Source organism: Pleomorphomonas sp. NRK KF1 (genome assembly GCF_023721755.1).
Lineage (GTDB): Bacteria > Pseudomonadota > Alphaproteobacteria > Rhizobiales > Pleomorphomonadaceae > Pleomorphomonas.
This window is the reverse complement of the sequence record NZ_JAMDLH010000001.1, coordinates 458187-515857: the sequence shown is the minus strand read 5'-3', so window position 1 is coordinate 515857 and position 57671 is coordinate 458187. Positions and strand designations below refer to the sequence as shown.

General features: G+C 62.2%; 51 protein-coding genes and 2 tRNA genes (1 of these 53 only partly in view). 26 read left to right on the top strand and 27 right to left on the bottom strand.

The window, feature by feature from the left end; genetic code table 11:
• The first annotated feature begins 58 nt into the window (after positions 1-58).
• Positions 59-289, top strand: coding sequence for a hypothetical protein (locus M4J39_RS02305; protein ID WP_251726171.1), 231 nt, complete (start codon positions 59-61; stop codon positions 287-289).
• Between the two features lie 164 nt (positions 290-453).
• On the opposite strand, the gene M4J39_RS02300 is transcribed toward M4J39_RS02305, so the two are convergent.
• The 5 genes from M4J39_RS02300 to M4J39_RS02280 all read right to left on the bottom strand — a co-directional run bounded on the left by M4J39_RS02300 (position 454) and on the right by M4J39_RS02280 (position 6188).
• Positions 454-1536 (bottom strand): ABC transporter ATP-binding protein, encoded by a 1083-nt coding sequence (locus M4J39_RS02300; RefSeq protein WP_251726169.1) that lies wholly within the window; start codon positions 1534-1536, stop codon positions 454-456.
• Positions 1537-1546: 10 nt separating this feature from the next.
• Positions 1547-3061, bottom strand: a complete 1515-nt coding sequence (locus M4J39_RS02295; RefSeq protein WP_251726168.1) for a DUF5060 domain-containing protein — start codon at positions 3059-3061, stop codon at positions 1547-1549.
• Between the two features lie 24 nt (positions 3062-3085).
• Positions 3086-3961, bottom strand: a complete 876-nt coding sequence (locus M4J39_RS02290) for a carbohydrate ABC transporter permease (RefSeq protein ID WP_251726149.1) — start codon at positions 3959-3961, stop codon at positions 3086-3088.
• A complete protein-coding gene (locus M4J39_RS02285; RefSeq protein WP_251726147.1) occupies positions 3958-4857 on the bottom strand; it encodes a carbohydrate ABC transporter permease in 900 nt (299 codons plus the stop codon). The genes M4J39_RS02290 and M4J39_RS02285 overlap by 4 nt, the downstream gene beginning before the upstream one ends.
• Before the next feature lie 83 nt (positions 4858-4940).
• The gene (locus tag M4J39_RS02280) at positions 4941-6188 is read right to left on the bottom strand and encodes an extracellular solute-binding protein (protein WP_251726777.1); all 1248 of its coding nucleotides are present in this window, start codon (positions 6186-6188) and stop codon (positions 4941-4943) included.
• A gap of 302 nt (positions 6189-6490) precedes the next feature.
• Here M4J39_RS02280 and M4J39_RS02275 point away from each other — a divergent pair, with 302 nt between their 5' ends.
• From M4J39_RS02275 to M4J39_RS02265, 3 genes are all read left to right on the top strand, one after another.
• Positions 6491-7678 (top strand): ROK family transcriptional regulator, encoded by a 1188-nt coding sequence (locus M4J39_RS02275; RefSeq protein WP_251726776.1) that lies wholly within the window; start codon positions 6491-6493, stop codon positions 7676-7678.
• 138 nt (positions 7679-7816) lie between these two features.
• On the top strand, positions 7817-8665 hold the full coding sequence (pdxY, locus tag M4J39_RS02270) for a pyridoxal kinase PdxY (protein ID WP_251726145.1): 849 nt from the start codon (positions 7817-7819) through the stop codon (positions 8663-8665).
• Positions 8666-9005: 340 nt separating this feature from the next.
• Entirely contained in the window at positions 9006-9911 is a 906-nt protein-coding gene (locus M4J39_RS02265) for an AraC family transcriptional regulator (RefSeq protein WP_251726143.1), read from the top strand.
• 31 nt (positions 9912-9942) lie between these two features.
• Here M4J39_RS02265 and M4J39_RS02260 read toward each other — a convergent pair whose 3' ends face one another.
• Positions 9943-12078: a TonB-dependent siderophore receptor gene (locus M4J39_RS02260; protein WP_251726142.1), complete on the bottom strand. Its 2136-nt coding sequence runs from the start codon at positions 12076-12078 to the stop codon at positions 9943-9945.
• 361 nt (positions 12079-12439) lie between these two features.
• On the opposite strand from M4J39_RS02260, the gene M4J39_RS02255 reads away from it, so the two are divergent.
• From M4J39_RS02255 to M4J39_RS02240, 4 genes are read left to right on the top strand one after another with little or no spacing between them, the layout of a single operon-like run.
• Positions 12440-13426, top strand: coding sequence for an iron-siderophore ABC transporter substrate-binding protein (locus tag M4J39_RS02255; protein WP_251726140.1), 987 nt, complete (start codon positions 12440-12442; stop codon positions 13424-13426).
• Complete coding sequence (locus M4J39_RS02250) at positions 13423-14466, top strand: iron ABC transporter permease (protein ID WP_251726138.1); 1044 nt, start codon at positions 13423-13425, stop codon at positions 14464-14466. Before M4J39_RS02255 ends, M4J39_RS02250 begins: the two co-directional genes overlap by 4 nt.
• Positions 14463-15503, top strand: a complete 1041-nt coding sequence (locus M4J39_RS02245) for an iron chelate uptake ABC transporter family permease subunit (protein ID WP_251726136.1) — start codon at positions 14463-14465, stop codon at positions 15501-15503. Before M4J39_RS02250 ends, M4J39_RS02245 begins: the two co-directional genes overlap by 4 nt.
• Positions 15500-16327 carry an ABC transporter ATP-binding protein gene (locus tag M4J39_RS02240; protein ID WP_251726134.1) on the top strand — a complete coding sequence of 276 codons (828 nt, stop codon included), beginning with the start codon at positions 15500-15502 and terminating at the stop codon, positions 16325-16327. The genes M4J39_RS02245 and M4J39_RS02240 overlap by 4 nt, the downstream gene beginning before the upstream one ends.
• Before the next feature lie 39 nt (positions 16328-16366).
• Here M4J39_RS02240 and M4J39_RS02235 read toward each other — a convergent pair whose 3' ends face one another.
• From M4J39_RS02235 to araD, 9 genes are all read right to left on the bottom strand, one after another.
• A complete protein-coding gene (locus tag M4J39_RS02235; RefSeq protein WP_251726132.1) occupies positions 16367-18031 on the bottom strand; it encodes an iron ABC transporter permease in 1665 nt (554 codons plus the stop codon).
• A 43-nt stretch (positions 18032-18074) separates the two neighbouring features.
• Positions 18075-19085, bottom strand: a complete 1011-nt coding sequence (locus M4J39_RS02230; RefSeq protein ID WP_371875365.1) for a Fe(3+) ABC transporter substrate-binding protein — start codon at positions 19083-19085, stop codon at positions 18075-18077.
• Positions 19086-19468: 383 nt separating this feature from the next.
• The gene (locus M4J39_RS02225) at positions 19469-20515 is read right to left on the bottom strand and encodes an ABC transporter ATP-binding protein (protein WP_251726130.1); all 1047 of its coding nucleotides are present in this window, start codon (positions 20513-20515) and stop codon (positions 19469-19471) included.
• 491 nt (positions 20516-21006) lie between these two features.
• The gene (locus M4J39_RS02220) at positions 21007-21291 is read right to left on the bottom strand and encodes a Nif11-like leader peptide family RiPP precursor (protein ID WP_251726128.1); all 285 of its coding nucleotides are present in this window, start codon (positions 21289-21291) and stop codon (positions 21007-21009) included.
• 213 nt (positions 21292-21504) lie between these two features.
• A complete protein-coding gene (locus M4J39_RS02215) occupies positions 21505-22569 on the bottom strand; it encodes a GNAT family N-acetyltransferase (protein WP_251726126.1) in 1065 nt (354 codons plus the stop codon).
• 224 nt (positions 22570-22793) lie between these two features.
• Positions 22794-22887 (bottom strand) — tRNA-Ser (locus tag M4J39_RS02210).
• 176 nt (positions 22888-23063) lie between these two features.
• Positions 23064-24050: an aldo/keto reductase gene (locus M4J39_RS02205; protein WP_251726124.1), complete on the bottom strand. Its 987-nt coding sequence runs from the start codon at positions 24048-24050 to the stop codon at positions 23064-23066.
• 191 nt (positions 24051-24241) lie between these two features.
• Complete coding sequence (locus M4J39_RS02200) at positions 24242-25648, bottom strand: L-fucose/L-arabinose isomerase family protein (RefSeq protein ID WP_251726122.1); 1407 nt, start codon at positions 25646-25648, stop codon at positions 24242-24244.
• A 65-nt stretch (positions 25649-25713) separates the two neighbouring features.
• Positions 25714-26415 carry an L-ribulose-5-phosphate 4-epimerase AraD gene (araD, locus tag M4J39_RS02195; protein WP_251726120.1) on the bottom strand — a complete coding sequence of 234 codons (702 nt, stop codon included), beginning with the start codon at positions 26413-26415 and terminating at the stop codon, positions 25714-25716.
• Between the two features lie 364 nt (positions 26416-26779).
• Here araD and araC point away from each other — a divergent pair, with 364 nt between their 5' ends.
• From araC to M4J39_RS02180, 3 genes are all read left to right on the top strand, one after another.
• A complete protein-coding gene (gene araC / locus M4J39_RS02190; RefSeq protein WP_251726118.1) occupies positions 26780-27736 on the top strand; it encodes an arabinose operon transcriptional regulator AraC in 957 nt (318 codons plus the stop codon).
• A 238-nt stretch (positions 27737-27974) separates the two neighbouring features.
• Entirely contained in the window at positions 27975-29132 is a 1158-nt protein-coding gene (galK, locus tag M4J39_RS02185) for a galactokinase (protein WP_251726116.1), read from the top strand.
• Positions 29133-29226: 94 nt separating this feature from the next.
• Complete coding sequence (locus M4J39_RS02180; protein ID WP_251726115.1) at positions 29227-30267, top strand: UDP-glucose--hexose-1-phosphate uridylyltransferase; 1041 nt, start codon at positions 29227-29229, stop codon at positions 30265-30267.
• A gap of 83 nt (positions 30268-30350) precedes the next feature.
• On the opposite strand, the gene yjfF is transcribed toward M4J39_RS02180, so the two are convergent.
• The 5 genes from yjfF to lipB all read right to left on the bottom strand — a co-directional run bounded on the left by yjfF (position 30351) and on the right by lipB (position 36263).
• Positions 30351-31355 (bottom strand): galactofuranose ABC transporter, permease protein YjfF, encoded by a 1005-nt coding sequence (yjfF, locus tag M4J39_RS02175; RefSeq protein WP_251726113.1) that lies wholly within the window; start codon positions 31353-31355, stop codon positions 30351-30353.
• Positions 31352-32386, bottom strand: coding sequence for an ABC transporter permease (locus tag M4J39_RS02170; protein ID WP_251726111.1), 1035 nt, complete (start codon positions 32384-32386; stop codon positions 31352-31354). The genes yjfF and M4J39_RS02170 overlap by 4 nt, the downstream gene beginning before the upstream one ends.
• Entirely contained in the window at positions 32386-33906 is a 1521-nt protein-coding gene (gene ytfR, locus M4J39_RS02165; protein WP_251726109.1) for a galactofuranose ABC transporter, ATP-binding protein YtfR, read from the bottom strand. Before ytfR ends, M4J39_RS02170 begins: the two co-directional genes overlap by 1 nt.
• 156 nt (positions 33907-34062) lie before the next feature.
• Positions 34063-35019 carry a galactofuranose ABC transporter, galactofuranose-binding protein YtfQ gene (gene ytfQ, locus M4J39_RS02160; protein ID WP_251726107.1) on the bottom strand — a complete coding sequence of 319 codons (957 nt, stop codon included), beginning with the start codon at positions 35017-35019 and terminating at the stop codon, positions 34063-34065.
• Positions 35020-35594: 575 nt separating this feature from the next.
• A complete protein-coding gene (lipB, locus tag M4J39_RS02155; protein ID WP_251726105.1) occupies positions 35595-36263 on the bottom strand; it encodes a lipoyl(octanoyl) transferase LipB in 669 nt (222 codons plus the stop codon).
• 154 nt (positions 36264-36417) lie between these two features.
• On the opposite strand from lipB, the gene M4J39_RS02150 reads away from it, so the two are divergent.
• Complete coding sequence (locus tag M4J39_RS02150; RefSeq protein WP_101288026.1) at positions 36418-36684, top strand: FliM/FliN family flagellar motor switch protein; 267 nt, start codon at positions 36418-36420, stop codon at positions 36682-36684.
• 127 nt (positions 36685-36811) lie between these two features.
• A tRNA-Leu gene (locus M4J39_RS02145) sits at positions 36812-36896 on the top strand.
• A 57-nt stretch (positions 36897-36953) separates the two neighbouring features.
• Here M4J39_RS02145 and M4J39_RS02140 read toward each other — a convergent pair.
• Positions 36954-39008 (bottom strand): methyl-accepting chemotaxis protein, encoded by a 2055-nt coding sequence (locus M4J39_RS02140; protein ID WP_251726103.1) that lies wholly within the window; start codon positions 39006-39008, stop codon positions 36954-36956.
• A 520-nt stretch (positions 39009-39528) separates the two neighbouring features.
• Here M4J39_RS02140 and M4J39_RS02135 point away from each other — a divergent pair.
• From M4J39_RS02135 to M4J39_RS02105, 7 genes are all read left to right on the top strand, one after another.
• Complete coding sequence (locus M4J39_RS02135) at positions 39529-41094, top strand: bifunctional diguanylate cyclase/phosphodiesterase (RefSeq protein WP_251726101.1); 1566 nt, start codon at positions 39529-39531, stop codon at positions 41092-41094.
• Between the two features lie 186 nt (positions 41095-41280).
• On the top strand, positions 41281-42693 hold the full coding sequence (mgtE, locus tag M4J39_RS02130) for a magnesium transporter (protein WP_251726099.1): 1413 nt from the start codon (positions 41281-41283) through the stop codon (positions 42691-42693).
• Entirely contained in the window at positions 42675-43493 is an 819-nt protein-coding gene (locus tag M4J39_RS02125; protein ID WP_251726097.1) for a glycoside hydrolase family 25 protein, read from the top strand. Before mgtE ends, M4J39_RS02125 begins: the two co-directional genes overlap by 19 nt.
• A gap of 110 nt (positions 43494-43603) precedes the next feature.
• Positions 43604-44092: a lysozyme inhibitor LprI family protein gene (locus M4J39_RS02120; RefSeq protein ID WP_251726095.1), complete on the top strand. Its 489-nt coding sequence runs from the start codon at positions 43604-43606 to the stop codon at positions 44090-44092.
• Positions 44093-44226: 134 nt separating this feature from the next.
• Complete coding sequence (locus M4J39_RS02115) at positions 44227-44850, top strand: ATP-dependent Clp protease proteolytic subunit (protein ID WP_251726093.1); 624 nt, start codon at positions 44227-44229, stop codon at positions 44848-44850.
• Positions 44851-45083: 233 nt separating this feature from the next.
• Positions 45084-45425 (top strand): hypothetical protein, encoded by a 342-nt coding sequence (locus tag M4J39_RS02110; protein ID WP_251726091.1) that lies wholly within the window; start codon positions 45084-45086, stop codon positions 45423-45425.
• Positions 45426-45465: 40 nt separating this feature from the next.
• On the top strand, positions 45466-46266 hold the full coding sequence (locus M4J39_RS02105) for an ElyC/SanA/YdcF family protein (RefSeq protein WP_251726089.1): 801 nt from the start codon (positions 45466-45468) through the stop codon (positions 46264-46266).
• Between the two features lie 9 nt (positions 46267-46275).
• On the opposite strand, the gene M4J39_RS22885 is transcribed toward M4J39_RS02105, so the two are convergent.
• From M4J39_RS22885 to M4J39_RS02090, 3 genes are all read right to left on the bottom strand, one after another.
• Positions 46276-46644 (bottom strand): DUF3253 domain-containing protein, encoded by a 369-nt coding sequence (locus M4J39_RS22885; RefSeq protein WP_251726087.1) that lies wholly within the window; start codon positions 46642-46644, stop codon positions 46276-46278.
• Positions 46641-47330: a DUF599 domain-containing protein gene (locus M4J39_RS02095; RefSeq protein ID WP_251726086.1), complete on the bottom strand. Its 690-nt coding sequence runs from the start codon at positions 47328-47330 to the stop codon at positions 46641-46643. The genes M4J39_RS22885 and M4J39_RS02095 overlap by 4 nt, the downstream gene beginning before the upstream one ends.
• A 74-nt stretch (positions 47331-47404) precedes the next feature.
• Positions 47405-49294, bottom strand: coding sequence for an ABC-F family ATP-binding cassette domain-containing protein (locus M4J39_RS02090; protein WP_251726084.1), 1890 nt, complete (start codon positions 49292-49294; stop codon positions 47405-47407).
• 203 nt (positions 49295-49497) lie between these two features.
• Between M4J39_RS02090 and M4J39_RS02085 the strand changes: the two genes are divergently transcribed.
• From M4J39_RS02085 to M4J39_RS02065, 5 genes are all read left to right on the top strand, one after another.
• Complete coding sequence (locus M4J39_RS02085; RefSeq protein WP_251726083.1) at positions 49498-49647, top strand: hypothetical protein; 150 nt, start codon at positions 49498-49500, stop codon at positions 49645-49647.
• Positions 49648-51102: a hypothetical protein gene (locus M4J39_RS02080; RefSeq protein ID WP_251726081.1), complete on the top strand. Its 1455-nt coding sequence runs from the start codon at positions 49648-49650 to the stop codon at positions 51100-51102. It begins immediately after the preceding gene.
• 104 nt (positions 51103-51206) lie between these two features.
• Positions 51207-52238: a histone deacetylase family protein gene (locus M4J39_RS02075; protein ID WP_251726079.1), complete on the top strand. Its 1032-nt coding sequence runs from the start codon at positions 51207-51209 to the stop codon at positions 52236-52238.
• An 81-nt stretch (positions 52239-52319) separates the two neighbouring features.
• Entirely contained in the window at positions 52320-52712 is a 393-nt protein-coding gene (locus M4J39_RS02070) for a VOC family protein (protein ID WP_251726077.1), read from the top strand.
• Between the two features lie 53 nt (positions 52713-52765).
• Positions 52766-53146, top strand: coding sequence for a VOC family protein (locus M4J39_RS02065; RefSeq protein ID WP_251726075.1), 381 nt, complete (start codon positions 52766-52768; stop codon positions 53144-53146).
• A gap of 2 nt (positions 53147-53148) precedes the next feature.
• On the opposite strand, the gene M4J39_RS02060 is transcribed toward M4J39_RS02065, so the two are convergent.
• Together M4J39_RS02060 and M4J39_RS02055 are read right to left on the bottom strand one after the other, a co-directional pair.
• Positions 53149-53805, bottom strand: coding sequence for a methyltransferase domain-containing protein (locus tag M4J39_RS02060; RefSeq protein WP_251726074.1), 657 nt, complete (start codon positions 53803-53805; stop codon positions 53149-53151).
• Entirely contained in the window at positions 53802-55031 is a 1230-nt protein-coding gene (locus M4J39_RS02055; protein WP_251726072.1) for a DUF3419 family protein, read from the bottom strand. Before M4J39_RS02055 ends, M4J39_RS02060 begins: the two co-directional genes overlap by 4 nt.
• A gap of 345 nt (positions 55032-55376) precedes the next feature.
• Between M4J39_RS02055 and aspS the strand changes: the two genes are divergently transcribed.
• Positions 55377-57158 carry an aspartate--tRNA ligase gene (gene aspS, locus M4J39_RS02050; protein WP_251726070.1) on the top strand — a complete coding sequence of 594 codons (1782 nt, stop codon included), beginning with the start codon at positions 55377-55379 and terminating at the stop codon, positions 57156-57158.
• A gap of 83 nt (positions 57159-57241) precedes the next feature.
• Here the strand turns inward: aspS and M4J39_RS02045 are convergent, their stop codons facing one another.
• Positions 57242-57671 carry the 3' portion of a hypothetical protein gene (locus M4J39_RS02045; protein ID WP_251726068.1) on the bottom strand. Its footprint extends 1754 nt past the window's final position, so the window shows 430 of its 2184 coding nt (coding positions 1755-2184); the start codon falls outside the window, past its right edge — the gene reads right to left on this strand; its stop codon occupies positions 57242-57244.

Below are 57671 nucleotides of genomic sequence, written 5' to 3'. Positions count from 1 at the left end.
CCGACTTGGTTAGGTCCGTTCCGTTGTCGCAGAGTTGCGGGCAAGGAAGGGGATCGAGATGCTGGACAGAACCACCGACAAGGCCATCCTGGCCGACACAGAAGAGTTTGCCGCCCTTGCGCGACTGATCATTTACGCTCGCCAGACGTCCAAGACCTTGAATGCCGAGTTCACATCCTACTGCCTCGACCTTGCGCTGGCCGCAGTGATCGACGAAATGGAGAAGGCCGGGCTCGACACGTCCATCATGGCTCCGAATGCCGAGGCCGTGATCAGCGATCTGCACTGAGAACGGCCCGACAGTCTCGCGCGATTCTCCGACGCGTTCTTCGCGCCAGGATCGGCCATTCGAGCTGGCGTGGGTTACCGACTTCCAGGCGCTGGAAACAAGCGTTTCCGGCGCCTTGGTTTTGACTGTCGGCCGATGCCCTTCGAAAGACAAATCGACGACACTCAGCGAGCGCCATGTTCGAGGTCGAGCCGTTGGCCGCTTTCGGCGTCGAAAAGGTGCGCTTGTCCGTCTTCGAATGCGACGGAAAGCCCGTCGCCCACCGATATGGGCATTCGACGTCGGATGAGGGCGACCAGCTTCTCTCCGCCGGTGTCGACCACGACATGCGTCTCCGAGCCGGTCGGCTCGACAACCTCGACGCGCGCATCGAGACCTGCGGTTTCGACCACCTGGATATGCTCCGGACGGATCCCGAGCTCCACTTCACGTCCCGCGAACTCCGACGGATAGGCCCCGACGGCCATGACGGCACCCGAGGCAACCTTCAGACCGGCTTGGCCAGCCTGAAGCGTGCCGCGAATGAAGTTCATGGCCGGTGACCCGATGAAGCCGGCGACGAAGCGGTTGACGGGCCGATCATAAAGTTCGAGCGGCGTTCCTACCTGTTCCACGCGGCCGGCGTTCAACACCACGATCCTGTCGGCCATGGTCATGGCCTCGATCTGGTCGTGGGTGACGTAGACGACCGTCGTACCCAGCCGCTGGTGTAGCCCCTTGATCTCGGCGCGCATGGCGACGCGCAGCTTGGCGTCGAGATTGCTGAGCGGCTCGTCGAACAGGAAAACCTTGGGATTGCGGACGATGGCCCGCCCCATGGCGACGCGCTGGCGCTGACCGCCGGAAAGCTGGGCGGGCTTGCGGTCGAGGAGCGGTTCCAGGCCGAGGATGGCGGCGGCGGCATCCACCTTCTGGCGGATCGTCGCCTTGTCGACCCTGGCAAGCTCCAGCGCGAAGCTCATGTTCTGGGCGACGCTCATTTGCGGGTAGAGCGCATAGTTCTGGAACACCATGGCGATGTCCCTGTCCTTGGGCTCCAGATGGTTCACGACCCTGTCGTCGATGGCGATGGTGCCGGCTGAGATGTTCTCCAGGCCGGCGACCATGCGCAGGAGCGTCGACTTGCCGCAACCGGACGGGCCAACGAGTACAACAAACTCGCCGTGACGGATGTCGATGTCGACGCCGTGGATGACGGAAACGGCGCCGTAGTTCTTGCGAACGTTGCTGATCGTTACGCTGGCCATGGCTCTCTCCTCAACGGCGCCGGCGAACGCGGATGGCGAGATGCGGCTTGCCGGGCAGTTCGACGGCAAACACCGCATCCGGCCGCCGCGACCGCGTTTGCGCGCCATGCCGGGTCGGATGGTTGGCCGGCGCATCGATAAGCTTGGCCGGGCTGACCGTCATGTTCCACGTGTCGATCACGTCCACATCATAGTCGCCGGGCTCGGTCGGCAGCCCTGGCGCCCAGATCACCGGCTGATGCTCGCCGAGATAGATGTAGACCACATCTCCATCGCTGGCGCCGGAGACGCGGCTCCACGGCCAGTTGTCAGAGGGTGCGATCGGCGTCAGGCCTTTCTTCACGTCCTGCTCCAGAAGGTCGCGCAGGAAGCCGATCCGTTTCCAGGCCTCGCCGTGCAGCACGCCGCCCTTGGCCCACCACAGGATGTCATCGGGGTGCATGAAGGTCTCGCCGTGGCCGGCATACCCCCCACGCAACAGCGTGATCCAGTAGCGATGGACGAGTTCCTCGGCCGAAATGTTGCCCCAGGAGAGGAGAATGTTGCCCTCGTACTCTGGCTCGTCGTTGACCACCGGCTTGCCGTAGGCATCGCGCCATTCCTGGGTGCGCTTGACGTCCCAGTTCTGGATGCAGACGTGGCTCACCCAGGGTTTGCGGTGGTCGTAGTTGGCCTTGACGTCGCCGTTGTGGATCGACTTGAGGTGCCGGTAGGGATCGTTCTCCTCGATGATCTGGAAATAGCGATCCCACTGCGACATTGGCTTCGAGTTGAGCAGGAAGTCGTATTCGTTGGCGAGCGACCACCAGACGTTCCGATAGGCGGCAAGGCGTGCGGTGAGGTAGGCGACGAAGCGGTAGTCCTGCTCGGCCGACATCTCGCAATAGCCCCAACGATCGTAGGGGTGGAAGATGATGATGTCCGCCTCGATGCCGAGATCGCGAAGGGCACCCACCTGCGTTTCGAAATGGCGGAAGGCGGGCGGGTTCGGCCGATCGAAATCGAGTTCGCCCTCTTCATCGCGCTCGAAAATGTCGAACAAGGGCTCGTTGACGTTGAACGGATAGTCCTTCGGGAAGACGGCCATGCGCATCTTGTTGAACCGCGTGCCGGCCAGCGTCTTCAACGTGGTGGCCTGCAGGTCCAGAGGCTGGTGCGTCCAGGCGTAGCTTGTCGTGCCGAAGGGTAGGTAGGGCGTGCCGTCGGCATAGGCGAAGTGGAACTGGTTGGCGACGTGGACGGGACCGTGACAGCCGGCCGCCGGTGCCTTGACGCTAAAGGCATCGGTCTGCCCGTCGAGTTCGGTAACGTTGGAAATGGTCGTGTAGGTCCATTCGCCTTCGTTGTCGGGCATGAAACGAACCTTGTAGGTACCGGCGCCATCGTAGAAACCGGGCACACGGACAACGCGGCTGTTCTGCTTGAAAAACGCCTCGAAACTGACGTCGAGGTAGGGATTTCCGGCCTCGGGGCCGCTAAAACTGGCCTCAAAGAGATCCCACTTGGACACGTTCTGCTTGGACATACTCTTGTTTTCCCGGTTGAGGCTTCAGCCCTTGACGGCGCCGGACGTCAGGCCGGACACGAAATAGCGCTGGAAGATCAGGTAGACGATGGTGGCGGGCAGCACGGTCATGACGATCGCCGCGTTGAGCTGGCCGTAGTCGCGCGAGAACTGCCCCTGGAAGGCGGATAGACCGAGCGGCAAGGTCCACATTTCCCGATCCTGCAGCAGGACGAGCGCCATGGCGAACTCGTTCCAGGTGGCGACGAAATCGAGGATGAACAGAGCCGCCAGCACCGGCAGGGACACCGGTAGAAACACGCGCCGGAACGTCACGAAGTGAGACGCGCCGTCGATACGCGCCGCCTCGCTGAGTTCGTGCGGTATGCTTCGGAAGAAACCGTGCAGAATGAACACCTGGTAGGGGATGCCGAAGGCGAGGTAAGGCAGGATGACCCCGGGATAGGTGTCGATCAGCCCGAAGCCGTTCACCAAGGTGAAGATCGGCGCCAGCATCACCTGGAACGGGATCATCGTTCCAAACAGGATCAGCACCAAGGTCAACCGACCGAAGCGCATCGGTATCTTGGCCAGTGCGTAGGCGGCCATGGCCGAGATGAACAGGCCAAGCGGCACCTTGATCGCCGCGATGACGGCCGAGTTGACGAAGGTCGTCTCGAACCGTCCGCGCGCCCAGGCCGAGGCATAATTGCCGAACTGCGGATCGACCGGAGGCGAGAAGGCGCTTGTCGTCATCACCTGCGTCGTCGACTTCAGCGAGGTGAAGACGATGAAGACAAACGGAGCGATCCAGATCACCGCGACGACGAAGAGCGAGATCCAAAGGCCGATCAGCACCCAGTCGCGCGGCGGTCGTCCGGTTTCGGTTTGAAGGGCGGGCAGGGGGGCGGTGGATGTCATTCCGAGGCCTCCTCGCGCTTCTGCGTCCAGCGCATGTAGGGGATGACGATGGCGAGCGTGACGCCCAGGAGCACGACGGATATGGCGCTGCCGCGGCCGAAGTCGAAAATCTGCATCGACTGGGTGAACGCCCAGAGCGCCAGCATCTGCGTCGATTGGGCGGGCCCGCCGCCGGTAAGGCCGTAGACGATGTCGAATGCCTTGAGCGACGAGATGATGGCAAGAACGAGCACGATGGTGAGGGTTGTGCGCAGGGCCGGCAGGGTCACGTAGCGGAAGATGGCCCATCGGCCTGCGCCATCGATACGCGCCGCCTCGACGAGCGACTTGTTGACGCCCTGAAGGCCGGCAAGAAAGAGCACCATCGAGAAGCCGACGGACTGCCAGACATAGGCGCCGAACGCCGAATAGAGGGCGATGTCGCGGTCGCCGAGCCAATCCATGACCCAGGACTGGAGACCGAGCGAAGTCAGAATCTGGCCGAAAAGTCCGAAGAAGGGATCGTACATCCAGCGCCACATGGTCGCGACGGCGATCGGCGCGATGATGACCGGCAGGTAGTAGACGGCACGCAACGTGTTGCGGCCGAAGATCGGCTGATTGAGGCCGAGCGCCAAGGCGAGCCCGATCATCGGCGGAATGGCCACGGACAGCGCGGTCCAAATGACGGTATTCCGGAAGGCCACCCAGAAGACGGGATCCTTGGTGAACACATCGACGTAGTTGGCGGACCCGACGTAGACCTTGACCGGATCAAGGCCGTTCCATTTGAAGAAGCTCAACCAGATCACGTCGAGCATCGGAAAGACGGCAAAGACGACGTAGATGACGAGCGCCGGCCCCAACAGGAGTGCGGCCTGAACGCGTGTGTCGGACCAAATGGCGCGCGAGGCCATGAGGCTCCTCCCAGTCTTGGGGCGGCTAAAAATGCGGCCGGCAGCGGGAAGGGCAGCCGGCCGCGTCGGGCTTCAGGGGGAGATCAGCCCTTGTTGGCGATGAAGGTCTGCAGGGCGGCAGCGGCGTCGGCCGGCGCCATGTTGCCACTGGCCACTTCGTTGATGACGCGGAAATACTCCGTCGTCACGTCGAGCGGGAAGGCCTGGTCGCCGTTCATGTACACCTTGTCGTAGGTGTTGAAGATGTCGAGCCACTTCTTGTCCATCGGCCGGAGGTTGTCATAGACAACGTGCTTGTTGATGGACGAGGTGCTGAACTTGCCGAGCACGCTTTGCTGTACCTCGGTCGAGTTGAAGTAGTCGAGGAACTTGGCGGCGAGGTCCGGATTCTTGCTCTTCGTACTCACATAGTGGTACTCGGCGAAGCCATAGAGACGATTGGTTCCGGTCGGGAAGGGGAACAGATCGTAATCGTCGAGATTTCCGGCCTCGGCGAGCTGTTGCACCAGCCAGTCGCCTTCCAGCATCATCGCGGCCCGGCCGGCGACGAACAGGTTGAAGGACTGCGCCTGATCGATGCCCATGAAAGGCGACAGGATGTAGTTCTTGGCCCACTTGTCCAACTCGGCGAACGAATCCGTCGCGCAGGCTTCCTTGGTCCAGTCGACCGTCATGTTCATGAGCGCGTCATGCTTGTCGGCGCCGCACTTGGCTTCGAGGATCACGTCCATCAGGCGCATGACGTGCCAGTTGACGGTGCCGCCGAAGGCGATCGCCGGTATGCCGGCCGCCTTGAGCTTTTCGGCGTCCACGACCAGCTCGTCGTAATTGGCAGGGGTACCGGTAATGCCGGCCTTCTCGAACAGCGCCTTGTTGTAGTAGAGCGCCTCGCCCTTGAAGGTGAACGGCACTCCATGCCGGCCTCCCTCGTAGATGCGGGAGAAGGAAGCGGCAGCCGGAACCAGCTCATCATCCCACTTGTATTCCGCGTAGTACTTGTCGAGAGGCAGGCTGAGGCCCGCCTTTACATATTCTCCACCCAGACCGAGGCCGGCCCACATGAAGTAGATGTCGGGTCCCTTGTCGGTACCGGCTGCCACGCGGATGGCGGTCTTGTGATCGTCGGTGCCACGGGTAACAATGGTGACCTTGACGCCGGGATTGGCGGCCTCGAAGCCGCTGGTGATCTTGTTGAATGCTTCGTTGGATGCTTCGGAGCTGAAGTTCAGCGTCCATAGCGTCAATTCCTCAGCCGAGGACAACGAGGTCCCGGCCAGCAGCAGGCCGCCAGCGAGCGCGGCGCGCGAGACAGCAGAAGTCAATGTCATGATTTTCCTCCCAGTCGTTTCTAGCGCGACTGACCGGGAGTATGTCCCGCCTTTACCCTCTGTCAAGGATCATTTTGTCATTTACGACATAATTGGCTGCGATTCGGAAAGGCATTTACGGCGATTTTGGCGTTATGTGATTGAAGTCGGCGATGTTTCGAGATCGAATAAGATTTTTCGGGCCAGGAGCACCCCGATTATTTCATTGACGGAGGAAGGGTGTCCCACTACCGTTTTGTCGCTGAGAACGTTAAAGCATCGGCGAACAGTATCTCTTAAGTTCGGCGGAGACGAAATTGGCCAACATGCTCACCAGCGAACTTGAGGGGCTGCTCTACGGCCGCGAGCTGGATTCGCCGGTCGTGAAGGTGGTGAGGGCCCTGAGCGGGCATGGCGCGGTGAGCACATCGCAAATCGCCCGCAATACCGGCCTTGCCCGATCGACCGTCTCCACCATTCTCGCCGACCTGAAACGGTCAAATCTCGTAATCGAGATGGAAACACGCAATCCCGGTCCAGGCCGGCCGGCCATCGCCCACTCACTCAACCCGGAAGCCGGGACTTGTGTCGGCGCCTTGTTGGATGTGGATGAGATCCGGGTGATCGTGGCGGATGTGGCGCACAACGTGGTGGCCGATCTGGCGATGCCGGTGGAGCGAGAGTACTCGCCCACCAAGGCGGCTCGCGTCGTCAAGCATGCCGTCGACACGCTCTACAAGGAGCATAGCCTTGCTTACGGTAGCCTGATCGGTATCGGCTTCGCCCTTTCGGCACCGCTGGCGCCCGACGGTCGCATCATGCGCTCCTCGGCCCTGCATGGATGGCAAGGCATCGATTTCCGCGAGGCATTTCAGCCGGTGTTGGAAAAGCCGATCTTCGCCGACAGCGAAAGCAACTGCGCGGCATTGGCCGAGATGATGTGGGGCGCCGCCAACGGGTGCAGCGACTTTGTCCTGCTGAAGCTGAACCAGACCGTCAGCGGGGCCGTCGTCGTCGACGGGAAAGCGCTTGTCGGCGCCTCTGGCTCGGCTGGCGAGATGGGCCATATCGTTATAGATCCGCACGGTCCGCTTTGCCGTTGCGGAAACCGGGGATGCCTAGAGCTTTACTGTGGCGCTGGTTTCGTCTCGAGAATGGCGACCGATTGGCTTGGCCGCTCGATGCCCGTGAGCGAGATCGTTTCAAGGGCCATTCAGGGTGAAACCGGCTTTCGGCGTCTTCTTGCCGATGCTGGCGAGGCGGCTGGCCGCGGGCTCAGCATGGCTGGCGCCATGATCAATCCGCCGCTGTTCATCATTTCGGGGGTGCTGGCCAGTGCCGGCGAACTGTTGCTCGCGCCCTTGCGCGCCAGCTATGAGAAGCACTCCTTCGTCAAGCGCGAAGACGTTGACGAGGCCCATTATCCGGTGTTCAAGGCCGGCAAGTTTCTCGACAACGACAACTGCCTCGGCGCGGCCGGCCTCGTGCTTCGCCACAGCAGCCGCCTGAAGTGAGTTATCCGGCAGGAAAGCCACTGCGACCGACTTGCGCGGCTTCGCTTGTTGCCTGACAGTTCAGAGCGTCGTTTCGCTGCGGGAGTGACGCTCGCTCCCGCAGCGCTGTTTTCTGTCGTCCCTCTTGAAGTGCTCTCCATGAACATTCTGTCCATCCAATCTCACGTCGCCTATGGCCATGTCGGCAATGCGTCGGCCGCATTCGCCATGCAGCGCCTCGGGCATGAGGTTTGGCCGATCCATACCGTCCAGTTTTCAAACCACACCGGCTACGGTTCGTGGAAAGGGCAGGTGTTCGACAGCTCGCTGATCGACGATTGCGTCGACGGCATTTCCGAGCGTGGCGTTCTGGGCAACTGCGATGGCGTGCTGTCGGGCTATGTCGGCGCGCCCGGCATCGGCGACTCGATCCTGAGGGCTGTCAAGCTGGTGCGAGACGCCAACCCCAAGGCAGCCTACGCCTGCGATCCGGTGATCGGCGATGTCGGACGAGGCGTTTTCGTGCGCCCTGGCGTTCCCGAGTTTTTCCGCGACCGAGCGGTGCCCGCGGCGGACCTCGTCACTCCCAATCACTTCGAACTGGATTTTCTGGTCGACCGGCCGTCGACGACCATGGACGAGGTAAAGGGATCGGTCGCGAGCCTGCATGCGCTCGGCCCCAAGGTGGCGCTGGTCACGTCGCTGATCGTCGACAGCACGCCGGATGATGCGCTCGATATCGTGGCTTCCGACGGCGGCAATTTGTGGCTTGCCCGCTCTCGGCGACTGCCGCTCTCGATCAATGGCGCGGGCGATGCCATCGCGGCATTGTTTTATGTGCACTGGCTGACGACACGCTCGGTGCCGGAGGCGTTATCGCGTTCGGTATCGTCGGTGTTCGGACTGCTCAACCGAACCGTCGAGGCCGGCAGCCGCGAGATCGTGCTGATTGCCGCTCAGGACGAGATCGTTCGTCCATCGACCGTGATTCCCGCCATTCCGATCTGACAAGGCGCTTCCCGCTTGGTTTCGAACCCGACGGGTATCATCCGTTCGGTCGGCGTCTCCGCATAAACAGCCCCCTCAACCGGCGATGCGATTGCAAGGCATTCGCATCAGTGACCCTACCGATGTCGGTGTCCTCAGTAGATGTTACAGGTGCACGACATCGCCTTGCTGTTCCGCAGTAAATATGATAATTATATTCATGTTTATTGACATGAGCTGCAGGATGCCAACAACGGCTGCTGGCTTGGCCAAGGGGCAAACGCCAGGCCAAGTTGTGTGACGTCTTCTGTCGTCCTCCGCGCGGATTGTACGACTTTCGCTGACTTGGAAACGGCCTCAAGTGACCTACCAGCATTCGATGATTTGCCACACAGAAGGCATTCAGCCGATCGCACCGGTCAAATGGCGCGGTCTTGACGGCCTTATGAGCGTATTCTGGGATGCCGAAGGGAAGGCCGGAGCGCATGCCTATTATCTGTCTCCCGATCCCCGCATGGTCATTTTCTTCAATGACGTGTCGGGGGAGATCCGCATGTCGAACAGGACCGGAAGCTTCGGCCAGTTCGATCGTCCGATGACACGGGCCCTTTACGTACCGGCGGGCGTCCCCCTTTGGACCAAGTTCAACGCCTGGCATCGTTTCTCGCATCTCGATCTACATCTTCATCAGGACCGACTGTTGCGGTTGCTCTCCCCCTCGGTTGGTGGATCGGTCGCCCGCTCGATTGTGCGCCGGCCAGTGGAGGTACAGAATGTCGGACCGATCGAAGCCTTGGCCGCCCTCCTTGTCGACGAAGTGTCGAACCCATCGCGACATGCCGTTTATGCCGAGAGTCTGGTCGGAAGCATTGCAACGGCCCTGCTCGACATCCCCGAAGGCGCGCGCGAACAGCCCAACGCGCGACTGACCCAGGCGCAGATGAACAGGCTGATCGCGGCGGTCAAGGCAAACGGCGGTCGCCGCATGACGATCGCCGAGATGGCGGCTGCCGTCGGCCTGTCCGAAAGCTGGTTCGCCACCGTTTTCAAGCAGACGACGGGCAAGACGCCCCTTCAGTGGCAGCTCGGGCGGCGAGTCGAGCAGGCGCAGACCCTCTTGACCGAGACCTGTCTCAGCCTGGCGGACGTGGCGGCTCAACTCGGATTTTCGGATCAAGCCCACCTGACCAAGGTGTTCCGCCAGATCGTCGGGGAGACGCCGGCGGCATGGAGGCGTGCCCGCTTGAACTTCCCGGTCCCGGAATAGGTCCGCCCGGGCGCCCCGGGCGGACGGCCTGTTACCAGGTCTGGCGGAGGGTGGCGAAAACCGTCCGACCGGGATTGTACCAGTCGGCGCCGAAGCCGCCGTAGGCGACGTGCTTCTCGTCGAACACGTTGTTGACGTTGACCTGCAGCGTGGTGTTCTCCCTGATCTCGTAGCTGAAGGCGGCGTCGAAGACGACGCTTCCGGTGGTCGACTTCGTGTTGGCATCGTCGAAGTAGTAGGACCCCTGGTAACGCGCGCCCAGACCGAAGGTCATGTCGCCACGCATCCCGTCGCCTTCAAGCTCGTAGTTGAGCCAGAGCGAAGCGGCGTGGTTGGGCACAAAGGACATCTCGTTGCCTTCGTTGCCCGCCGTACCGTTCTCAACGATATCGGACATCAGGTAGGAATAGGCTGCCGTCAGGCTGATACTGTCCGTAAGTTCCGCCTTTGCCTCCAGATCGACGCCGCGCACCCCCACTTTGCCGATGGTCTCCGGCTGGTTGGTGTTCGGATTGGTGCGAGTGATGTTGCTCTTGGTCAGGTCATAGACCGAAACACTGAACAGGGCAGGGAAGGCCTCCGGCCGATATTTCAGGCCGATTTCGTATTGCTCGCCTCGTTCAGGTTCGACACCGATGGCTGGAGGGGCCACCGACTGTGCGTAATTGGCAAAGGCGGCCAACTCCTTCGTCAACTTGTAGGTCAGCCCGACGCGGGCGGTCGTTTCGCTGAAGTTGCCCTTTGACGTCGAACCGTTGAGCTTGTTGTCTTCCCGGAGATCGAGCCAGTCGTTGCGCAGCCCAAGGTTGACGATCAGCTTGTCGTTGAAAGTCAAATTCTGTTGGCCGTAGATTGCCGTGGTGGTTTGTTTGGTCTTCTTGCTGCTGTAGGGCGCACCGAAAGTGGGCGCGCCGGTGTAGACCGGGTTGGTCCAGTCGATTCCCGGCGCGGCGACCCAATAGAGATCGCTGTCTCCGGTTCGATTGCCGTATTCGACGCCGACCAGCGTCTGGCTGTCCATGGCGCCGAAGCTCGTGTCGTATTGCAGGCGGGAATCGAAGACGAAGTTGCGAGCCGAACTGTCATTGCCGAAGAAATAGCGATCGGCGATGGTGTCGCCGTTATCTACCGGCTCATAAACGTAGGCGTAGCCGAAGCCGGTATCGGAGCTGCTGTAGCGCGCATTGGAGTTGAAGGTGAGGCCCGAGCCAAAGGCGTGATCGAACATCACGCTGACGGTGTTTCGTTCCGCGGTGTCGTAATTGTAGTCCGGCTCTCCCAGGAACAGACTCCGGTCGAGGTCATAGCCCACCGGGTGGCCACCGCCACCGGGAACACCGTCCTTGTCGAGATAGTCGTAGACGACGGTCAGGCTGGTGTCGTTGCTGGGGCGCCAGGTCAGGCCGCCCATGACGAACGTCTCGTCGTCCCGCGAATAATCGTATTCCTTTTCGGCGTTCTGGAGCTTGCCGGTCAGGCGGAAGGAGAGGGTGTCGTCATCGGTGATGTTGTCGCCAACATCGAAACCGGCTTCGGCATGACCGAACGACCCGCCCGTGGCGTAGACCTCGCCGAAGCGTTCGCTCTTCGGCCGCTTGGTGGTGTAGTTCACCGATCCGCCCGGATTGGAAACGCCGAAGACAGTGGAGTTCGCGCCCTTCAGTACTTCGACGCGCTCGAATGCGTAGGGCTCCTCTCGGATCCCGCCGAACGGATTACCGAGCGTCAAGCCGTCACGATAGGCATAGGCGTCGAAGCCGCGGATCTTGAAATAGTCGAAGCGATCGTCGGAGCCGTAGAAATCGGTTGTGACGCCGGCAGTATAGTCCAACACTTCCTCGACGCTCTGGGCACCGCGTTGCTGAATCTCCTTGGCGGTGATGACCGAAACCGACGCCGGAGTATCCAGGATATCGGCGGCTATCTTGCCGGCACTCGTCGTTTTGGTGGCGACGATGGATTTGGCATCGTCGTCGCCTGCGGTGCCTTCCACGGTAATGGTTTCGAGAACGGTCGCGTCGTCCGCAGCTTTCGCCGCTTCGTCATCCTGGGCCCGCAAGGAAGCCGGCGCGAAGGCAAAGAGCGCCGAGCATCCGAGAAGGATGGCCGTCCGATAGCGAAGCAAGCCCTTCCGTCTGGTGTCACCGGCCGTCCTCGAAGTGTCCATGGTCGATCCCCGAAATTCAGTTTCGTGCGCCGGAAGCCGGCTCAAAAGGCTCGTTGGGGTGTCGAGGACATCGACGACCGTCTGGTCGGGGGCCGCGCTCGGCCACGGCTCGTCCATCGGTGTTGCCCGGCACCTGCCAGGATCATCTAACCTGATGGATTTTCTCTGGTATTGTAGGTTTTCCGGGTTTTGTAGGATTCCCCGGAAACTTCGATCCGCACCTGCTGGAACGCCCGAAACGTGCTTGACCGGAGCTTGTGAAGCTGAAAACTGATTTCAACTTAACCCCTTTCCAGAGCATCGAACCGAAAAGTGGGAGTTCGCTTTCCGAACGATGTTCCAATCGTCATGGAGTGGCCGGATGCCACGCTCGTTTCGTTTCTTCGCGCCGTTCGTTGCGATCTTCCTGCTTAGCGGCGAGGTCGGGCAGGCCGGCGAGGCCTACCCGATCACCATCAGGCATGCGCTTGGCGCGACGCTCATTTCGGAGAAGCCACGACGCGTGGCGACTGTCGCCTGGGCCAATCACGAGGTGCCGCTTGCCCTCGGTGTCGTGCCGGTCGGTTTCGCCGCAGCCAACTTCGGCGACGACGACGATGATGGTTTGTTGCCCTGGGTTGCCGAGAGGTTATCCGAGCTTGGCGCCCAGAAACCCGTACTTTTCGACGAGGGTGACGGCATCGACTTCGAGGCGGTCGCCGCTACCCAGCCAGACGTGATCCTCGCTGCCTATTCCGGACTAAGCCAGTCGGACTATGACATGTTGAGCCGCATTGCACCGGTGGTTGCCTATCCCGAGGCGCCGTGGTCGACGGACTGGCGCGAGATGATCCGCCTCAACAGTGCCGGTCTGGGCATGGCAGAAGATGGCGAGAGGCTGATTACCCGAATCGAAACGGACATCGCATCGGAACTGGAGAGATATCCGGAGATCATGGGAAGGTCGGCGATGTTCGTGACCCATCTCGATGCCAGCGATCTCAGTCTCGTCAACTTCTACACCCTGCAGGACACCCGAGTGCGGTTCTTCAAGGATCTGGGACTGGCAATGCCATCCAGCGTCACCCAGGCGTCCCACGACGGCGGCTTCTCCGGATCGATCAGCGCCGAGCGCGTCGACGCGTTCGACGATGTCGATATCGTCGTGACCTACGGCGACCGCGCGCTTATCGACGCGATGAAGGCCAATCCGCTTCTGGCACGCATGCCGGCCGTCACTCACGATGCTATCGTCACGCTCGGTCGGGATCCGGTGGGTACGGCGGCCAACCCGACACCACTGTCGATCTCCTGGGTTCTGAGGGACTATTTGGCGCTTCTTGCCGAGGCAGCCAGGAAAGCCAAATGACTCCAGCGAAGCTCACATCTTTCATTGCTCCTCCCTATTGCGGACGCCCCGGCGGCAGTCGCTCCATCTGGCTGCCCCTGACAATCTTTGCCGTTGTCGTGCTTTGCACTCTGTCGCTCCTCATAGGGAGCCGCGACGTCACTTGGAGCGACGTGCTTTCCGCCATCGGCGGTCACGTCGACAGCATCGGCGAGGCGGCCGTGGCCATGCGCATCCCACGCACTCTGCTCGCCCTGTTCGCCGGGGCGGCGTTGGGACTTTCCGGCGCCGTCATGCAAGGCGTGACACGCAACCCGCTCGCCGATCCCGGCATTCTCGGCGTCAACACGGGGGCAGCCCTCGCCGTGGTCATCGGGGTCGCCTGGTTCGGCATGACTTCGGCGCAAGCCTACATCTGGACAGCCATTCTGGGCGCCGGCTGCACGGCTGCCTTGGTCTATACTGTAGGATCGTTCGGGCGCGGTGGCGCGACACCGCTCAAGCTGACGCTGGCTGGGGCAGCGACATCTATAGCCTTCGCCTCGCTGGTGATTGCCGTGGTGTTGCCGCGTGGGGATATCGCCGGCGGCATCCGGTCGTGGCAAGTGGGTGGCGTCGGTGGCGCCACATTCGAACGCCTTGCCGAAGTCGCTCCCTTCCTCTCGGCCGGCCTGATCCTCAGCCTTGGATCGGCTCGCAAACTGAATTCCCTGGCGTTGGGCGACGACCTCGCGGCAGGCCTTGGCGAGCGCGTCGCGCTGGCACGGGGCATCGCCTCGTTCGCAGCGGTTCTGCTTTGCGGTGCTACGACGGCGATATGTGGACCGATCGGCTTCGTGGGGCTGGTCGTGCCGCATGTCTGCCGGTTGCTCGTCGGCGTCGATCATCGTTGGCTGTTACCATTCTCCTCGCTAGTTGGCGGAGGACTGCTGCTCGCCGGCGACATTATCGGCCGCATCGCGGCTCGACCATCCGAACTTGAGGTCGGGATCGTCACAGCCTTCGTCGGTGCGCCCTTCTTCATCTGGATCGTCAGACGCCAGCGGGTGCGTGACCTGTGACCAGCTTTTCGTCCGCCCTCTGCTCCATCGCCGACGATCGCCGAAGCCGCGCGCACCGACGCAATATCGTCATCACCGGTCTTTTGGCGCTGACGATCGCCCTGTTCGCGCTGACGCTGATACTCGGCCAGTCGTATGTTCCACCCGGAGACGTATTTCGCGTATTGATTGGCGAGGATGTACCGGGCGCATCCTTTGCCGTCGGCGAGCTGCGCTTGCCGCGTGCCGTGCTGTCCGTCCTCGCCGGGTTGAGCTTCGGCCTCGGCGGGGTCTCCTTCCAGACCATGTTGCGTAACCCGTTGGCCAGCCCGGACATCATCGGCATCAGTTCGGGTGCCAGCGCGGCGGCGGTCTTTGCCATTGTCGTGTTGTCGCTGAGCGGCTTGCTTGTCTCGATCTTCGCCGTCGCTGCCGGCTTGGGCGTGGCCATTTTCGTCTACGGATTGTCCTTCCGGAACGGCGTGGCGGGAACGCGGCTCACCCTGATCGGCATAGGGGTGTCGGCGATGCTGGAAAGCATGATCGCCTATGTTCTGGCGCGAGCGCCGGCCTGGAACCTGCAAGAGGCGATGCGCTGGCTGGTAGGCAGCGTCAACGGGGCCGAGATCGGGCAAGCGTTACCGCTTCTGGCCGGCCTCACCATATTTGGCGGGTTGTTGCTCAGCCGTGCTCGCGACCTCGAGGCGCTACGACTCGGCGACGACATGGCGGCGGCGCTTGGCGTCGACGTTGCCCGAATTCGGATCATAGTCGTCGTCACCGCGGTCGGCCTGATCGCCCTTGCCACGGCGCTGACTGGGCCAATCGCTTTCGTCGCCTTCCTCTCCGGGCCGATCGCTGCCCGGCTTGTCGGCAACCAGGGCTCCTTGCTCATACCCTCTGCACTCGTTGGCGCGATACTTGTTCTTGCCGGCGACTACTGCGGACAGTTCCTCCTGCCCAGCCGCTATCCGGTGGGTGTGGTCACCGGAGCATTGGGCGCGCCCTATCTCCTCTATCTGGTTGCTCGGACCAACCGAACCGGAGGCTCGGCATGACCGCGCATTCTCTTTCCGCTCAGGCCCTGACAGCAGGTTACGGCGAGAACCTCGTACTCGAAAACCTCGACCTCGTGGTGCCATCGAGTCGGATAACGGCTATCGTCGGAGCCAACGCCTGCGGCAAGTCCACGTTGCTGCGCACCATGTCCAGGCTGCTCGTCCCACGGGAAGGGTGCGTCCTGCTTGATGGCAAATCCATCCACGAGCTTCCGACGCGCGCGCTCGCGAGGATGCTTGGGCTGCTGCCGCAATCGCCGATCGCCCCGGAGGGAATCACCGTTGCCGATCTCGTCAGCCGTGGACGACATCCCCATCAGGGCGTGTTCTCGCGTTGGACGCGTCTCGATGACGAAGCCGTCGCCGCGGCGCTCGAGACCACCCGCACCGTCGAGCTCGCGGAACGCCCCGTCGACGAGTTGTCAGGCGGGCAGCGGCAGCGCGTCTGGATCGCCATGGCGCTCGCACAGCAGACCGACCTTCTGCTGCTCGATGAGCCGACCACCTTCCTCGACATCAGCCACCAGTTGGAGGTTCTGGATCTCCTGACCGATCTCAATCGGGCGCGCGGCACCACCATCGTCATGGTATTGCACGACCTGAACCTTGCGGCCCGCTATGCCGATCACCTCGTTGCCATGTGCAAGGGGCGGCTCCACGCTGCCGGCTCACCGTCGGATGTCTTGACCGAGCGCAACGTTCGTCAGGTCTTCGGCCTGGAAAGTCGGATCATCGCCGACCCGATCTCCGGCAAGCCCTTCATGTTGCCGATCGGCCGGCACCACGCGTTGGCAACGGGCGCGAGCCCCATTAATCGTGGATAGCTCGGTTCCGCGGCAACGGAGTGGTGATGCCAACCTGTTTCAGGCTCCTCGCCCGATCCTCGACAGCACGACGACAGGCAATATGCCGACGGCGACGATGGCCAGCGCGGCGATCGAGGCTTCTTCGTAGGTGCCGCGCGCAGCTTCGCCGTAAAGATGAGTGGCGAAGGTCTCGAAGTTGAGTGGGCGCAACAGCAGGGTCGCTGGCAGCTCCTTGACGCAGTCGACGAAGACCAGCAGCGCTCCGGCGGAGAGCGAGGTGCGTGTCAGTGGCAGATGCACGGCGCGCAACGCGCCACCGGCGGTACAACCGAGCGTGCGGGCGGCGTCATCGAGAGACCGCGGCACGCGGGCAAGTCCGGCGTCGGCGCTGCCAGCCGTGATGGCCAGGAATCGGACGGCGTAGGCGTAGACCAGCGCCGCGCCCGACCCGATGAAGAGCAGGCCGGTGGAAACGCCGAACCATTGCTTCGCCGTACCGTCGATGAAGCGATCGAATGGGGCCACGACGAGCAGCACGCCGATGGCGACCACCGTACCCGGCATCGCATAGCCGATCGTCGACAGACGGTAGAACAGGGGAGATAGCCGCCCCGACGAAAGGCGCAATGCAAAAGCAGCCGTGACGCCAGCGACGAGGGTCAGCACCGTTGCGCCGCCTGCATAGAGAATGGTGTTCAGCGCTTCATCGACAAGGCGCGGCGACAGACCGGCGAACTGCCAGCGCTTGAAAGCCTCTACAGCGAGATAACCGGCAGGCACGGCAAACCCGAGACACACAGGCAGCGAACCGAGCACCAAAAGCCCAGCCCCTCGAAAGCCTCGATACTCGACGGGCGCCATCGGGCGACTGCGTGCGCCCGCTGCATAGCCTTGCCGATGCCGCGCCCAACGCTCGAACGAGACGAGAGCCACGACGATGACGAGGAGAAGAAGCGCGATCTGCGCAGCTCCCGCAAGATCGCTTCGGGTAATCCAGGTCGTGTAGATCGACACCGTCAGCGTGCGAACACCCAGAAACTCCGAGGCGCCAACATCATTAAGCGCCTCCATCAGAGCCAGACTGACACCGACAGCGATGGCCGGGCGGGCGAGCGGCAAGGCGACGCGCCGGAACAACTGGCGGCGCGGCATGCCGAGGGTGCGCGCCGCATCGCAAAGATTGGCCGACTGCGTCAGAAACATCGCCCGCGTCGTCAGGTAGACGTAGGGATAGAGCACCAGCGACAAGAGCAGCACGCAGCCGGTGAGCGAGCGGACATCGGGCAGTCGGAAGTCGCGCGGGCCGGCGTAACCGAGGCTCCAGCGGATCGCGCCCTGAACCGCACCGATCGGATGCAGGATGTCGAGATAAGCGTAGGCGACGATGTATGTCGGCACGGCCAGTGGCAGCAGAAGCGACCATTCGAGCAGGCGACGACCCGGAAAATCGTAAGCCGTGACAAGCCAGGCGAGCGACACGCCCAGGCAGCCGGCGATCAGGCCAACGCCGATAAGCAGCGTCATGGTGTCGGCTAGGGCCGAGAGCAGGACCGTGCCGGCGAGATGCGACCACAGCCCAGCCGAGCCGCGTGTCGCTTCGGCAGTGAGCGTAAGTACCGGCAGCAGGGCAAGAAAGGCCGTCAGTCCGGCCGCGACATGCCAACCCGTCCACGCGCGGCGCGGGATGGCTTCGGATAGTGATGTTTCTGCGAGAGCGCTCATTGTAAGGGCAGGGCGGAACGCACATACGTCCCGCCCGCTCCAATCAGCTGTCGAAGCCAACCTTGTCGACCAGCTCGCTGGCCGTCTTGCGATGCTTGACGATCTCGCTCAGGGACGCCTTGTCGACAATCAGTTCGCCGAAGGAGGCGACGATCGGGTCGGCGGCCACGCCGGCCTTCACGGGATACTCGTAGTTGGCCTTGGCATAGATTTCCTGCGCCTCGTCGGAGACGAGATACTCCAGGAACTTCACGGCATCGTCCTTGTTGGGAGCATGCTTGGCGACGGCTGCGCCCGAGATGTTCACCTGTGTGCCGCCATCGCGGAAGGTCGGCAGGATCACCTTGATGGCCTCGCCCCATTTCACTTGCTCTTCACCGCCTTTGCCCGACCGCATCAGCCCCACATAGTAGGAGTTGGCGACAGCGACGTCGCAGATGCCGCCGAGGATATCACGGGCGCCGTCGCGATCGCCGCCGGCCGCCTTGCGGGCGAGATTGGCCTTGAGACCGGCAAGCCAGGTTTCGGTGGCCTCGGCGCCGTGATGGACGATATGGCTGGCGAACAGAGCGGTGTTGTAAGGGTGCTGGCCGGAGCGGATGCACACCTTGCCCTTCCACTTGGGATCGGACAGATCCTCGTAGTTGAAGGTCGAGATGTCGAGATCCTTGGCCGCATATATCACGCGAGCGCGATAGGAGAGGCCGAACCAATGATCGTTCTCATCGCGGAGCTGAGCCGGCACCGCGTCCTTGAGGACCTGGGAATCGATCGGCTGGGTCACACCCTTTTCGACCAAGTCGACCAGATTGCCGGCATCGACGGCCATCAGGATGTCTGCCGGCGAGCTTTCGCCTTCGGTCGCGACGCGTTCGGCAAGGCCGTCTTTGAGAAAGACAGTGTTGACGGTGACGCCCGTCGTCTTGGTGAAGCTATCGATGAGCGGCTGAATCAACCCCGGTTCGCGCGTCGTGTAAATGTTGACGTCGGCGGCGGCTTGACCGACTGCAGCGAAGGTTGCGAGCGCCGTCAGGCCGAGGAGCATCTGTCGCATGGCTCTTTTCTCCCAGTATCGAACGGGGAGGAGGCAATCATACTTGAGTATAGTGGTCAAGTTTTTAATCGAGACGCCGTTTTGAGGACACTTAACAACTGTCGCTCTCAAGTAGGGTAACTCGCCAGATGAAATGCGCTTTTCCCGGCTTTTCCGGGCCAACGGAACCTTCCAACCTATGTCCGGATCTCAACCGATAGCTCGTTCGATATGAATCGGCAGAGAAAACGATCCTCTTTATTAGAATTATTCTTATTATAAGGAGCAACTCTTCTTGGCATTCGAGATGAGGGCGTGGCAACTCCCAACCGGTGAAGACCGCCTCGGGGCCGCCGGGCGCATCGTCCTTGTTCTATCGTCTCAGGGCGGTATCGTAGCGCGTTTCACACCCTGAAGATCATGGCCTGTTCCGGCGCCATCTGAATGGCGACGTGGCGCACATCGGCCGGCAATCGGCGCGTGGAGCGGATCTCCAGCGGCGAATCGAGGCCGGGCACGGAGATCCAAAGAGCCTCCGTCTCACCTCGCATCTGTCGCGCCATCACCTCGCACGCCTGATGCTCGCCCTCGGAGGCCGGAACGGCTTCGATAGCCGACGGACGCACCAAGACGGCGACGCGGTCGCCATCTGGGAGGCGGTCGCGCAGGGGGAGGACGCCGATCGCCGTTTCGACCGCCCCATTGCGGACGAGACCTGGCAGGTTGTTGCAGGCGGCAAAGAAGCTGGCGGCATAGGTGCCGTTCGGACGATCGTAGAGATCGTAGGCGGTTCCGGTTTGAACAATTTCGCCAGACCGCATCAGCACGACCCGGTCGCCCAGGGACAAAGCCTCTTCCGGGTCGTGGCTGACGATGATCGCGGTGATGCCAAGTCCACGGATCAGCGCCAACGTGTCCCGGCGGACACCTTCCCGGAGCGCGCGATCGAGGTTTGAGAACGGCTCGTCCATCAGGATCAGGCGAGGGGAGGGTGCCAGGGCTCGCGCCAAGGCCACCCGTTGCTGCTCCCCGCCGGACAGCTCATGCGGGTAGCGATCGGCATGGCCACCGAGCCCCACTCGGTCGAGCATGTCTTTCACCCGGCGGCGGCTCTCACCTTTCGTCATGCCCCTCAGGCCGAACCGGACGTTCTCCCGAACGGTCAGGTGAGGAAACAGCGCATAGTCCTGGAACACGAAACCGACGCGCCGACGTTCCGGCTCGACGAACTGCCTGGGTCCCGCCACCTCCTCGCCATCGATTCGGATGATGCCGGCGTCGGGCACATCGACGCCGGCAACGAGGCGCAGAAGCGACGACTTGCCACAGCCGGAATGCCCGGCAAGACACACCAGCGCTCCCCGCTCGATCGAAAGACTTACGTTCCGCACGGCAGCTGTCTCGCCGAAACGGCGGCTGAGCGACACGATCTCAAGTGCGGGCGCTGTCAACAATCGACCTCATCGGTGAAAGGCATTGTTGCCAATACATCCGAATTGCAAAAGGGCAGCAAGCCGAAAGCTTCGGTCAGCCGCACCACTGCGCCTGGCGATAGGGTAAGGGCGTCGTTCACGATCCAGATGGACCTTCGTGCTGTTCATGTTACGCACTCCCAGGTACCCACCAGTGGGACTGTTCCGATGGGGAGTCATTCCATGGACAGAACAGCCCATGACGAGATCCGGGTCGGCACGCCGCGCAGTGAGGGGATGAGGAAATCATCCTGGGGACGACTTCCGCTCCGAGCGGCTTCCGCGAGCACTTCAATGGCGCGATGGGGACGAGACCGTCCCAGGCAAAGACGCGTAAAACCTTCAGCGCCAAGCGCCGATGTCCAAAGGACGAACTCGACGCCCGGCTCGTCAACGGCAACGCCGAAAGGCACCTTCCCGGATACCGACATAACGGCAAAAAGCCCAGAAAAGCCTCGGCGAGGCATTACTCAAGAAGCTAGCCAGTGACTAGGGTACATCGTTCTGTTTCCTTTTTTTGAGGTTCCGCCGGCGACCAAGTCCAGATCTGCATCGGAAAGCTCGCTTGACATGTTCTTGGCATAGCTTGCGAGCGCTTCCGCCACCTCATCCTCCGTGAAATCGTATCCTTCCTGCCGCCCCAGCTCCACAATGGCGGCAGGGCCTTCTTTCACGGCTTCCATCGCTTGCGCCTCAAGGGTCTTGCTCGCCTGGACCTTCAGGTAAAACTCTTTCAAAAGCTCAGTTCTCATCATAAAACCTCTTGTTCCTGTGTGTTACCACGGCCCCAACAGGCCGTTTACCTCCCGTCCCGCAGGTGCATGCGCTGTAATCATGACAGTTGCGCAGACGGAATTACGTCAATAACTGCTACTTAATTTTACATAAATAAAAGGACGAATTCAAAAATTCGCGGCTTTTGTTCGTTAAAATCTATCAGGTAACTCAGATGATGCTATATAAACACTCTATACATTACTCCGAATGGGCATCCCCGAACAAACGGGCACGCACTCACCTGCAGAGGTCGCTGACGCAAAGTCGCAACTGGTCCGGAAAATCGTTTCGATCCGATCGGCGAGTGGCGCGAAGCGGCGACGAATGAGCGCGACCATTCGCGGCCGAGTCTCGCTGCTGGAATAGTAGAAGGCGACGGAGTCCCGCCCCAAAAGTGCTGCCTGCCGCGAGTAGCAGCGATAGTAGGCGGCGATCATGATGCCGCTGTTCCAGTGGGCCGGGTCGAGATAGGCCTCCATGTAGCGGATCGCAGGTGTTCCACTGCCACGCCGTTTCGTGTCGACAAAGGCGGGATGCGCTTCAGTGGCGAGCAGCCAGCCGACAAGCTCGCCTTTCCGTCGGATCAGCAGGCTGAGGTCTTTCGACAGGTGTTGTCCGTGATGGATCGGGCCCGTCATATCGGCGGATGCGGGATCGGCCAGAAAGCGCTTGACCGCGTCTTCGTCTCCACCCCGCAGCTCCAGGGGATCGAAAGAAAAAGCGCCCGGGCGTGCCAAACGCCCGGCGATGCCGCGCCACGTGCTCGCCTGGCCGGCCATTTCTCCGGCACGCCCTATTACCACAACGCCCTCTTCCTGCGGAGACGACCAGCCGGCGCGGCTCAGAAGCGCTTCGAACGCGAGGCGCCCTGGCAAACTCTCGTTATAGCTCGCATTCTGGGTCGCACCTCCTTGAGCCCTTGCTCTCGCTTGCCAAGCCTCAAGAAGCTGCCGTCCGAGCCCCTTCCGCCGAAAGGCCGGCGCAAGCGCGATAGAATGGAGCTCAGCCTTTTGCTTTCCGCGCTCCACCGTCCCCAGCGCGAGCCCAATGGGATATCCGGCGCGTACGACACCGACGGCGATTACGTGGTCCGCAATGGAATCGAGCAAGTGTCTGTATCGGGCGAACGTAAATGCGGAGAAAAGGCGTGCATCTGACAGGAGTAGCGGGAAGGATATCGCAGGCGCGATCGGCTGCAATTGCTCGTCAGGCAAAATGTTCTTGGCTGACTGATAGCTTTCTGCGTTGACAGGCACCGGTCTTTCCCTTGAGGCCGACTTTCATTGGCGATGAAACTATCGCAGGGAGGAAAATGGAAGTGTCGAGCAGACCTTTGGGACGATGTGACGGAAGTTGGGGATAGGTTGCGGCTTTGGGGCGCAGGCCCGCACCAGACCGAGTCCGGGTTAGCAGCCTGGTTCACATCGCGACCTGCGGAATCGCGAGAAACAGCTTCTTATCAACGACAGGGTAATTGGGATGGCGGAGCCGGAGGGATTCGAACCCTCGGTACGGGTTTAAGCCCGTACGCCGGTTTAGCAAACCAGTGCCTTCAGCCTCTCGGCCACAGCTCCGTTGCGAAGTTGTCTAGAGATTCTGCGGCACTCGGTCAAGCCCCGGTGATGCCTGCGTTGCAGATGTCTTGAACGAGACAGGACATTTTCAGCCGAGGGCTCCATCTGTCGCCCCGAGAAGTCAAGCGGCGGAAATCTCTGGGATTTCCGCCGTGGAGAAAGCATGGTGATCTTTGTCACCAACGCTGGTGAACGTGCGGCGCAACGAGCCGGGCGTAGATTTCGCGCGTCGCCGCCATGACGTCCGCCGGAATGGCAGGGAGGTCCGAAGCGGCGGCATTGCCTCTGGCCTGCTCGGCGTTGCGGGCGCCGGGGATGACGACGCTGACGGCGTCGGACATCAGGATCCAGCGCAACGCAAAGGCGGCCATGCTCTGACCAACCGGAACCAGCTGCCGAATCTCCTCGACGGCCTGCAGGCCAACCTCGAAGGGCACGCCACCGAAGGTTTCGCCGACATCGAACGCTTCGCCATGCCGGTTGAACAGGCGATGATCGTCGGCGGCGAACTTCGTGTCGGCCGTGATCTTGCCCGAGAGCAAACCGGAAGCGAGCGGCACGCGCACAATAACGGCGACACCGCGCTTCTTGGCTTCCTCGAAGAACAGGCGATCCGGCCGCTGGCGGAAGATGTTGTAGATGATCTGGATCGAGGCGACGCCGGGGTACTCGATTGCCTTCAGCGCTTCCTCGACCTTCTCGACCGATACGCCGTAGTTGCGAATCTTGCCCTTGGCCTTGATCGCCTCCAGTCCCTGAAACAGGTCGGGGGTGTAGAAGACCTCGGTCGGCGGGCAATGGAGCTGCACGAGGTCGAGCGTCTCCACGTCGAGATTGGCGAGGCTGCGATCGATGAAGGCCTCGATGTTCTCAGGAGTATAGCCGGAGGCGACGTGCGGGTTGAGGCGGCGGCCGGCCTTGGTGGCCACATAGGGTCGCTTGCCCGTCCACTCCTTCAGCACGGAGGCGATGATGCGCTCGGACCGACCGTCGCCATAGACGTCGGCCGTGTCGATGAAGGTGACGCCCGCTTCAAGGGCGGCCTCAAGAGCGGCCCTTCCGTCGGCCTCTGTCACTTCGCCCCAGGCGCCGCCGATCTGCCAAGCGCCAAAGCCGATGTCGGATACCTCGACCGGCACGCGGCCAAACTTACGGTACTGCATGACTTTTCTCCCCGAGTAATTGGCTTTTCGACTTTGATTTCGAGGGGAGATTAATGCCATTCGCCAGCGTCGGCGCAAATGGATTCTGTCGATGGTCGGCATCGGTGACGGAGATCACCGGCTAGCCTCAGCATCAAACAAAAGGGCCGGCTTTCGCCGGCCCAGTTCCGCTTGCTTGGGAGGAGCGGGTATCAGACCTCGACGTACTGGATGCCGACGAGATCGCAATAGGCCTTCCACTTGGCGCGGGTGTCGCCGAGATGCAGGACCTGATGATGCGTGCCGCCGTTCTTCAGCCAGCCGTTGAGGCACTCCCTCACGCCGGTGGCCGGCTTGAAGAAGAAATAGGGCATCTCGACGGTGGGCAGTTCCTCGGTGTCGAGGATTTCGCCCTGCGACACGACGAGGCGGTACTTGTCGGCGCCGAGCGAGACGAGGCTGACCAGCGTGGCCGGGCCGGGCTCGCCCTGGAACAGGACGGTCGGCGGATTGTCGAGGCCGCCGATGCCGAGCGGGCGGTCGATGAGGCGCGGCTTCTTGTCCTTGCGGGCGACCTTCCAGTTGCCTTCACCCATGTGGCTCTGCAGAGCCGCATCGAGCTCGAAGTCCATGGCGTACATTTCGGTGAACTGGGGATCGGCCTGCAGCGCGCGGGCGGCGACCATCAGCGAGGCGCAGTTGGTGTCGCCCTCGGCGGCGTAACCGTAGCCGTCGGCCATCAGGTTCGAGGCGGCCATCATGTGGGTCTGCTTGAAGCGACCGTCGAGACCGATCTCGTTGAAGTAGAGCGAGAAGGCGTCGTAGCCGCCGGCCTCGAGCACCTTGGTGATGGCAACCTGGATCTTGGCGGCTTCCTCGAGCTGAGGCTGGGTCAGCTTCGGGTCCATGTCGAAGTTCGCCTTGCAGTAGGCGATGACGGCCTGGATCTCCTGGGTGTTGACCTTGTCCATCTCGGCAGCGATCGAGCCCATGCCGATGTGGTCGACCTGCGGACCGATGACGCGCATGAAGGTATGCGGGTCGGTCAGAATGTCGCCCATGCCCGGCATGCGGCCGAAGACGGCGACCTTGGTCTGCTTCATGACGGCAACGGCGTGCGCCGACGAAGCGAACACGTCGAAGGCCTTGACGAACTCGTCGTCCTTCCAGTCGCCCGACCAGACCGAGAACTGCTTGCCGAGATGGATCAGCGAGTTGGCCGTGTCCTGAACGCCGTGGACACCCTGATTGTAGGTCAGGTCGTCCATGTTCCACGCCTTGGTGACGCGCGGCTCCGGCTGAATGTTGGCCAGGAACAACGGCAGCGACACGTCGCGGAAGGCGTTGACGAGGCGCAGGCCCGGACCATAGGTCAGGTTGACGATCATGATGCCGTCGACGTTCTCGGCGGCGAAGATCTTCAGCACTTCCTCGATGTCTTCACGGCAACGGGCGGCCTTGGGGAACAAAACGTCGGCAACACCGGTCAGACGGGCCGAGACCTCGCGGGCATAACCCTCCTGCCGCTTGGTGATGTTCGGCAGCGTGTTGTCGTAGAGTTCCTGCATGATACCGAGGAAACCGATCTTCGGCTTCCGCGTGATGTCCTTGAGCGACATTTCCTTGCCTCCTAGAAAATTGTTGTCCTTGCCTTGTTTCCAGCCCGGCAACCGGGAGGGAATGATCAGGCCTTCTTCTGGCCGTACCAGGCTCCGGGGCCGTGCTTGCGCTGGTAGTGGTATTCCGAGACGTACTCCTCGACCGGAGCGGCGTTGGGCGCGAGCATCACTGTGGTGGTGGCGATGCGGGCGATCTCTTCGAGGAACACGGCGTTGAGCACCGAGTCGGGGGCATTCTTGCCCCAGGTGAACGGACCGTGGCCGGCCACGAGCACCATGGGTTTGGCGAGCGGGTTCTCGTTGCCGAGACGCCGGACGATGGCCTCACCGGTGTTGGCTTCGTAATCCGCCGTCACTTCCTCTGCAGTGAGCGGTGCCGTCAGCGGCACGGCGCCATGGCAGTAGTCGGCGTGCGTGGTGCCGAAGCAAGGAATCTCCTTACGCGCCTGAGCCCAGGCAACGGCGTAGGGCGAATGCGTGTGAGTGACGCCGCCGATGGTCGGGAAGGCGCGATAAAGCACGAGGTGCGTCTTGGTGTCGGTGGAGGGATTGAGGTCGCCCTCAAGCACCTTGCCGTCGGCGAGGTTGACCACCACGAGCTTGTCGGGGGTCAGCTTGTCGTAGGAGACGCCCGATGGCTTGATGACGATATAGCCCTTCTCGCGGTCGATGCCCGAGACGTTGCCCCAGGTGTGAACGACGATCTTGCGACGATCGAGTTCCAGATTGGCCTCGCAGACCTGTTCGCGGAGTTCCTTGAGTTTCATGGATGGCTGCCTTCAGCATGTTTCGTTTGCCGGCCGCGACTCGTGGCGGCCAACAGCGCTAGATAACCCAACGGCGCACCTGGGTCTCGGCTTAAGAGCCGAATTTCAGGCCCGATTTGCTTGCGTTTGATCCTCTCGCGCAACGTGGAAGCGGAAGCTGCGCTCCGGATGGCGCGCCGAAAAGCGCCACGTGGTTTCGCTTAGGAGACAACGTTGATGCGGACGAATTTCGCCCTCCGCGCGAAACGCCCAGCCTCTTCCTCCTTGTCGGCGATCGAATTCAAGCCGCTGTTATTGCTCATTTTGATTGGGGGGATTATAGTGCTCCCCATCTGCATCCCAAAGGGCTAATCCAGCTTTTTACATGGACGATACTGCCGCCCCCCTTTCCGCGCCGGCTCAGGTCGAAAGCGTCATTCGCCGTTTGTCGCTCCTGCAGGCGGGAGGCGAGACGACGGCTGATCCCTTCGTCGCCCCGCTGTTTCCCGGCTTCCATTTCGATACGCGCCTCGTCGCCGGTATCACCCCGATCGAACGGGGCGGGCCGCTCGATTTCCGCATCGAACGGCCGGACGGCATGCGTGGCTGGATCATCAACCTGACGATCAAGGGCAGCGGAGAAGTTTTTGACGGCGAGAACCGTTTCACGGTTGAACCGGGTGATCTCGTGCTGTTTCCGCCGGGGGCCATTCACGACTATGGGCGCGCGCCCGGCGCATCGGAATGGTGGCATCGCTGGATCTATTTCCAGCCGCGCGCCTTCTGGAGCGGCTGGCTGTCCTGGCGCGGAGCGCGAGGCGCGTTTTTCGTACAGCGGGTCGACGACAAGTCGCTGGTCGCGACGCTGGAGGCGCTGTTCGGGGAAGTGGCGAGCTGGTCGGCCAACACCGACCTTCTCTCCATGGAACTCGCCATGAATCTCCTTGAGAGAGTGATACTGCTGTGCGCCAAGAACGATCGGGCGACGGCGCCGCCGGGACACTTCGATCAGCGCCTGCTAATGGCCTGCAAGTTCGTGACCGACAACCTGCACAGGCCGCTTTCCGTGGCGGAGATTGCCCAGGCGGTCTGCCTGTCACCGTCGCGTCTGGCCCATCTGTTCACCCAGACGCTTGGGCGGTCGATCCTTAAATGGCGCGAGGAGCAGGTGATCCAGTTCGCCTGCCACCTTCTTCTCGTCACGCCCAGCCCGGTGAAGCAGATCGCAGCCCAGGTGGGCTACGAGGACCCGCTCTATTTCAGCCGCGTGTTCCGCCGCTACACGGGATGCAGCCCCAAGGCCTTCCGGGCCGAGCATGGCCGCACCCAGGGTCTGCCATAAGTAAGTTCGCGCTCGCATCAAGCCTTTTTCGTTCGCTCCGTCGGGGGCGGAAATGCAGGGTCATACGCAAAGGCGCGCAACCGTCCGATGCTTGCCGGGTTGTTTTATGCTGTCTATAAGGGAGTGTCGCCTCGCTGCGTGAGCCCGAAGCGGCGCAATTGAATCAGCGCATTCATCCATGCCGGCAACCGTTTCGGAGGAAACGCCGGCCATGATCTTCGGGAGGCGAGAAGCCAACATGTTCAGCGTCGACGAGCTCAAGGCAGGATTCAAGGATACCTTCGGAAGAGAGCCGTTTCTGGTCAGAGCTCCAGGGCGCGTCAACCTGATCGGCGAACACACCGACTACAACGACGGCTTCATCATGCCCGCGGCCCTGGAGTACGAAACGCGTGCCGCCGTGGCGCCACGTGCAGACAGAATCCTCCGTGTTCACTCGGCAAAGATCGGCGAGACGCGAGAGTTCGATCTGGACGATCCTGCTCCCGGGCCGAAGCGCGACTGGACCGACTACGTCTTCGGCGTTGCGGTGGCGCTGGCCGGGGCCGGGAAGAAGCTCAAGGGCGCCGACATCCTGGTCGCTTCATCGGTGCCCGTCGGTTCAGGCCTGTCGTCCTCGGCGGCGCTTGAGGTATCGATCGGCTATAGCCTTCTCACCGTTGCCGGACTGCCCATCGACACGATCGAACTCGCCAAGCTCTGCCAGAAGGCCGAGAACGAGTTCGTCGGCATGCGCTGCGGCATCATGGACCAGTTCATCTCCTGCAATGGCCAGCACGACCATGCGCTGATGATCGACTGTCGCAGCCTGGAAAAGCGACCGGTGCCGATCGACCCGCGAGCCCGTATCGTGGTTGCCAACTCGATGGTCCATCACGAGCTGGCGTCCGGCGAGTACAACAAGCGGCGCGCCTCGTGCGAGGAGGCGGTCCATCTTCTTTCTCCGGGGCTTGGTCCGATCAAGGCGTTGCGCGACGTGACGCCCGCCGGCCTCGAAGCCAACAAGGCGCTGCTCTCTGATGTCACGTACCGTCGCGCACGCCACATCGTCACAGAGGACGAGCGGGTGATCGAGGCGGCCGACGCGCTCGCCGCCGGCGATCTCGCCCGCTGCGGCGAACTGATGAACCAGTCGCATGCCTCGATGCGCGACGACTACGAAATCTCCTGCGAGGAGGTCGACGTCTTGGTCGATATCGCCCAGAGGCAGCCCGGCGTGTTTGGCTCGCGCATGACCGGCGGCGGATTCGGTGGTTCTACGGTGAGCCTCGTCGAGGCCGGAGCTGCCGAAGCTTTCATGGAGAACGTGAAGGCAGCCTACGAGAAGGCCACCGGTCTCAAGTCGACCATCTTCGCCTGCTCGCCGCAGCAGGGGGTCGGTCCGCTCGCGGGCTGATCGTTACAACGGGGCGGACGCCAGGGCGAACCGCTCCATCCCCTTTTCCGGGCCGCCCCCGCGTCCCTGCCGGTCGCCGACCAGGATGGAAATCATGAACGCGTTCGCCGATCATCCCCACCGCCGGTTCAATCCGCTCACTGGAGAGTGGGTTTTGGTGTCTCCTCACCGGGCCAAGCGTCCGTGGCAAGGGCAGGTGGAGAAGCTGCCGCCCGTCGCCGGCATTGCGCACGATCCGAAGTGCAATCTATGCACCGGCAATCTGCGTATGAACGGCGAGCGCAACCCCGACTACAAGCACACCTTCGTTTTCACGAACGATTTCGCGGCGCTGACGCCGGATGCGCCCTCTGATTATCAGAACGACGACGGGCTGATGATTGCCGAGGGCGAATCCGGTCTATGCCGGGTGCTGTGCTTCTCGCCACGTCACGACCAGACGCTGGCGCGCATGTCCGTCGAAGAGATCACCTATGTGGTCGATGCGTGGGTCGAGCAGTTCGTCGACCTCGGCTCGAAGCCGGACATCGGTTCGGTTTTGATCTTCGAGAACCGGGGCGAGGTGATGGGCTGCTCGCAGCCGCATCCGCACGGTCAGATCTGGTCGAGCCGACACATGCCCAACGAGACCGCCAAGGAGACCGAACGCCAGTTGGCCTATTTCAAGGACAAGGGCAGGGCGATGCTGCTCGACTATGTCCAGAAGGAGCTGTCACTCGGCGAGCGCATCATCCACCAGAACGACCATTTCGTCGTGCTGGTGCCCTATTGGGCGATCTGGCCGTTCGAGACCATGGTGCTGCCCAAGCGCCGCATCGGCGGCTTCGATGAGTTCACCGCCGATGAGCGAGTATCGCTGGCCGATGCGCTGTCCAACATCGCCATCCGCTACGACAACCTGTTCGAGACGTCCTTTCCCTATTCGATGGGGTTCCATCAGAAGCCGACCGATGGAGAGGCGCACGAGGAGTGGATGTTCCACGCCCACTTCTATCCGCCGCTTTTGCGCTCGGCGACGGTGAAGAAATTCATGGTCGGCTTCGAGATGCTCGGTTCGCCCCAGCGCGACCTGACGCCGGAGACGGCGGCGCAGCGACTGCGCGATCTACCCACCGTCCATTACCTCGATCGGTAATCGATCCGCGTTAACTGCCTGCTCGAAATGGAACCGCCGCCGGATCGTTCCGGCGGCGGTTTCGCTTGTTCAAGGTTGTTCCGTCAGGCGCTGCTTGCCTGGGCGGCCGAGGCATGCCGCATGTTTCGGGCGCTGCGCTCGGACATCCACATCAGGCCACGCTGCAGGGCGATGAAGCCGAACAACAGGAGACCGATGACGATCTTCGTCCACCAGCTCGACAGCGTGCCGTCGAACACGATGTAGGTCTGGATCAGCCCCTGGATGCAGATACCCAGGAACGTGCCGGCGACGAAGCCATAGCCGCCGGTCAGCAGCGTCCCGCCGATCACCACGGCGGCGATGGCATCGAGCTCGACGCCGACGGCCGCCAGCGAGTAGCCGGCCGAGGTGTAGAGCGAGAAGACGATGCCGGAGAGGCCGGCCAGGAAACCCGACAGGGCATAGATGCCGACAGTCGTCTTCGCCACGGGCACGCCCATCAGCTGCGCCGACGTAAGGTTGCCGCCGAGCGCGTAGACGTAGGTGCCGAAGCGGGTGCGCTGGGCGAGGATGATGCCGAAGGCGAACACCGCCAGCATGATCATGGCAATGAGCGTCAACCGTCCACCGCCGGGCATCCTGATATAGAGGTCCTGCAGGGTGGAATAGAACGGATGGGTGATGGGCACCGACTCCGTCGTCAACAGGTAGGAAATGCCACGGGCGAGGAACATGCCGGCCAGCGTCACGATGAAGGGCGGCATGTCGAGGAAGAAGATGACGCCTCCCATCGCCGCCCCGAAGGCGGTGGTGAGGGCCAGCACAATCACAAAGGCCGCCAGCGGGTGGATGGAAGTGTCCCGCAGGATCACGGACAGGAACACACCGGTAAAGGCGATCACCGAACCCACCGACAGATCGATGCCGCCGGACAGGATCACGAAGGTCATGCCGACCGCCGTGATGCCGAGGAAGGCGTTGTCGGTCAGGAGATTGCCTGCAACACGCGTCGACAGCATGTTCGGAAACACCGAGATGCAAATGACGTAGGCCAGCACGAAGACCACAAAGGTGGCCAACAGCGGCAGGTACTTGGAGTTCTTCATCGCGCCGCGTGCTCCCTGCTTTCGGTCTTGATCGCCACGGTTTGCCGGCTGGCCCGGAAGTTGGCCATGGCCGCCTGACTGGCTGGCGACTGGACGATCAGAATGATCAGAATGATCGCCGCCTTGATGATGAGGTTGAATTCCGGCGGGAAGCCAGCCAGCAGAATGCCCGTATTGAGCGACTGGATGATCATCGCCCCCATCAGCGAGCCCACCAGCGAGAAGCGGCCGCCGAGCAGCGACGTCCCGCCGATGACCACCGCCAGGATGGCGTCCATCTCCAGCCAGAGACCGGCGTTGTTGGCGTCGGCGCCCTTGATGTCGGCGGCTGCGATGACACCCGCCGTTGCCGCGCAAAGTCCGGACACCGCATAGACGGCGAGCAGGATGACGCGAGAGTTGACGCCGGACAGCGTCGAGGCGCGCCGATTGACGCCGATCGCCTCGATCAGGAGGCCGAGCGCCGAGCGACGAACCACCAGGATCGCCAAAATCGCAACGAAGATCCAGATGATCACCGGCATGGGCAGGCTGAGGAACGAGCCGGAGCCGACGAAGATCAGCTCGGGCTTGTCGTTGAAGGTCAGGATGACGCCTTCGGTGATGAGCTGGGCGATACCACGACCGGCCACCATCAGGATCAGGGTGGCGATGATCGGTTGAATGTCGAGAAGGGCGACCAGTGCGCCGTTCCAGAGACCGCAGGCAAGACCCACGAAGAGCGCACCGGCCAGCGTTGCCGGCAGGGAGTAGCCGGAGGTGATCAGCGAAGCGGCGACGGCGCCTACGATGGCCATGACCGCGCCAACCGACAGGTCGATGCCCTTGGTGGCGATCACCAGCGTCATGCCTATGGCCAGCAGGGTGACCGGTGCGCCGCGATTGAGCACGTCGATCAACGAACCGTACAGGCGGTCGTTCTGGATCTCGATCGAGAAGAAGCCTGGCGATATGATGGCGTTGAGCGCCAGGATCACCGCCAGGACGATGATCTGGGGTGTCCGCTCACGGACGATGGTCGGAACGGCCATTACGCTGCCTCCCCGGTCGCGCCATGCGAAGCGATGGCCTTCATGATGTGTTCGGTGGAAATCTCGTCGCCGGTCAGTTCGCTGACCATCTTGCGATCCCTCAATACGATGATGCGGGACGAATAGCCGACGAGTTCGCCAAGCTCGGACGAAATGACCAGAAGCGCCATTCCACGTTCGCAGAGATCGATGATCAGGCGGATGATTTCCGCATGGGCGCCGACGTCGATGCCGCGCGTCGGCTCATCGAGGATCAGGAAGCGCGGATTGGTGGCAAGCCAGCGGGCCAGCAACACTTTCTGCTGATTGCCGCCGGACAGGAACTTGATCGGCTTCTCGCGGTCGGAGGTACGGATGTCCAGCGCGGCGATGTAGCGGTCGGCCAGCGCCTCCTGTTCCGAACGGGAAAGAGGCCTCATCCAGCCGCGCTGGGCCTGCAAGGCGAAGATGATGTTCTCGCGCACCGACAGGTCGCCGACGATGCCGTCAGTCTTCCGATCCTCGGGGCAGAAGGCGAAACCATGGGAAATCGCCTTGCGCGGCGAGGACATGTTGACCGGTGTGCCGGCAACGCTGATGGTGCCGCTGTCGGCGCGCTCGATGCCGAACACGAGCTGCGCCGTTTCCGTTCGACCGGAGCCGAGAAGACCGGCGATGCCGACCACCTCGCCCTGGCGGATGTCGAGGTCGAGCGGATCTATGTTGCCACGCTTGCCGAGCCCGCGCAGGGAGACCAGCGGCTCGGCCTTGGCCGTATTGGGGTCGATCGTGCGCTTGACGTCGGCCTCGAGCTGGCGGCCGAGCATCATGGAGACCAGCTTCAGACGATCAAGGCCGGCAACCGGCACGGTGTCGATCAACCGACCGTTGCGCAACACCGTGATGGTATCGGCGATGTCGTAGACCTGATCGAGGAAATGGCTGATGAAGATGATGCCCATGCCGCGCTCACGGAGCTGCCGCACCACGGCGAACAGCATCTCCACCTCGTGGGCGTCGAGGCTGGCTGTCGGCTCGTCCAGCACCAGCACCTTGCCGGAAATGTCCACGGCGCGGGCAATGGCGACGACCTGCTGGATGGCGACCGAGAAGTTGGCGAGCGGCGCGGTGACGTCGATGTTGAGGCCGTAGGTATCGAGAATGGCGCGCGAACGGCGGTTCATTTCTCGAACGTCGGTCAGGCCGAAGCGCTTGGGCTCGCGCCCGAGAAAAAGGTTCTCGGCTACGGTGAGGTTGGTCAGGAGGTTGACCTCCTGGTAGACGGTGCCGATGCCGAGCTTCTGGGCGTCGACGACGTCGCGCGGAAAGATGGGCGTCCCCTCGAGCAGGACCTCGCCCTCGTCGCGACGGTAAGCACCCGTGATGATCTTGATGAGGGTCGATTTGCCCGCGCCGTTCTCGCCGAGAAGGGCATGCACTTCACCGGCCTTGAGCGTGAAGTCGACGTTTTCGAGCGCGGATACGCCGAGAAAGGCCTTGCTGACTCCGCGTACGGATAGCAGCGGCTGAGCGTTCGCCATGGTAGCAGGTCCAACTATTGCCGATCAAAGAAACGGGCCGCCCTCCGATGCGGCGGCCTCACCCCGAGGGACAAGCCCGCCGGCAGCCGGAAAAAGCGGCCCGGCAATGAAGGGAAGCGCCGCCCGTTCGCAAAGGGGCGGCGCTCCAGAATGGTATCAGTAACCGAGACCCTTCTTCTCGTCGTAGACCTTCTGCGGGTCATCAGCCGGCGTATAGAGCTTGGATTCGGTCTGGATCCACTTGGCGGGCTCCTTCTTGTCCTTGAGATAGGCGTCAAGGGCGTCGAAGGCCGGGCCGGCCATGTTGGGCGTCAGTTCGACGGTGGCGTTGGCTTCACCGGCAACGAAGGCCTGGAAGATATCCGGCACCGCATCGATCGAAACGACGAGGATGTCGGTGCCCGGCTTCAGGCCGGCTTCCTTGATCGCCTGGATGGCGCCCACGGCCATGTCGTCGTTGTGAGCGTAGAGGGCGCAGATGTTCTTGCCGCCGTCTTCCGCCTTGATGAAGCTCTCCATGACTTCCTTGCCCTTGGTACGGGTGAAGTCACCGGTCTGGCTGCGTACGATCTTCAGGTTGTCGTGGCCGGCGATGGCCTCGTCAAAGCCCTTCTTGCGGTTGATGGCCGGCGACGAGCCCGTCGTGCCCTGCAGCTCGACGATGTTGCACGGCTTGTCGCCGACTTCCTTCACGAGCCACTCGCCGGCAACCTTGCCCTCATAGACGGTGTCGGACGTGACGGCGGTGAGATAGAGGTCCTCGGGAGCATCGACCGTACGGTCGAGCAGGATCACCGGAATCTCGGCTTCCTTGGCTTCCTTGAGGACGGCGTCCCAGCCGGTGGCGACCACCGGGGCGATCAGGATCGCGTCAACGCCCTGGGCGATGAACGAACGAACGGCCTTGATCTGGTTTTCCTGCTTCTGCTGCGCGTCGGCGAACTTCAGGTCGATGCCGCGTTTCTGGGCTTCGAGCTTGGTGACGCTCGTCTCGGCGGCGCGCCAGCCGGATTCCGAACCGATCTGCGAGAAACCAACGGTCAGCGCAAAGGCAGATGAAACGGAAAGAGCCGTCGCAAAGGCGGTCGCGGCGAGCAAACTAAGAGTGCGCATTCTCTCCTCCACATTTGTTCCGGGAGCAGCCGGAAGACCCCGTTTCACTCCCCGGACGCCGGCCTCCACACCGGCTATGGGCAAGTTAACCCAGTGAGCTTCCTCACAAAAGAGACAAATCGGTCTCCTTCATGGAATATTCTGCTGATCCGCATGAATTTGAGACCTATACTAAGGTATAATGTCCGGGTTCGAATTTGGGCTTTTGAAGGCTCTTCTGCCAAAATACAGGCAAGTTCGACTTCAAAAGCATTGATGACCAGCCTCATCCAGTTTTCGACTTTTAGCGCTGAATCGTTTTCTTAAGTATGACAAATAATCGAGGTTAAGACCAAACATCTTGAAAAGTCTGGCTCATCGCCGATTAGCGCAGGTTGTCTATCGATGCTGCGGCCAACTCCTGACCGGGTTGGCCGAACGACAAACTCATATTCCTTCTACATACGGATGTCCGCCGAGGAAAACTCTGCCGTCAATGGATTTGGTTCCCGCAAACGAGGTCTCGCGCCAGCTGGCCAAGGCTCCCGTCCATGTCGCCAGAGGGTCGCGTCGTCAACGCCGGACGATCAACTCGCTTATGGGCCACAGGGGCCGAACACCTCGACGAAGCTTGCCTTCAAGGCAGCGTCGGCATCTTCCATCGTCACCGGCAATCCCAGATCGACGAGGCTGGTGACGCCGTGCCCCCGGATGCCGCAGGGCACGATACCGTTGAAATGATCGAGGTTCGGTTCGACGTTGAGGCTGATCCCGTGGAAACTGACCCAACGGCGAACGCGGATACCGATGGCGGCGATCTTGTCCTCGGCGGAGCTCGCCTTGTCCGGCCGACGAACCCAGACCCCCACGCGATCCTCGCGCCTCTCTCCACGGATGTTGAAAGTGGCCAGCGCCCCGATAAGCCAGCGCTCCAGCGCCGCGACGAAAGCCCTGATATCCTTGCCGCGACGCTCCAAGTCGAGCATCACGTAGGCAACTCTCTGGCCCGGACCATGATAGGTATACTGCCCGCCGCGTCCGGTCTGATGGACAGGGAAGCGGTTCGGCTCGACAACGTCGGCCGGGTTGGCGCTCGTACCTGCAGTATAGAGAGGAGGGTGCTCGACCAGCCAGACGAGTTCCCGTGCATCCCCTTGCGCAATCGCAGCGACGCGCGCCTCCATGAAGGCGACGGCAAACTCATAATCGACGAGACCTGGTTCAATACGCCACTCGACAGGCGGCGAACCGGGGACGGAGTGCATGTCCGTCCTGATTTCGGATCGTTCATTAACCATTCGGTAACCTTATGCCGCAAACACTCAACGGACGACGACGCGTCGGCTTGCCGCTTCGTGTTCCGGGTGGCGCCGGTGGTCGTCCAAGCACCCGCCGACGGCGAGACGGAAGATAGGACTGATGGCCAGTTTGGAGAAGATCAAAGTCGAGATCTCTGTCGTGCTCGGCGGGCAGACCATGCCGATCCACCAACTGTTGCGCATGGGGCGCGGCGCGGTGATCGAGCTGGATCACTCCGCCGACGATGACGTGGACATCCTTGCCAACAATCTGCCGGTCGCAAAAGGTCAGGTGGTGCTGAAGGGTGACCGCGTGACCGTGTCGATTACGGAGGTGCTGGCTCGGCCAGCGTCCTACCGCCGGCTCGACGATGTCGTGAAGATCTGAGTATTTTTCCCGGAATAGCGGGGTTTTTCCGACGCTGGCAAAATTCTTCTTGCCTCCCTCTTGTGCCTCGGAGAATCTCTTGCTAGATACCCGGCGCCGGCCCGGAAGGGGTGGCAACTACCAAGATGCGGTCGTGGCGGAATTGGTAGACGCGCAGCGTTGAGGTCGCTGTGTCGCAAGACGTGGAAGTTCGAGTCTTCTCGACCGCACCATCTAAAAAAGCCGGGCAGTCATGCCCGGCTTTTTTGTGTGCATGTGACTCGGGTAGCTCAGCTCGCCCGCAATCCTGCCAGAACTTCCGATACTTCCGCTTTCAGCTGGTCGATCTGCTCTGTCAGACTCGATGCGGATCCCTTGACCTCGGAGGAGGCTTGCGAAGTCTCCCGGGCGGCCATGGCGACTCCAGCAATGTTGGCGTCAACCTCCCGCGTGGACTGGAAGGCAAGGGCCACGGCTCTCGCCACCTCGGATGTGGCGGCCTCCTGCTCGGCCACCGCGGCGGCGATACCTGTCGAGGTGTGGCCGATGTCGCGGACCTGGGCAGCGATCGTTCCGATTGCGTCGGCTGACGTTCGGGTCGCCGACTGGATTGTCGCAGCCTGCGAGGAGATTTCGGATGTGGCTCGGGCGGTCTGCTCGGCAAGCTGCTTCACCTCTTGCGCGACCACGGCAAATCCACGGCCGGCCTCACCTGCGCGAGCGGCTTCGATTGTCGCATTGAGGGCCAACAGATTGGTCCGGGCGGCGATATCACTGATAAGCGTCACCACGTTCCCGATCTGGGCGGCGGATTCGGCAAGTCCGAGCACGCCTCTTGCGGTGTCGTCTGCCATTGCCACGGCAGCGGTCGCCGCCTGCGTCGATACTTCCACCTGTCGCCCGATTTCCCGAACCGAGGCCGCCAGCTCCTCGGCGGCGCCGGCGGCCGATTGCACCCCCGAAGCCGCGAAGCTCGCAGCCCTGACGACGGCCGTCGACTGACTGGACGTTTCTTCGGCCCCGACCGCGAGCGTGTTGGCTGCGACTTCCAACTGCTGGCTTGCCGTTCCGAGCGCGGCGACCACAACGCCGATCGTCGCCTCGAACTTGTCCGCCAACTGCAGCATTTCACGAGTCTTCTTTTCGGCGGTCAACCGCTTGGCTTGCTCTTGTTCGGCACGCAGTTGGCTGGCGTCCAGAAGCGCCATCCGAAACTCGGCGGTTGCCTGAAACAGCTGGCCGATCTCGTCTTTCCGTTTCGGAACGTCGATTTCGTCGTCAAGACGGCCGCCGGCAAGCGAACGCGTGATGGCGGTGAGCTTGGCCAGCGGCCTTGCCAACCCGAAATGAATAACCCCGGCCGTGAGGGCCACAACGACCAGAACAGCGGAAAGAACCAGCAATGCCCATGTGAACGACCTGTTCGCCGCGTTCAGTCGTTCCGCGGTCTCCGAAGAAATATGCTCGCCCAATGCGGATTGGACGCCAGCTAGCACATTCACCGCGTCGGTTGCCCGCGAGAACCATTCGGGCGCGGGCAGGGTAGAGGGGGCGCCGCTCGTCAAGGCGGAATAGACTGCCTGTCGGGTCGTCTCGAACTGCCCAAAGACGGCCTCGTTGGCTTCTTCCGCGCGACTTCGGATAGGTTCACCGATCATTTCGAGTCGAGAATAGGCCGCGTTCCATGCCGACATGACATGACCGCGGTACTCGGCCAGCGTGGCCAGTTCGGCGGGACTAGCCAGCCGACCGGCCGAAAGGATGCCGTTGAGCATGCCCCGTTCCCGCCCAACGTACTCGCTGGCTTCCCATACCTGACGGCGTGCTTCCATGGCGCGGACAAGCGCCAGGCTTGTCGTCCCAGCTCCATCGGCCACCGTGCGCATGGCCACATCGTCGACCGCCTCGATGGCGCGAGACTGAGCCGCAAACCAACGCGCACCGAGATCGCCCGGCGCTTTTGCTCCGGAAGAAGCAGCGGCATAGATCTGGCGACGCAGGTCCTCCGCCGCCGAGACAAGAGTGTTCAGCCTGTCCGCCTGATCCCGGCTCGCCTTGCTCAGAAGCTGACCGAGCATTTCCCGAGACTCAAGACGGGACTGGTCCAGTTTGTCGGCGACGGCCGGAGAAAGCTGCTTTCCACCGGCAACGCCGCTCGTTTGCCCTCGGTCCACCGCGAATGCCGTCGTGATCGCCAATGCCTGATCCTGCACACGCTGCGATTGAAGGATAGCGTTCGCGCTCGATTGAGCCTCAAGGGAGGAGACAAACGTTTCCCTCACCTCAATGGCCAACAAGACGGTCATCGCGGCAAACGTCAAATAGAGCTTCCAGCGGATCTGCATCCTGTGGCCTTTTCATCGCAGGGAGATTGAGAGCCACAGCCATTGGGGGGACGAGCAAATCACTGACCGACTTGCTATCCAAACCGTGCGCTCGCAATAACGAATTGCATGAAAGTCTTAATCGCACATTTATGGAGAAATTCAGTAATTCTGCCTCTCCATCCTCTATTTTATCCTTGTTAATTCTAACATACAAAACGTCAAATGTACGCCAAATCACGCTCTGGCTATCTACAGCGGAATCTACGACACCAAAAACATCAACAACTTGGCGAAAGATCTGTCTTTGCCACCTTTTTCTCCACATGTGTCCCGTTCACTTGAGCAAGTCGAGGCCCCGACAACCGTCTTTCGACCTCGCCAGCGACAGTCCCTGCCACTTTCACTGAGCCAGATCGTAAAATATTAATTAAACATGCATCTGCGTACAAAGTATGCTTGTTGAGGTTGTGGTTTCTTGTATTCATCGATGGAAAAGCGCGCGTTGCGGTTCGCAAAGGCGTAGCGAAGAGGTAATCAAATGCGACTCTTGAGGGCAGGACGAGCAGCTCGTGATGCTACAGTCCTTGCTGTCATCGGCGTCTTGCTCTTTGTCGGCTTCGAACGGCTTGATTTTTACGAGAGGCTTGACGGCTTCCTGACGAGACACGAGTTCGTGCAGCTCGACGAGGTGCTGATGGCGCTTCTGGTCGCGGGCCTGTTGGGCTTCGTCTTCGGCTATCGCCGGCTGCGAGATCTGCAGGACGAGGTGGCTCATCGCAGCCGGGCCGAGCGTGACGTGTCATGGATCGCGGCGCACGATCCGTTGACCCGCCTCCCCAACCGTGTCGGCCTCAAGCAGGAGATAGAGCGCCTGAGGGCAAGCGACAAGGCTGGCAAGCCTCACATGTCCATGGTGATCGACGTCCAAGGCTTCAGATATATCAACGATATCTACGGAAATGAGACGAGCGACGAAATCCTGGTGAACATCGCGGACCGGCTGCGGGAAATCTTTGTCGGCTGCTACCTGTTCAGGCTCGGTGGTGACCAATTCTATGCGGCACAGGAAGGCTCCCAGACCAAGGACTGGGAAAAGCTGGCCCGTCGCGCCATCAAGCAGATATCCGCCCCCATTCTGGTCAACGAACGCTACTACGAGGTGTCGGCCTATGTTGGAATGGCGCAGTACCCGGACGATGCGGCGAACATCAAGTATCTTCTTCGGTGCGCGCTTTCCGCGGTCTCCTCGGCAAAGAAAGAGCATTCCGGCGAGCCGAAATGGTTCGATCCGGCCATAGACGAGGCGACCGCGAGGTACGCGGAGCTGGACAAGCAACTGCGCGCGGCGCTCAAGTCCGGCGAGGTGAGGCCCTACTATCAGCCGATGATCGATCTGACGTCCGGCCGCATCGTCGGGTTTGAAGCCCTCGCGCGCTGGCGCCGCCCCGATGGAACCTTCGTTCCGCCGTCGGAGTTCATACCCCTGGCGGAAGAAACCGGCATGATCGGCGAGTTGTCGGATGTGCTTTTCCGTCAGGCCTGTCGCGACGCCGCCAAATGGCCGCGAACCGTCCGCCTGTCCTTCAACGTTTCTCCGGCCCAGTTCAGCAACCGAAGCTTCGGGCGGAACATGCTGGAAACACTCGCCGAGACAGGGCTTTCACCACAACAGCTCGAAGTTGAGCTGACCGAGTCGATGTTCGTGAAGGACGTGCAGCTGGTTTCGGCCATGCTTGAGGAACTCCGCGGAGCGGGTGTCCATATTGCTATCGACGACTTCGGGACCGGCTACTCGAGCCTCTCTCAACTGTCTCGGTTGAGGTTCGACAAGCTCAAGATCGACCGCAGCTTCGTGTCGTCCTTCCTCGACGATGCACGGCAGGCCATGATCATTCGGGCGATGATCGGCCTCGGGCGAGGATTGGGCATGAGGACCATCGCCGAAGGAATCGAAGAAGCATCCCAGGCCGAAACGCTTCAACTTCTGGGGTGTCACCAGGGGCAGGGGTTTCTGTTCAGCCGCGCCGTCCCCGCCGAGCAGGCAACCTCCATGCTTCAGATGACGTGGCCCGTGAGACCCGAAGACAGCACCGCGGCGAACTGATCGCGACCCGAGCCGAGGGGGAAGCTGTTCGCGACTTGGGATCGACTCGGTTCCCGACCGTCGAACCTTCGCGGGAATTTCTCCCTTGCACCATCCGGTTTGTCGGCCTTAACTCCCGCGCGACGGTGTCGACCGTCGCCGTCGATTCAATCTGTCCGCCACCTCGAGATTCACGGGAGACGCGCCATGGCCGAAACCGAGCCCAACGCGCCTGATACGCTGAGCTTTGACGGTTTGCCGCCGCTCAGAACGGAGGATGGCGAACTCGATCCATTGTTCCTCGATGCCATCAGCGCGGCCATCGAGGCGGCGGATGCTCCAACCGTCGAGGCGCTTGCTGCCGATCTTCACGAGGCGGACGTCGGCGACATCATCGAAGCGCTATCGGCTGACGAACGCGCGCCTTTCGTCCAGTTGCTCGGCGAGCATTTCGACTTCGCAGCGCTCACCGAAGTCGATGAGACCGTCCGAGTCCAGCTCATCGAAGAGCTGCCGCCCGAAGCCGTGGCGGAGGGTGTTCGCGATCTCGATTCGGACGACGCCGTCTACATTCTCGAAGACCTCGACGACGAGGATCAGGAGGAAATCCTCGCCAAGCTGCCGGCGGTCGACCGCATGGCGCTGCGCCGCAGCCTCGACTTTCCCGAGGAGACGGCGGGACGTCGGATGCAGACCGACTTCATCGCCGTACCCCCGTTCTGGACAGCCGGTCAGACGATCGATTACCTCAGGGATCAGAAAGACCTGCCGGACGAGTTCTACGAGGTATTCGTCATCGATCCCGGATTCCGGTTCCTCGGCGCCGTAGCGCTCAACCGACTTCTTCGGGCACCGCGTCCCACGCGCATGTCGGATATCATGAACGACGACCGACAGCGGGTGCTCGCCACCGACGACCAGGAGGACGTGGCGCGCATGTTCGAGCGCTACAATCTGGTCTCGGCGGCCGTGGTCGATGAATCGGAACGGCTGGTGGGCGTCATCACCGTCGACGACGTCGTGGACGTCATCCAGGCCGAAGCGGAAGAGGACATCCGCGCGTTGGCCGGCGTCGGTGACGAAGAGATCTCCGACTCGGTGTTCTACACACTGCGGACCCGGTGGGTTTGGCTGCTCTTCAACATGCTGACCGCCTTTCTGGCCTCTTCGGTGATCGGCATGTTCTCGGGTTCTATTTCGAAAATGGTGGCGCTTGCCGTGCTGATGCCGATCGTCGCATCGATGGGCGGCAACGCGGCGACCCAGACCATGACCGTGACGGTGCGCGCCCTGGCGACCCGCGATCTCGATGCACACAATGTTTGGCGGATTTTCGGCCGAGAATTAAGTGTTGGTTTACTCAACGGCGGCAGTTTCGCATTGATCGTCGGTTCGGCCGCCGCGCTCTGGTTCCAGGATCCCCTCCTTGGAGGCGTGATCGGCGCCGCGATGATCGTCAACCTGTTGTCTGCGGCAACGGCCGGCATCCTCATACCCCTGGCGTTCGAACGGCTCGACATCGATCCGGCGGTCGCTTCGGGGGTGTTCGTGACGATGGTGACCGATGTCGTGGGGTTTCTGGCGTTCCTCGGGCTCGCGTCATGGATTTTGCTTGGGTAAAGACGGCATTTCGAACGAAGCGGCGGCGCGGCAGGAAGCCGATCGGCGTCGGTCGTTGGGCCAGCCTTGCTGCTCGTCTGGTCAATCCGCTCGCCCTCGGCTCGCTTGCTGTCGGTCTTTCCGCCTGTGCGTTGTTCGACTTCGGTCCGCCGGGGCCGGACGACTACCCAGTGAAGGGCATCGACGTCTCCTACTATCAGGACGACATCAACTGGCGCTCGGTGGTGGCGGACAACACAGCCTTCGCCTGGTTGAAGGCGACAGAGGGTGGCGACTGGTCGGATCCGAAGTTCGCGCAAAACTGGCATGGCGCCGCCATGGCCGGCTTGCCGCGCGGCGCCTATCACTTCTGGTATTTCTGCAGACCCGCCATGGAACAGGTGAGCTGGTTTCTGCAGAATGTGCCGTACGATCCCTACGCGCTGCCGCCGGTGCTCGACATAGAATGGGTCGATTCCAAAACGTGTCCCGGTCACCCACCTCGGGAAGCGATCATTCCCGAAGTCAAGACCTGGCTCGAAGCCATCGAGCGCTACTACGGAAAGCGGCCGATCATCTACACGTCGATCAGCTTCTATAACGACCGTCTGCGAGGCGCTTTCCCCGGCTACTTTGTATGGATCGCCTCCTACAAGGGGCACCCGGTGGTGCGCGATCCGAGCCTGCGCTGGAACTTCTGGCAACACACGGAAGCCGGTCGGGTAGCAGGCATTCGGGGTAGGGTGGATCGCAACGTCTTCAACGGATCGACGCGTGAGTGGCAAGCCTTCCTCGAAGGTCGCCTCAATCCGGACGGGTGACACAAATCCAGCACGTGTCCATAGCGGATTGCGCTGGAATTTGCCTGAAAACAAAGAGATAAAGAGATGCCGGTGAGCTTTTCTCGCCGGCATTTCCGTAGGAGACGCGGATGCGCGGTATCGTCGCTTTCTGCTTTGCAATGACCATTGGCAGCGTGGCCCAGGCTCAGGAGGGCAACCCGGCGGAGCCAACCGACGCCGACCGACAGGTGATCGCCGAATGCGTGGCGAGCGCACCGCACGAGAATATCAGTCCGCTTGGCTGTATCGGCATGGTCTCCGATCCTTGCCTCGCCGATCCGGACAACGAGAACACGCCGATGATGGCAGCTTGCCTCGAACGGGAGGCCGCGATCTGGGATGAGCGCCTCAACGACGACTATCAAGCATTGATGAACGGCCTTGACAAAGCTGAGGCGGCCAAGTTGCGCGACAGCCAGAGGGCCTGGCTGACGGTGCGCGACGCGACTTGCAACATAGAGGCCTCGTTCTGGGAGGGCGGCACGGGCTATGGCGGCGCCATAGCGGGCTGCATGCTACGCGAAACTGGCGCGCGGGACGTTTCGCTCGTCGCCCTTCGTACCTATCTCGATCAGTGAGCGAGCCGTTCACCCTGTCCCTCCGGTCGGGTTGCCGTCCGCTCCCCTGATGAGATACGTATGGGTCATCAGGATTTGCGACTCCCGAGGCCCGACCCCTTCAGTCGCGGCCGCCACCCCACGAGAAGGTCCACATGATTTCCAAGGATCAGGAATACGTCCGCCTCGACGACGAGGAAGAGGAGAAGGACGAGAAGGCCAAGGACGCGGCGCCGGCGCCACAGGTCGACAAGTATCTGTTCAAGTCGCGCACCGTTCTCATCACCGGCCAGGTGACCCAGGAAATGGCGAAGGAAGTGACGTCGCGCCTCCTGGCGCTGGCGGAAGCGAGCGCCACCGATCCGATCACCGTCATCGTGTCGTCGCCCGGCGGCCATGTCGAGTCCGGGGACATGATCCACGACATGATCGGCTTCGTGGCGGCGCCGGTGAACATCATCGGTACGGGCTGGGTGGCAAGCGCCGGAGCGCTGATCTACGTGTCGGTGCCCAAGGAGCGTCGTTTCTGCACGCCCAATACCCGCTTCCTGCTGCACCAACCGTCCGGTGGCACGGGCGGCATGGCGACCGATATCGAGATCCAGGCGCGCGAGATCATCAAGATGCGCGACCGCCTCAATCGGATTTTCGCCGATGCCACCGGCCAGCCGGTGGAGCGGATCGAGAAGGACACCGATCGCGACTACTGGATGAGTGCCGAGGAAGGCATCGCCTACGGTCTAGTCGGGCGAGTGGTTCGCACCGCTGCGGACATTTGACGGTATCCGGAACGGGGCGGCCCAACCGTCCCGTTCTTTCTGTTTGCGCGTTCGCCGACCCGACCGCGAGTAACGATGCGCTCAGGCTCCGATGCGGGGCATTGGCTTGCCGGTCGCGTTTTCGGTGAGGGATACGAACATTCTAGGCCAATCAACGGATTGACCGCCTCATGTTCGTCGGGTCATCTCCTTGCTTGGTTGACAGGAGCCAGAAGGTGGCCGGGAGGATGAGATTGGACGCCTTGAAAACGATCGCTCTTTCGATTGGTCTCGTCCTTGCGGCGGGGGACGTCCAGGCCCAATCGCCCAGTCCTTACGACATGACCTATATGCTGCGGGACGGCGAAGCGACATCGCTTTACGCTGACATGAGCGAGAAGGCAGCGAAGAAGGGCACGATTCCAGGGGACGCCAAGGGCATCGTATTGCGGTGGTGCCGCGACGAGATTCCATTCGGATCCTGGCAGTTCGGTTCCCGAAAGGCTCAGCTTGCCCTGCTCGACGCACGATGGTGCGAGATCTCCTACAACGGCGCGGTCGGCAATGTGCCGGGCAAGGTTCTGACGCCTCAATAACCGAACCGACCGGATAGTTTCGAGAGGGAGTGCAGGCGGCGTGTTCTATGTGCTCTCCAAGCTCGGGTTTCTGTTCCTGCGTCCCTCCAATGCCTTTATCCTGGCGTTGCTCCTCGGGGCCGGCATGCGGCTGCTCGGTTGGCGTCGGCGCGGCGCGGAGCTGATCGGCATCGCGCTTACATTGCTGGTCGTATGTGCGTGGACCGGCGTTCCCACCTTGCTGCTGCGGCCGCTCGAGCAGCGCTTTTCGGTGCCGGCCGATCCCGAACGGCTCGCTCCAGCCGGCATTTTGGTGCTGGGGGGCGTCATCGATACCGGGCTGTCGACCGAGCGAAGCTCGGTCGAGCTGATCGACGGCGCCGAGCGGCTGATCGTCGCCGCCGAGCTTGCTCGACGATACTCCGACGCGCGCGTCGTGCTCTCGGGTGGTTCCAACGGCGTTTTCGCAAACGACGAGCGCGCCGAGTCGACCATTGCGCGCGACCTGCTCGTCGAGTTCGGCGTGGCGGCCGAGCGGATTACCATTGAGGACCGCTCCCGCAACACGCGCGAGAACGCCATCTACAGCTTTACCACAATCGAACCCAAGCCTCGGGAGCAGTGGCTTCTCGTCACCTCGGCCTTCCATATGCCGCGCGCCATCGGCGCCTTTCGCGCCGCCGGCTGGAGCGGCGTGGTGGCGTGGCCGGTCGACTACCGCAATGGCGCCGCAACCGACTGGCTGGGCGGGCGCACAGCAGCCGAGGGGCTGACCATGACCGACATGGCAGTTCGCGAATGGATAGGCCTCGTCGTCTATCGGTTCGCCGGCTATACTGATGCGCTTTTGCCGCGACCGTGAGACGGCTGGTTACGCCTCGTCATCGCCATCAAGAAGAAAGTCGTCATCGAGCAGGTCGTCATCCGTCTTCGACATCTCGTAGACGGGCATCGGTTCTCCCTCGGCCCTGAGGCGGATGCGGTAAAGTCCGCGTACCCGATCGGGATCGACCGGCTTGCCCTTTCTCAGGAGGATGACCTTACCCTCCTTTGCAAGGCGAGCGGCCTCGTCCTTGATCGGCTTCATCAGACGGCGCCATACCTTTTCGTCCTTGCCGGCGATGGCGCGGGCGACGGCGTCCGGGCCGATCGGCTTGCCGGATGGAGACTCGGAAGCCATCAGCAACAGAACGTCGCGGATCTGTCCTGCCTTGACGCGGTGCGGGTCGACGTCGGTCACTCGTATCTCCTCATGGCCTTTACGGCGTTGGAGGTGAACTGGCGGCGGGCAAGCACCACCGCGATGAAGGTCGAACTGGCGATCAGCGGTATCGGTCCGAGAAAGCAGCCGAGATAGCCGATCGACATGAAGAAGGCACGCAGGCCGCGATTGAAGTTGGTGCCGGCCACCACAATGATGGACGAGGCTCGCGCCACCGCCTTGTCCATTTCCTTGGTTTCGGCCTCGGCCGGCGGCGGAAGCGCGCCCAGCAGGATCGAGCCGAAGTTGAACATGCGGTAGGCCCAGCCGAACTTGAAAAAGGCATAGGCGTAGATGCCGAGCAGACCGACCACCTTGTACTCGAATGCCGTCCGATCGGTGGCGGTCAGGTCGGACAGCGCCGAGACGACGCCGACGGCATGATCGACGGAGTTCAGCAGGGTGAACCCGCCGCCAATGGCTAGAAGTGAGGTCGACGCGAAGAAGGCCGTGCCGTTCTGAAGGCCGGCGACAATGGCCGTATCGACCATGCGCAACTCTCGCGTCGCCGTCTGCCGCACCCAGCCGTGACGGCCGATGTTGATGAAGTGAGTGAGCGAGTGCTTGGCCCAGGGACTGTGTTCCGTGAGCCAGGCCTGACCGAACCACATGGCCAGGAACCAGACGAAGGCGGCAATATCGAAAGGCGTGAAGGCGGTCGTCATGGCGGGCTTCCGGATTGACGGGACGGATCGACGATACAGGCTTGCGACCCCTCGCAAAAGCGACCGAATGACGATCAGCCTTCCGCCGCGTCGGCCTCTTCGTACTCGGCCGACAGTGTCAGCCATTCTTCCTCGAACGTGTCGAGGTTACGCACGGCATCCGCTCGCTCCTTGGAGAGCTTGGCGCCTTTGGCCGGATCGCTTGTGAACAAAGCCGGGTCCGCGAGAGCGGCGTCGATGCGGGCGATGAGCTTTCTCGCCTTGTCCATCTCCGCTTCGATGCCCTGAATGCGCTTCCTGAGCGGCGCGAGCTGGGCACGACGCTCTGCCGCGAGGCGACGGCGGTCGGCATTGGTGACCTTTTGCTCGTCGCCTTTCGCCGTCCTGTCGGCATCGACCGGGCCGGACAGGATGAACCGCTTGTAGTCGTCCATGTCGCCGTCAAACGGAGTAATCGTCCCTTTGTCCACCAGCCAGAGCCGATCCATGGTGGCTTCGACCAAGTGCCGGTCGTGGCTGACCAGGATGACGGCGCCTTCGAAATCGTTGAGGGCCTGGATGAGGCTCTCACGGCTGTCGATGTCGAGATGGTTGGTCGGCTCGTCGAGGATCAGCAGGTTCGGGCCGTGGAAGGTGGCGAGGCCGAGAAGAAGGCGTGCCTTCTCGCCACCGGAGAGCTCACGCGCCGGCGTGTCCATCTTGTTGGTATCGAGGCCCATCTGCGCAACCCGCGAGCGCACGCGGGCGTCGGGCGCGTCGGGCATCAGGCGGCGCACATGGGCAACGGCCGACTCGTCGGGGTGCAGTTCGTCGAGCTGGTGCTGGGCGAAGAAGGCGACTTCCAGCTTGCCGGCCTTGACGATGTTGCCGGAGAAGGGTGCCAGTCGATCGGCCAGAGCCTTGGCAAAGGTCGACTTGCCGTTGCCGTTCTTGCCGAGCAGGGCGATGCGGTCATCATCGTCGATGCGCAGCGTCAGGCGCTTCAGCACCGGCTTGTCCGGGTCATAGCCGAGATCGACCTTGTCGTAGGTGACAATGGGTGGCGCCAGCTTGGCCTTCGGGTTGGGAAAGGAGATCTGCTGGACGTGCTCTTCCACCACCTCGGCGATGATGTCGAGCTTTTCCAGCATCTTGATGCGGGACTGCGCCTGCGTCGCCTTGCTGGCCTTGTAGCGGAAGCGGTCGACGAAGGCCTGCAGGTGCTTGCGCCGCGCTTCGATCTTCTCGCGTGCCTTTTCCTGCAGCAGCATCTTCTCCTGCCGCTGGCGCGCAAACGAGGTGTAGCCGCCCTTCCACAGCGTCAGCTTGCCCTCGGAGAGATGGCAGATATGGTCGACGGCACTGTCGAGAAGGTCGCGGTCGTGGCTGATCAGCACCACCGTATAGGGATAGCGCTGGACATAGTTGGTGAGCCAGAGCGTGCCTTCAAGATCGAGGTAGTTGGTCGGCTCGTCGAGCAGCAGCAGATCCGGCTCGGTGAACAGCACGGCGGCCAAAGCCACACGCATGCGCCAACCGCCCGAGAAATCCGCGCAGGGACGGCGCTGGTCGGCGGCATCGAACCCGAGGCCGGACAGGATGGTGGCGGCGCGCGCTTCGGCGGAGTGCGCCTCGATGTCGGCAAGCCTCACCTGAATCTCGGCGATGCGATGCGGATCGGAAGCCGTCTCGGCCTCGGCCATCAAGGCCGTCCGCTCGGTGTCGGCGGCCAGCACGAAATCGATCAGCGGGATATCCGACCCCGGCGCCTCCTGGGCGACGCGGCCGATACGAGCGCCGCGCTTGAGGTCGATCGAGCCGCTCTCGGCCGCAAGATCGCCGGCGACGATATTGAACAGCGTCGTCTTGCCCGTGCCGTTGCGGCCAACGAGACCGACCTTGGCGCCGTCGTGAATGGTGACGGAGGCCCCCTCAATGAGGGTGCGGCCGGCGATGCGATAGGTGAGATCGGATATGATCAACATGGCCCGGCGATTTCGCCCGAACCGCGGGGAAAGGCAAGACACAGCGGAGGAAAATTCGCACGACGATCGCAAGACACGATCGGCAGCCAGCTTCGACCAGCGGCGTGTCGGCGTAGACCGGCATGGTTGTTAGTCCGCACTTGTGATGGTCGAACCGCGCTCCCACTTCGGATCAAGTCATGAGATGGCGTCGGGGGAGCGCTATGCGGAGACGGAATTTGAAGCTCACGGCGGCGATTCTGGCCGCCGCCATCGCTGTAGCAGGCGCCCTCGGCTACCAGGCTCATCATGTTATCGGCTCGGTGCCTTATCTCTTTCGCCGTAACGCCGAACTCAAGGCCGAAGGCTACTAGATGGCCGAGTTCGAGTTCAGAATGCTCGGCATCGTCAAGACATTGTCGGACGGCGACTATCTCGATGCCTACTCGACCTTGCTCCGCCTGCGGCAGCAAATGGAAAGCGGCGACGGTCTGATCAGAATGCCGACCGACGGGTCAGCCAGGGCGCGCTACGAGTTTCTTCTCGCCCGCCAGGACCCAACGACCGGCGCCTTCATGAGCCCGGACTACCCGTTCTTCACGTTTGTCGCACCGACGCTCAACGTGGTCGAAGCACTCGATGGGTTGGCGAAAGAACTCGGGGAACCGTTACGGCTTCGCTATCCTCTTCGCTTCCTGGATGCCATCGCCACACCGGAGGCTCTTCGCGCCTACCTCGACGCCCATCTTTACACCAGCAGGTTCTGGGCGGAGCACCTTCCGGGCCCCGGTGTCTATGGTCCGGGCATTTCGGAACTGGCATATGTCGATCTCTTCGAGACGACCGGCGTCTATCGCTTCACGCCAGCTTGGCACGCTGCGTTTCGTGACTGGCTCGACATTGCGCAGGATCCGAAGTCCGGCATGTGGGGCGCTCGCATGGGCACGCCTCGCGCCTTCGAGACCAAACGCGACGCCAACTCGACTTACCATATTCTGCACTATCTGCTGACCGACGATGGAGCCAACCGCGATCCATCGCATCCGTTACGCCATGCCGATGCGCTGGCCCACAGCCTGATGGAGGCCGTGACGGCGCCCATGCCGGCCGGCGAGGATGAACAGCACGCCTGGAGCCTTGAACAGGCGCAGGCGACGCAACTCCTGACGCGCCGCCTGTGGGGGCACCTCGACGAGGCGGGCAGGGCGGCGGTTCGCTCGGCCCTCGCAGTGGCGCTGACCGAGCGATATCGCCTGTTTGACGCAGAGAAGGGCGGATTTGCAATCTATCCCGGTTCGCCCGCCGACGTCGACGGTACGACAACGGCGCTCGGCCTCATCGAGGCAACAGGCAGCCTGCCGGGAACGCCTGAACGCGTCCGCCTATGGGGTGACATCGCAGTGCCGGCTATGGATAGCATCACGGTCGAGTCGCCGGCGACGATCGAGTTGCCCGATGCCCCGGTCGTCAACTCGTTCCATCTTTACATTGGCTCGGCATTACCGGTTGTCGATGGCGATCGACCCATCGCCGTTCTCTATCCATCCAACAAGGGAGTGGTGCTCGATGCGATCGATCTTAGACAGAGTGTTGGGCGCTTCCTGGCCGGCGCAGGCGCCAGCTTCGGCAACTGGTCGACCACCGACAGCATACGCAGTTCAGTGCTGCGTCCGGACAGCGCGGGGCCCACGGTCCCCGTGCTGAAGGTCGGCCGGACAATTGGCGACGCCATCGGCGATGTCGGCAAAGGCACGTCGGATCTTCTGATCGTCGGCTACGATGTCTTCCAACGGCCTGTCTTTGCCCGTCATTGCCGCGTCGAGAACTGATCTTCGCAGAAGGGATGAGTTTCGCCTTGCCGTTCGCCATCGACCGGCTAGTGTCGGCGTGGAACCGACGGCGGACCCGTTGGTACGTCAAAAAGCCACCGGACATGAAAACCGTCTACTCCTCCCGTCATCGCCTCCACGCCGACAACCAGGAACTCAACGCCGGGGTCATAACGCCCGCCTTCGAGCTGCCGGCGCGCGTCGACTTCATCCTGAAGCGGATCGCGGCGGTCGGTCTTGGCGACGTGATCGAAGCGGTCCCCATCGACGCCGTCGCGGCGGCCTCGAAGGTGCACGATGCCGGCTACCTCCGGTTCTTGGCGGACTTCTGGAAGCTGTGGCTCGCCGAAGGGCGAACAGGCCCGACCATGCCCTACGTCTGGCCGGCCAGAGGCCAGCGCGATATCCGGCCCGAGCACGTCAACGGGCTGATGGGTTATTACTCCTTCGACGGTGGGGGTTCCTTCGTCGAGGGCACCTGGGATGCTGTGCAGTCGGCCGTCTGGTCGGCAGTGGGAGCGGCCGAGCTGATTGGCGGCGGGGAGAGGGCCGCTTATGCGCTTTGCCGGCCGCCAGGCCACCACGCGGGATCCTCGACCATGGGTGGCTATTGCTTCATCAACAATGCGGCAGTCGCAGCGCAGTGGTTTCTCGATCATGGCGCAAAACGCATCACCATTCTCGACGTCGACTATCACCACGGCAACGGCACGCAGGAGATTTTCTACCGGCGCGGCGATGTGCAGATGGTCAACCTCCATGCGGACACGGCCGTCGCCTATCCATTCTTCTCGGGTCGGGCCGACGAAATTGGCGAGGGGGAGGGCGAAGGCTTCACTCTCAACCTGCCCATGCCCTTCGGCACAGCCTGGGATACATGGGGCGCCGCCCTCGATCATGCCTGCCGAGCGATCGAGGCCTTTGGCCCTGATGTCGTCGTGGTATCGCTTGGCCTCGACACCTTCGAAGGCGATCCGATCTCCAAGTTCAAGCTGAAGCGCGGGGACTATCCGAAGATCGGCGCCCGCGTCGCGGCCCTCGGACGGCCGACGCTGTTCGTACAGGAGGGCGGCTATGCGGTCGAGGACATCGGATACAACGCCGTCGGCGTGCTCGCCGGCTTTGAGGACGCGTGACGAGTTGTGTCAGTAGGCACTCCTGACATGGTCTGGCATGGGTGCCGGCTATGTCTGCCGCCATCAACAGTGGAGGCGAAAATGCTGGATCACATGGGCTTTCCGGCCGTCGACTATGAGAAATCGAAGGCATTCTACGACAAGGCTTTGGCACCCCTCGGCATCGAAGTCGTGATGTCCGTCTCGGCCGAGGAGACAGGCGGCGACGCTTTCGCCGGCTACGGCAGCGACGGCAAGCCGGAGTTCTGGGTCGCGACCGGCCGTCCCGCCGGCGAGAAGATGCATTTTCACGTGGCCTTTCTGGCCAAGGACCGGGCCACAGTCGATGCCTTCTACGCCGCGGCCATCGCGGCAGGCGGTCGCGACAACGGCGGACCGGGGCTGCGGCCGCATTACCACCCCAATTATTACGGCGCGTTCGTTCTCGATCCCGACGGCAACAACATTGAGGCTGTCTGCCACAAGCCCGAATGAGTAAAGAGGGGGACGGGCCTCGGCACACTCGTCGCGGCTCGTCCCAAACCATCATGTTCGATCATGTCGATTGTCCGGTAACCGATATCCGACGCTCCATCGCCTTTTACGATGCACTGCTGGCACCGCTTGGCATTTCCAGGCTGATCACGCGCATCGCCCCGAGTTCCGGTGCGGCCTCCAACGCTGGCTATGGCCGGGATGGCCACGCCGGATTCTGGCTGTCGGACGCCACACGCAAGGGACGGCTTCACGTCGGCTTTTCGGCCAAGACGCACGAGGAGGTGGCAGCCTTCCATGCCGCAGGGCTAGCGGCCGGTGGCGAGGACAATGGCGGGCCGGGTTTGCGACCCTATGCGGCGAACTACTTCGCCGCCTATATCATCGATCCCGACGGCCACAACGTCGAAGCCGTATGCCGGGCGGCCGACTAATCTCAGAAGATGCTGCCAAGCTGCGCATAGTCCCGAGCTGGCCGCTCGAAATGGAGTGACCGGCCGCTCGCGTTTGCCAGGCGAGCCATTTCCGCTTCCAGGTCGGCGCGTGGCGTGACGTGGAAAAGGGCCAGCCAGCCATGCAGAAGGCCACGAACCGGAGTTCCCAGTCCTTCGCAGAAACCGAAATCGACGACCGACAGGCGACCGCCAACCTTGAGCAAGGAGAGGCCGTGGGCCAGAGCCGCCGTCCAATCGGGGATCATGGACAGGGTGTAAGAGAAGTAGACGCAATCGAAGCGGGTCACACCGAAGGCCGCTTCCGGATCAAAAACGCAGGCATCACCCTCGGCGAGACGAATATCGAGGCCGGACTTCTCGACGTTGTGGCGGGCCGATTTCAACATCTCGCTGGAGATGTCGAAGCCGTAGAGTCGAGCACCAGGATGACGGCCGCCGGCGGCGACGAGATTGCGGCCCGTGCCGCATCCCATCTCCAGCACGCTGCCGCCCGGCGGAACCGCGAGCCCGGCGATCATGCGATCCCGACCGAGGAGATAGGGCTTGCGTGTCGCGTCGTAGACGTGGCGGGTCAGACGGTACATTCGGTCCATGGCCGCCTTCTGGCCGGCCGTCGTTTCAGGCGTCGACGCGCTCACGCGACATCTCTCACGTAAAGATGGAAACCGCCGTAGATCGAAGACCGATCGCGGGCGACATAGTCCGGCACCGTCGAGGGATCGTAGCTCCAGCGAGATCGGATCGCCGCCGGCAAGGCCGCCTCCAGTGGGCTGTCGAGCCCGGCGGTACGGAATATGACGCGAGCCCCCGAACGAGCCGTACGATCGATCTCAGTCCATAAGGCAACCATCTGGGCCGGTGTCATCCAGTCCTGGGCATCCAGCAGCACGTAGCCGTCGAGGCTCTCGGCCGGCAGGCTGGCGAGTTCGTCGGTCATCGACGCCTGCACGGCCGTGACCCGATCGGCGTTAGCGCGGATGGCGTCATAGGCGTCATGGGTGAGGTAAGACGGCACGGCGCGGCGGCTTTCCCGATCGTAGCGACGCCCGAACGCCTGCCAAGCGAAATAGTTGTCCTCCAGCGGGAAGTCGCAGGCAAGGCGCGACAGGCGCTGCCGCAGCAAACCGGCAAGATCGCCACCGGCGTCCGCCGACAGATAGGCAAACTGGGCCGGCGGGATGCCGAGACCGTAGAGCGACACCGGCATCCGGCATAGCCAGCGAACAAGCCGTGAATCGAAGACCGGGGCCAGATTTTCCTCGAACAGGCGTCGTTGTTCGTCGAGCCCCTTGGCGCTCAACATGAGACGAGGGTTCTTGCCGTAGGCTCGGGCGAGCAGATGCATCATGCCGATGAACCGGCCGAGCAGGCCGTAGCGGTAGATATTGCGTGTGAAGATGGAGATCTGCCGGCGGCCGGTCAGGCCGCGCTTTTCCCAGTAGGCGCGAGCATCCTCCGGAAGATGGTCGCGCAGAAACCGATCGTAGCGAGCGGTGTTCTCCCGCTCGTCGGCATGACCGAAAAAGCGGAAGAAGCTCTCGTGGTTGGGAAGATGATGCGCGGCGGTCAGTTTCAGCTTGAGCAAGGCGATATGAGCGGGGTTGAGATCCACCGCAACGATCTCGGCCGGCGAGGCCGTCAGGTAGTTCATGACGTTGCAGCCGCCGGAGGCGATGGTGATGATGCGCTTGTCCGGTCCGAGTTCGAGCGCCGCCATGTCGACGGCCGGATCCTCCCAGATTTGCGGGTAGACAAGGCCGGAGAAGGCGAAGGTGAACAAGCGTTCGAGAATCCCCTCCCGGCTGGCCAGCTTGTTCGCATGCACCGCGTTCGCAAGAAGGTCCTTGGTCTTTTGCTTGCTCATGGAAAAATCCCTGTCAGCCGGCGAGGGGGGCTTCATGAGTCGCCTTTGTGACCTGCCGTCTGAGCGAAGGCTTTTCCCACAATCGAATGACACTATTCCGACGAAGCCGGCAAAGCACCGAGCGCTGACCCGGCCGGACGCCGTCAACGAGAGTTTCCTTCGAGGCCATCGGGCTGCTGTTCAGCTCGGATAGGCAAGATCGGAGACCGGTGCGGCCTATAAACGGGCGTCAGAATTCTTGACAAATCCGCCCCGCCGTGCGCTTGTCGCGCCCACAGATCCGGCCTCCCCAAGGTGGGAATCCGGAGCCGTTCCCAACGGATTCAACGAGACAGGACGATAACCATGCACGCCTATCGCACCCACACCTGCGGCCAGCTTCGAGCCAGCGACGTCGGGCAGAATGTGCGGCTGTCCGGCTGGGTGCATCGCGTGCGCGATCACGGCGGCCTGCTGTTCATCGACCTGCGCGACCACTACGGCATGACGCAGGTCGTGGTGGATCCCGATAGCGGTTCGTTCAAGCTGGCAGAGACGTTGCGTGCCGAGTGGGTCATCCGCGTCGACTGCCTTGTCCGCGCCCGCACGCCCGAGACCGTCAACGCCAACCTTCCGACCGGTGAAATCGAGGTTTTCGCCAACGAGATCTCGGTGCTCGCCCAGGCCAAGGACCTGCCGCTGCCGGTATTCGGCGAGCCGGACTATCCGGAAGACGTGCGCCTCAAGTACCGCTTCCTCGACCTGCGCCGCGAGACGCTGCACGGCAACATCGTCAAGCGTACGAAGATCATCCGCTCGATGCGCCGCCGCATGGAAGACGCCGGGTTCACCGAGTATTCAACGCCGATTCTGACCGCCTCGTCGCCGGAGGGCGCGCGCGACTTCCTGGTGCCGAGCCGCATCCACGCCGGCAAGTTCTACGCCCTGCCGCAGGCGCCGCAGCAATACAAGCAGCTGCTGATGGTCGCCGGCTTCGACCGCTACTTCCAGATCGCGCCCTGCTTCCGCGACGAGGATCCGCGCGCCGACCGCCTGCCGGGCGAGTTCTACCAGCTCGATCTTGAGATGAGCTTCGTAACGCAGGACGATGTGTTCAACACCATGGAGCCGGTGATCCGGGGCGTCTTCGAGGAGTTCGCGGAAGGCAGGCCGGTCTCCCAGCAGTTCCGCCGCATCAAGTATGACGATGCCATTCGCCTTTATGGCTCCGACAAGCCGGACCTTCGCAACCCGATCGAGATGCAAGCGGTGACCGAGCATTTCGCCGGTTCGGGCTTCAAGGTGTTCGCCCGCATGATCGAGGCCGATCCCAAGACGGAAGTCTGGGCCATTCCGGCCAAGACCGGCGGCAGCCGCGCCTTCTGCGACCGCATGAACTCCTGGGCGCAGGGACAGGGCCAGCCCGGCCTTGGCTATATCTTCTGGCGGTCGGAAAACGGCGCGCTGGAAGGCGCCGGTCCGCTGGCCAAGAACATCGGGCCCGAGCGAACGGAGGCTATCCGCGTTCAGCTCGGCCTCGCCGAAGGTGACGCCGTGTTCTTCGTCGCTGGCGATCCCCAGAAGTTCTACAAGTTCGCCGGCGAAGCTCGCAACCGGGTGGGCTTCGACCTGAACCTCGTCGACACGGAGCGTTTCGAGCTCTGCTGGATCGTCGACTTCCCCTTCTATGAGTGGAACGACGACGAGAAGAAGCTCGATTTCGCGCACAACCCCTTCTCTATGCCGCAGGGCGGCCTCGACGCGCTGAACAATCAGGATCCGCTGACCATCAAGGCTTTCCAGTATGACATGGTCTGCAACGGCTATGAGATGGCGTCGGGGTCGATCCGAAACCAGTCGCCGGAGACCATGGTGAAGGCCTTCGAGCTGGTCGGCACGTCCAAGACCGAGGTCGAGGAGCGCTTCGGCGGCATGTATCGCGCCTTCCAATATGGCGCGCCGCCGCATGGCGGCATGGCGGCCGGTGTCGACCGCGTGGTGATGCTGCTATGTGGCGCGCAGAACCTGCGCGAGATCACGCTGTTCCCGATGAACCAGCGCGCCGAGGATCCGCTGATGGGCGCCCCGTCGGAAGCCTCGAACAAGCAGTTGCGCGAGCTGCATCTCAAGCTGAACCTGCCGAACTGATCGGCAGCATCCGAAACGAAGAAGGCCGGGGAGGCGACTCCCCGGCCTTTTCAATTCCTGTGGTCTAGGTCGCCGATCAAGCGTCACTCGTTGGCGGTCACCCCGACATTCAGCACTCGAATGAGGTCGTTGGGCTTGTCGGTGTCGATCTTCTCCAGCCGGGCAAAGGGAACCGGCTTTTCAGGCGCCACACTGATGGTGATCGACTTCGGATCCCGAATGAAGTCCGAGATTGGCTTCTCGAACCTCGCCTGCAGCTTGGGATCCTCGAGGAAGTTGAGCATCAGCGGCAAGGCACCGGCGGTGTTCTCGCGGAACTTCTCGCCATCCTGCTCCAGTTTTTTCGCCTGCGCCTCGAAGGCTTTCTCGACGATGCCCGCATTGCCATAGGTGACCGAAGCGGACACGAGCGCCGCCTCCTTCATGCGAGCCTCTATCTCGGCCGGCCTGTCCAAGAGAGACAAGGGCAGGCCCTTCAGGTGGACGTCACCGGAAATGACGCCCATGTCGGCG

What these genes read in the sequence shown, in the direction of transcription:
- M4J39_RS02305 (WP_251726171.1), top strand. Translation starts at nt 59, where the DNA reads ATGCTGGACAGAACCACCGACAAGGCCATCCTGGCCGACACAGAAGAG.
- mgtE (WP_251726099.1), top strand. Translation starts at nt 41,281, where the DNA reads ATGGCCGAAACCGAGCCCAACGCGCCTGATACGCTGAGCTTTGACGGT.
- M4J39_RS02065 (WP_251726075.1), top strand. Translation starts at nt 52,766, where the DNA reads ATGTTCGATCATGTCGATTGTCCGGTAACCGATATCCGACGCTCCATC.
- M4J39_RS02135 (WP_251726101.1), top strand. Translation starts at nt 39,529, where the DNA reads ATGCGACTCTTGAGGGCAGGACGAGCAGCTCGTGATGCTACAGTCCTT.
- M4J39_RS02230 (WP_371875365.1), bottom strand. Translation starts at nt 19,085, where the DNA reads ATGCGACAGATGCTCCTCGGCCTGACGGCGCTCGCAACCTTCGCTGCA.
- M4J39_RS02150 (WP_101288026.1), top strand. Translation starts at nt 36,418, where the DNA reads ATGGCCAGTTTGGAGAAGATCAAAGTCGAGATCTCTGTCGTGCTCGGC.
- M4J39_RS02090 (WP_251726084.1), bottom strand. Translation starts at nt 49,294, where the DNA reads ATGTTGATCATATCCGATCTCACCTATCGCATCGCCGGCCGCACCCTC.
- M4J39_RS02240 (WP_251726134.1), top strand. Translation starts at nt 15,500, where the DNA reads ATGACCGCGCATTCTCTTTCCGCTCAGGCCCTGACAGCAGGTTACGGC.
- M4J39_RS02300 (WP_251726169.1), bottom strand. Translation starts at nt 1,536, where the DNA reads ATGGCCAGCGTAACGATCAGCAACGTTCGCAAGAACTACGGCGCCGTT.
- M4J39_RS02070 (WP_251726077.1), top strand. Translation starts at nt 52,320, where the DNA reads ATGCTGGATCACATGGGCTTTCCGGCCGTCGACTATGAGAAATCGAAG.
- M4J39_RS02205 (WP_251726124.1), bottom strand. Translation starts at nt 24,050, where the DNA reads ATGCAGTACCGTAAGTTTGGCCGCGTGCCGGTCGAGGTATCCGACATC.
- M4J39_RS02290 (WP_251726149.1), bottom strand. Translation starts at nt 3,961, where the DNA reads ATGACATCCACCGCCCCCCTGCCCGCCCTTCAAACCGAAACCGGACGA.
- yjfF (WP_251726113.1), bottom strand. Translation starts at nt 31,355, where the DNA reads ATGAAGAACTCCAAGTACCTGCCGCTGTTGGCCACCTTTGTGGTCTTC.
- araD (WP_251726120.1), bottom strand. Translation starts at nt 26,415, where the DNA reads ATGAAACTCAAGGAACTCCGCGAACAGGTCTGCGAGGCCAATCTGGAA.
- M4J39_RS02260 (WP_251726142.1), bottom strand. Translation starts at nt 12,078, where the DNA reads ATGGACACTTCGAGGACGGCCGGTGACACCAGACGGAAGGGCTTGCTT.
- M4J39_RS02200 (WP_251726122.1), bottom strand. Translation starts at nt 25,648, where the DNA reads ATGTCGCTCAAGGACATCACGCGGAAGCCGAAGATCGGTTTCCTCGGT.
- ytfR (WP_251726109.1), bottom strand. Translation starts at nt 33,906, where the DNA reads ATGGCGAACGCTCAGCCGCTGCTATCCGTACGCGGAGTCAGCAAGGCC.
- M4J39_RS02120 (WP_251726095.1), top strand. Translation starts at nt 43,604, where the DNA reads ATGCGCGGTATCGTCGCTTTCTGCTTTGCAATGACCATTGGCAGCGTG.
- M4J39_RS02095 (WP_251726086.1), bottom strand. Translation starts at nt 47,330, where the DNA reads ATGACGACCGCCTTCACGCCTTTCGATATTGCCGCCTTCGTCTGGTTC.
- galK (WP_251726116.1), top strand. Translation starts at nt 27,975, where the DNA reads ATGTTCAGCGTCGACGAGCTCAAGGCAGGATTCAAGGATACCTTCGGA.
- M4J39_RS02115 (WP_251726093.1), top strand. Translation starts at nt 44,227, where the DNA reads ATGATTTCCAAGGATCAGGAATACGTCCGCCTCGACGACGAGGAAGAG.
- M4J39_RS02285 (WP_251726147.1), bottom strand. Translation starts at nt 4,857, where the DNA reads ATGGCCTCGCGCGCCATTTGGTCCGACACACGCGTTCAGGCCGCACTC.
- aspS (WP_251726070.1), top strand. Translation starts at nt 55,377, where the DNA reads ATGCACGCCTATCGCACCCACACCTGCGGCCAGCTTCGAGCCAGCGAC.
- M4J39_RS02235 (WP_251726132.1), bottom strand. Translation starts at nt 18,031, where the DNA reads ATGAGCGCTCTCGCAGAAACATCACTATCCGAAGCCATCCCGCGCCGC.
- M4J39_RS02295 (WP_251726168.1), bottom strand. Translation starts at nt 3,061, where the DNA reads ATGTCCAAGCAGAACGTGTCCAAGTGGGATCTCTTTGAGGCCAGTTTT.
- M4J39_RS02085 (WP_251726083.1), top strand. Translation starts at nt 49,498, where the DNA reads ATGCGGAGACGGAATTTGAAGCTCACGGCGGCGATTCTGGCCGCCGCC.
- pdxY (WP_251726145.1), top strand. Translation starts at nt 7,817, where the DNA reads ATGAACATTCTGTCCATCCAATCTCACGTCGCCTATGGCCATGTCGGC.
- M4J39_RS02080 (WP_251726081.1), top strand. Translation starts at nt 49,648, where the DNA reads ATGGCCGAGTTCGAGTTCAGAATGCTCGGCATCGTCAAGACATTGTCG.
- M4J39_RS02055 (WP_251726072.1), bottom strand. Translation starts at nt 55,031, where the DNA reads ATGAGCAAGCAAAAGACCAAGGACCTTCTTGCGAACGCGGTGCATGCG.
- M4J39_RS02220 (WP_251726128.1), bottom strand. Translation starts at nt 21,291, where the DNA reads ATGATGAGAACTGAGCTTTTGAAAGAGTTTTACCTGAAGGTCCAGGCG.
- M4J39_RS02275 (WP_251726776.1), top strand. Translation starts at nt 6,491, where the DNA reads ATGCTCACCAGCGAACTTGAGGGGCTGCTCTACGGCCGCGAGCTGGAT.
- M4J39_RS02140 (WP_251726103.1), bottom strand. Translation starts at nt 39,008, where the DNA reads ATGCAGATCCGCTGGAAGCTCTATTTGACGTTTGCCGCGATGACCGTC.
- ytfQ (WP_251726107.1), bottom strand. Translation starts at nt 35,019, where the DNA reads ATGCGCACTCTTAGTTTGCTCGCCGCGACCGCCTTTGCGACGGCTCTT.
- M4J39_RS02255 (WP_251726140.1), top strand. Translation starts at nt 12,440, where the DNA reads ATGCCACGCTCGTTTCGTTTCTTCGCGCCGTTCGTTGCGATCTTCCTG.
- M4J39_RS02250 (WP_251726138.1), top strand. Translation starts at nt 13,423, where the DNA reads ATGACTCCAGCGAAGCTCACATCTTTCATTGCTCCTCCCTATTGCGGA.
- M4J39_RS02075 (WP_251726079.1), top strand. Translation starts at nt 51,207, where the DNA reads ATGAAAACCGTCTACTCCTCCCGTCATCGCCTCCACGCCGACAACCAG.
- M4J39_RS02170 (WP_251726111.1), bottom strand. Translation starts at nt 32,386, where the DNA reads ATGGCCGTTCCGACCATCGTCCGTGAGCGGACACCCCAGATCATCGTC.
- araC (WP_251726118.1), top strand. Translation starts at nt 26,780, where the DNA reads ATGGACGATACTGCCGCCCCCCTTTCCGCGCCGGCTCAGGTCGAAAGC.
- M4J39_RS02125 (WP_251726097.1), top strand. Translation starts at nt 42,675, where the DNA reads ATGGATTTTGCTTGGGTAAAGACGGCATTTCGAACGAAGCGGCGGCGC.
- lipB (WP_251726105.1), bottom strand. Translation starts at nt 36,263, where the DNA reads ATGCACTCCGTCCCCGGTTCGCCGCCTGTCGAGTGGCGTATTGAACCA.
- M4J39_RS02180 (WP_251726115.1), top strand. Translation starts at nt 29,227, where the DNA reads ATGAACGCGTTCGCCGATCATCCCCACCGCCGGTTCAATCCGCTCACT.